Here is a 57671-nt window from a genome sequence, read left to right on the forward strand (position 1 = left end):
AGCATTCGATGTACGTAAAGCCCGGCGAAACGACGCTGGCGCAGGCGTAAAGCGACGATTCACGCCGACCCACGGTGTTCCCCTCTCCCCGCATGGGGAGAGGGCAGGGTGAGGGGTGGTTTGGCAAGGCACCACGCATCGAGAGACTCCCGCCCTCTCCCCCGGCCCCTCTCCCGCGAGCGGGAGAGGGGAGGAAGAAGCGCGCCTCAAGCCGCCCGCTGCGCCGTCTCCGGATGCCGGAACTGCTCCAGCAGTTTCGCCCAGCGCCCGCGCACCGCCTTCAGGTTGTTCTCCTTCACGTGGCCGAAGCCGCGGATATCGTCGGGCAGGTTGGCCAGCGCCACCGCGGTCTCGTGGTTGGCGGCATTGAGGCCCGCCACCAGCTCATCCAGCAAGGCGCGGTACTCGCCGATCAGCGCGCGCTCGGTGCGGCGCTCTTCGGTCTTGCCGAAGATGTCGAACATGCCGCCGCGCAGTCCCTTCAGCTTGGCCAGCACGCGAAACAGCTTCATCGTCGACGGGCCGAACCTGCGCTTGACCAGGTGGCCCTTGTCATCGCGCTTTGACGTCATCGGCGGTGCCAGCCAGAAGTTGAGCTGGTAGTCCTTGCCCGGCTCGCCTTCGAACTGCGCGCGCAGCTTGTCGAGGAAGACAGGATCGGTGTAGAGCCGCGCCACTTCGTACTCGTCCTTGTATGCCATCAGCTTGGCCAGGTTGCGCGCCGCCGCCTCGGTCAGCGGCAGGGCCTTGCCGGTGCCGGGCAGCGCGCTCTCGGCCGCGCGCACGCGTTCGATCGCTTCGCGGTAGGTACGCGCGTAGGCGGCATCCTGGTAAGCCGTCAGGTGTTCCATGCGCCGGGCGATCAGCTTCTCCAGCATCGCGCCGCTGGAAGCCGGCATCCTGACCACTTCCGCGCCTTCCGCAGTGCTCTTCAGCTTGCCGGTCAGCGACAGCACGTGCTCCGGGTCATGCGCCATATGGCGGCCCCAGTCGAACGCGGCCTTGTTCTTGTCGACGGCCACGCCGTTCAGTTCGATGGCGCGCTCCAGCGCCTGCAGCGTCAGCGGGATCCAGCCCTTCTGCCAGGCGTAGCCCAGCACCAGCGGGTTGGTGTAGATGGCATCGCCCAGCAGCGCCACCGCCAGGCCGCTGGCATTGATGAAATCGCACTTGTCGCCGACCACGTTGCGCACGTCCTGCTCGGCCGACAGGCCCGGGAACTGCCACTTCGGGTTCTTGATGAAGTCCGCGGTCGGGGTTTGCGCGGTGTTGACCACGGCGCGGGTGCGGCCGGCCTGGGTCTTGGACAGGACTTCGTCGGTGGCCGACACGATGGCATCGCAGCCGATCACCAGGTCGGCCTCGCCCATGGCAATGCGGGTGGCATGCAGGTCGTCGGGACGCGCGGCCAGCTGCACGTGCGACAGCACCGCGCCGCCTTTCTGCGCCAGGCCGGCCATGTCGAGCACGGTGACGCCCTTGTTTTCCAGGTGCGCGGCCATGCCGAGCAGCCCGCCGATGGTCACCACGCCGGTGCCGCCGACGCCGGTGACGAGGATGCCGTAGGCGCGGCGGATCGCCGGCAGTTGCGGCTCAGGCAGCGGCGGCAGGCTGTCCATCGACACGCCATGCTGCTCGGGCTTGCGCACCTGCGCGCCCTCGGCCGTGACAAAGCTGGGGCAGAAGCCGTTCAGGCACGAGAAATCCTTGTTGCACGAGGACTGGTTGATCTGCCGCTTGGTGCCGAGCTCCGTCTCCAGCGGTTCCACCGACAGGCAGTTGGACTTGACCGAGCAGTCGCCGCAGCCCTCGCACACCGCATCATTGATAAAGGCGCGGCGCGGCGGGTCTTCCATGGTGCCGCGCTTGCGGCGGCGGCGTTTCTCGGTGGCGCAGGTCTGGTCGTAGATCAGGATGGTGCAGCCCGGCACCTCGCGCAGCTCGCGCTGCACGCGGTCGAGCTGGTCGCGGTGATGGATGTCGATGCCCTGGGGCAGCTTGACGGCTGCGTTGTACTTCTCGGGCTGGTCGCTGACGATGACGATCTGCTTCGCGCCTTCGCTGTGCACCTGCCAGGCGATGTCCCGCACCGACAGCTGGCCGTCCACCGGCTGGCCGCCGGTCATCGCCACGGCGTCGTTGTACAGGATCTTGTAGGTGATGTTGACCCCCGCGGCGATCGACGCGCGGATCGCCAGCAGCCCCGAGTGGAAGTAGGTGCCGTCGCCGAGGTTGGCGAACACATGCTTGTCGCCGGCAAACGGTGCCTGGCCGATCCATGCCACGCCTTCGCCGCCCATCTGGCTGAAGGTGCTGGTGCTGCGGTCCATCCACACCGTCATGTAGTGGCAGCCGATGCCGGCCAGCGCGCGCGAGCCCTCGGGCACGTTGGTCGAGGTATTGTGCGGGCAGCCCGAGCAGAACCACGGCTTGCGCTCTGCCTTCTGCTGTCCGACCACGCGCGGCGTGGCCAGCGCCTTTTCCTTGGCCTCGATGATGGCCAGGCGCGCGGTGATGCGCGCACGCACGTCAACCGGCAGGTCGAACTTGTCCAGACGCGTGGCGATGGCCTTGGCGATGATCGCCGGCGACAGCTCATAGTGCGCCGGCAGCAGCCAGTGGCCCTGCGGGATCGACCATTCGCCGCCGGCGTTGTCCTTCTCGTCGAACTTGCCGTAGACCTTGGGACGGACATCGTCGCGCCAGTTGTACAGCTCTTCCTTGAGCGCGTACTCCATGATCTGGCGCTTCTCCTCGACCACCAGGATTTCCTGCAGCCCTTCGGCAAAGGCGCGCGCGCCGTGCGCTTCGAGCGGCCACACGCAGCCCACCTTGTACAGCCGGATGCCGATCTGCGCGCAGGTGGCATCGTCCAGGCCCAGGTCGGCCAGCGCCTGGCGGGTGTCGAGGTAGGCCTTGCCGCCGGTCATGATGCCGAAGCGCGCATGCGGCGAGTCGATCTCGATGCGGTCCAGCTTGTTGGCACGCGCATAGGCCAGGCCGGCGTACCACTTGTAGTCGAGCAGCCGCGCTTCCTGCTCCAGCGGCGGGTCGGGCCAGCGGATATTCAGGCCGCCCGGCGGCATGATGAAGTCGCCCGGCAGCGCGATCTGCACGCGCTGCGGGTCCAGCTCGACCGAGGCCGACGATTCCACCACGTCGGTCACGCACTTCATCGCCACCCATAGCCCCGAGTAGCGGCTCATGGCCCAGCCGTGCAGGCCGTAGTCCAGGTACTCCTGCACATTGGACGGATACAGCACCGGCAGGCCGCAGGCCTTGAAGATGTGCTCCGACTGGTGCGCCAGCGTCGACGACTTGGCCGAGTGGTCGTCGCCGGCCAGCACCAGCACGCCGCCGTGCTTCGACGATCCGGCGGAGTTGGCGTGCTTGAACACGTCGCCGGTGCGGTCCACGCCCGGCCCCTTGCCGTACCACATGCCGAAGACCCCGTCGAACTTCGCATCGGGGTACATGTTGACCTGCTGCGAGCCCCACACCGAAGTCGCGGCGAGGTCTTCGTTCAGGCCCGCCTGGAACACGATATTGTGCGCGGCCAGGTGCTTCTTGGCCTTCCACAGCGACTGGTCCAGCGCGCCCAGCGGCGAGCCGCGGTAGCCGGAGATAAAGCCGGCGGTATTGAGCCCGGCGGCGTGGTCGCGCTCCTGCTGCAGCATCGGCAGGCGCACCAGCGCCTGCGTGCCGCTGATATAGATGCGGCCGCGTTCGAGCGTGTATTTGTCTTCGAGGGAAACGTTGGCGAGCGCCTGGCGGATGGCGTCGCTGACCGGAGAGGTCAGGGGGGCATTCATGCGTGCTCCTCTATGGGCGTGCGGTCGGGATCACCGACATCTACAGTTGTGGGCAACCGCCTGGTCGCCTCTTGTGAAGGCTCAGGACGGCTGTGTCTCTGCGCGGCATGGTAGCACCGCCACAAAATCGACGGTACCTTGCAATGCAGCACAAAGCATGCCGGTTATGCCCCTGATTTCCCGTATCGGCAGGCCTTGGCGTGTACACTGCGTTGCATCGAGAGCGCCCGTGCCGACGCCGGGCCGTCTCGCATGCGTCATATCTGCGTTGCCGTCCTGGTGCAACCCGATTTCTTGACCGCCCGCGCCGATGCGCGGCTTGCCAGCCAAAACCCGAACATGACCATTTCCCCTCGCCAGGGCACCGCAACCCTGGCCGTGCTGATCGACGCCGACAACGCGGCGCCCGCCATCGTCGAAGGCCTGCTGGCCGAGGTCGCCAAGTACGGCGTGGCCGCCGTCAAGCGCATCTACGGCGACTGGACCCGGCCCAACCTGGCCGGCTGGAAGGAACGCCTGCTGTCGCACTCGATCCAGCCGATCCAGCAGTTCCGCTACACCGTGGGCAAGAACGCGACCGACAGCGCCATGATCATCGACGCCATGGACCTGCTCTACACCGGGCGCTTCGATGGCTTCTGCATCGTCTCCAGCGACAGCGACTTCACCCGGCTGGCCTCGCGCATCCGCGAGCAAGGCCTGACGGTGTACGGCTTTGGCGAGCGCAAGACGCCCAAGCCGTTCGTCACCGCCTGCGACAAGTTCATCTATTCCGACGTGCTGCGCGCCGAGGTCGACACCGACGGCGCCGACGGCACCGACGGCGCCGCCGCGCCCACGCGCAAGCGCAGCACCGGCGAGCTGCGCCAGGACTCGCGCCTGGTGCGACTGCTGCAGAACGCCGCGCAGGCCGTGTCCGACGAAGACGGCTGGCTGACGCTGGGCAGCATGGGCAACCACATCGCCAAGCAGGCGCCGGAATTCGACTCGCGCAACTACGGCTACGGCAAGCTGTCCGAGCTGGTCGTGGCGACCGGGCTGTTCGAGGTCGAGACCCGCAACGGCGGCAACAACAAGACCATCTGGGTGCGGCTGAAGAAGCGCGCCAAGGGCGGCGAGCCGCAGCAGCGCGCGCCGCAGCCGCCGGCCCAGCATGCCGAGCCGGCGCGGCGCCAGCACGCGCCCGCGGAAGCAGTGGAGCCGGCCCGCGGGGCGGAGCCGCTGCCCACGCCGGAGACCGTTGCCCCGGAACCCGAGGCGCCGGCGCCAGCCGAGCCGTCCTTTGTCGCGGCCGATGCGGTGCAGGCCGAGCCCGAGCCCGAGCCGCGATCGGAGCCGCAACCGGTGCCGCCGCTGGAAGCCGCGCCCCAGCCCGACCCGGAGCCGCAGGCAGGCAACCGCACCGGCGCGCGCAAGCGCGCGGCGCGCCGGCCGGAGGTGACGCTGAGCGAGACGCCGTGGCCGATCGACCAGTCGGTGTTCGCGGCGCCGGGGACTACGGTGTTGACGGCGACGGTGGAGGCAGAACCGCAACCGGCCGCTGCTCAAGCCGAAACGGCACCGGCACCGGCACCGGCGCGCAAGACGCGCAAGCGGCCTGGAAAGAAGGCCGAACCGGCCGCTGAGTAACGCACCGCGCGGGTTTGCTCCCCTCTCCCGCGCGCGGGAGAGGGGCAGGGGGTGAGGGCAGGCGTGTGGCAAGCACGATGCGCCAGGACTTCGTGGAAGCTCCGGCCCTCTCCCCCAACCCCTCTCCCACTTCGCGGAAGAGGGGAGCCCTCATCAGGGGCGTCAGGCAATGCAAGCGTTGTCGGTATGCCGGCGCCAGCGCCGCTACCGCACCAGCTGATTGATCTCGATAATCGGCATCAGCACCGCCAGCACGATTAGCAGCACCACCACGCCCATGGTCAGGATCAGCAGCGGTTCCAGCAAACTGGTCAGGAACAGCGTGCGGCGTTCCAGTTCCTGCGCTTCGCCCTGCGCGGCGCGCTCCAGCATGATCGGCAGGTTGCCGGTGGCTTCGCCCGAGCGGATCAGGTGCACCAGCACCGGCGGAAACTGGTTCTGCGCCGCCAGCGCGCGCGCCAATGAGGCGCCTTCGCGCACGCGGGTGTTGGCGTCCTCCACGTTGGCGCGCAGCGCCTCGTTGGTCAGGGTTTCGCCGGCGGCCTGCAGGCTGCGCAGGATCGGCACGCCCGCGGACACCAGGATCGCCAGCGTGCCGGCGAAGCGCGCGGTGTTGTAGCCGCGCACCAGCTTGCCCAGCAGCGGCGCGGTCAGCAGCCAGCGGTGCCATTCCAGCCGCACCGCGGGCTGGCGCAGCAGCCGGCGGATGCTGAACGCGGCCACCGCGATCACCGCCAGCGCGGCCCACCACCAGTTGCGAACGAAATCCGACAGCCACAGCATGACGATGGTCAGCGTGGGCAGCTTCTGCTTGGTGTTGGCGAACACGCTCACCACCTGCGGCACCACGTACGACAGCAGGAAGATCACGATCGCGAACGCCACCACCGTGACGATGGCCGGATAGGTGAAGGCCAGCCGGATCTTGGAGGTCAGCGTGTTGCGCGATTCGATATAGCCGGCCAGCCGCTCCAGCACCACGCCGAGGTGGCCGGAGTGCTCGCCGGCCGAAACCAGCGCGCGGTAGATGTCCGGAAAATCGCGCGGATGCTGCGCCAGCGCGACCGACAGCGCGCTGCCGCCCATCACCTCGGCGCGGATGCCGGCCAGCAGTTCATGCACATAGGGCCGCTCGGCCTGGTCGGCGAGCGCGCCCAGCGCCTCGTCCAGCGGCAGGCCGGCGACGATCAGGCTGGCCAGCTGGCGCGTGAACAGCGCCTGCTCCTGCGTCGACAGTTTGCGCGCGAACAGCTGGCTGCCGCCGCGCGGCGCCAGGCCGGCGCCGGCCAGCGCATCGACGGTCAGCGGCGTCAGCCCGCGCGCGCGCAACTGGGTGCGCGCCTGGCGCGCGCTGTCGGCCTCGATCACGCCGCGGTCGGTCTTGCCGGCGGCGTCGGCGGCTTCATAGCGGAAAGCTGGCATGCGGGCGGCTCCGCGTCAGTCGCGCGTGACGCGCAGCACTTCCTCGAGCGAGGTCGCGCCGCTGTCGATCCAGCGCTGCGCGTCGCCGCGCATGGTATGCATGCCGTGCGCCAGCGCCACCTGCTTGATCTCCGATTCGGGCGCCTGGCGGTGGATCATGGTGCGGATTTCATCGTCCACCGTCAGCAGCTCATAGACCCCCATGCGGCCCTGGTAGCCAGACTGGCCGCACTTGTCGCAGCCGACCGGATGCCAGACCGTCTGCAGCGGCTTGCCCTGCGCCTGCAGCACCTCGGCCTCGGCGGGCGTGACCTCGATCACTTCCTCGCGCTTGCAGTGCGGGCACAGGCGGCGTACCAGCCGCTGCGCCAGCACCCCCAGCAGCGACGACGACAGCAGGAACGGCTCGATGCCCATGTCGACCAGCCGCGTCACCGCCGAGGCCGAGTCGTTGGTGTGCAGCGTGGCCAGCACCAGGTGGCCGGTCAGCGACGCCTGCACCGCGATCTGCGCGGTTTCCAGGTCGCGGATCTCGCCGATCATGACCACGTCCGGGTCCTGGCGCAGGATCGCGCGCAGGGCCTTGCCGAAGGTCATGTCGATGCGCGGGTTGACCTGGGTCTGGCCGATGCCGTCGAGGTCGTACTCGACCGGGTCTTCCACCGTCATGATGTTGGTGGTGCGCGCATCCAGCCGCGACAGCGCGGCATACAGCGTGGTGGTCTTGCCCGAGCCGGTGGGGCCGGTCACCAGCACGATGCCGTGCGGCTGGCGGATCAGGTGGTCGAAGCCGCGCAGCGTGTCGGGCGCCATGCCCAGCTTGGCCAGGTCGAGCCGGCCGGCTTCCTTGTCGAGCAGGCGCAGCACCGCGCGCTCGCCGTGGCCGGTGGGCAGCGTCGACACCCGCACGTCGACCGGCCGCCCGCCCACGCGCAGCGTGATGCGGCCGTCCTGCGGCAGCCGTTTCTCGGCAATGTCGAGCTGCGCCATGATCTTGATGCGCGAGATCAGCGCGCCGTGCAGCGCCTTCTTGGGCCGCACCACGTCGCGCAGCGTGCCGTCGACGCGGAAGCGCACCACCGACGACGATTCGAACGGCTCGATATGGATATCCGAGGCGCCCTCGCGCGCGGCCTGCGTCAGCAGCGCGTTGATCATGCGGATGATCGGCGCATCGTCTTCGGATTCCAGCAGGTCTTCCACCGCGGGAATGTCCTGCATCAGGCGCGACAGGTCGACCTCGCCCTCGACCTCGCCCACCACCTGCGCGGCGCTGCCGTCCTGGCGGTTATAGGCGTCGGACATGGCATGCTCCAGCGCCTCGGGTTCCAGCACGCGCAGGCGCAGCGCGCCGTGCACGCGCGCCACTTCGGCCAGCGCCGTGGGCGAGGTGGCGCGGCTGACCCACACCTCGAGCCCGTCGGGACGCTGGTGCGCGATCAGCAGCGGCGCCTCGCGCGCGAAGCCGTAGGAAACCAGCCGCGCCGCCATCGGCGAGGGTGGCTCGAGTTCGGCCGGCGGGTTGATGCCGGCGCTGCCGGGGGTGGCGGGGGTGCCGGTGGAAAGAGCGGTCTGGACTTCGCTGGCCATGACGGGCCTCAGTACGGGAGTGCGGCTTCGCCGCGCTGGTTGAGCGGCTGCGGGGCGCCCGCCGGCGCTTGCGGCGCGGGTTGGGGCACGGGTTGCGGGACCGGTTCGGGCAGCGGTTGCGCGACCGCCTGCTGCGGCTGTGGCTGACCCGGCACGCCGGGCTGCGGCGCGCTCTGCGGCAGCGTCTGCGGCAAGGGCAGCGGCCCGGGCACGGCGCCGTTGTTGCGCGGGTTGACGAACGGCGTGGTCGGCGCGTCGGCCGGCGGCAGCATCGGCGTGTTGGTGTCCCGCACCATGATGTTAGGCGATACGAAGCCCTGCTGCTGCGCGCGCATATAGTCGTAGCGGTCCGCGGTCAGGCGGTCGGTGGCGCCGGCCGTGCGCATCACATAGGGCCGCAGGAACACCAGCAGGTTGGTCTTGGTGCGGTTCTTGTTCTCGTAGCGGAACAGGCCGCCGATCAGCGGGATGTCGCCCAGCAGCGGCACCTTCTGCACGCCGTCGCCATACGTGTCCTCGATCAGGCCGCCCAGCACGATGATCTGGCCGTCGTCGACCAGCACGTTGGTCTCGATCGAGCGCACGTTGGTGGTCGGGCCCTGGATCAGGTTGGCGGTGGCCTGCACCACGTTCGACGATTCCTGGAAGATCTGCAGCTTCACCAGCCCGCCGTCGGTGATCTGCGGCTTGACCCGCAGCGTGATGCCGACGTCCTTGCGGTCGAACGTCTGGAACGGCGTGACCGAGGCCGCGCCGCCGGTCTGGGCGTAGGAGCCGGTGGTGATCGGGATGTTCTGGCCGATCAGGATCTTGGCTTCCTCGTTCTCCAGCGTGATCAGGTTCGGCGTGGACAGCAGGTTGACGCTGCCGTTGGTGCCCAGCGCGCGCAGCAGCGCACCCAGCCCCATGGCGCGGTTGACGATGCCCAGGTTGAGGCCGCCGATGTCCTGCACCAGTCCCTGCGCCGCGGCGATGCCGGCGGTGCGGTTGCTGTCGGCGAGCGCCCCGGCCAGGGTCAGGTTCAGGATGTTCTGTCCGCCGGTGCCGAAGTTGGTGCCGGCAAAGACATTGTTGTTGCCGCCGGGCGAACTGATCAGGCCCTGCCACTGGATCCCCAGCTCGCTGGCCTGGGTCGCGGTCACCTCGACGATCATCGATTCGATGTAGACCTGCGCGCGGCGCGCGTCGAGGTCGTCGATCACGCCGCGCAGGTTGCGGTAGACCGGTTCGCTGGCGGTGATGATGAGCGAGTTGGTCGATGGGTCCGCCTGGATGATGCCGCCGGTGGTCGGCTGGGTATTGGTGCCGAACGAGGCGGCGAAGGCTGAGCTGCCCGAGGCGCCGGTGCCGCCCGCGGTGCCGGTGCCGCTGCGCATGCCGGTCTGGGTCGTGGTGGCGCCGCCGGTGAACTGGCCGCCGGTCGGCGTCGAGACATTGGTCATGCCCGCCGCGCCGCCGATGCCGCCAGGCTGAGCGCCGGGCTGGGTCGAGGTGGCGAAGCTGCTGTCGGCGGCGACGATGGCGCGCAGCGTGGCCGCCAGCTTGACCGCATCGGCGTTCTTCAGCGGCACCACCCAGATGTTGCCGGGGCGTGCGTAGGGCTGGTCGAGCTTCTGGATCAGCTGGCGCGCCTGCTGCAGGCGCGCGCGGCTGGTGGCGCGGATCATCAGCGAATTGCTGCGCGGCTCGGCCACCACCGAGGTGCGCAGGCTGGCATCGACGGCCGCGGCGCCGCCGCCGCCGGTCGCCCCCCCGGCGGCGGGATCGAGCAGCCGCTGCAGCACCGCCGCGGTATCGCTCGCCAGCGCGTGCTTGAGCGGCACCAGTTCGACCTCGCCCGAGGCCGGCGCATCGACCGCGGCGATGATGCGGGCGATGCGGCGCAGGTTGTCGGCGTAGTCGGTGATGACCAGCGTGTTATTGGCCGGATAGGCGGTGATGGTGTTGTTGGGCGCGATCATCGGCCGCAGCACCGGCACCAGGTTGTTGGCCGACTCGTAGTTCAGCCGGAACACCTGGGTCACTACCTGGTCGCCGCGGCTGGGGCTGCCGCCGATCACGGTGGGCGAGCCCTGCAGCTTGGCATCGGCCTCGGGCACGACCTTGGTGAAGCCGTTGCTCTCGACCATGGCATAGCCCTGCATGCGCAGCACCGAGCCCAGCGTCTGCAGCGCCTGCGCGCGCGAGACCGGCTGCTCGGTGACGAGGTTGACGGTGCCCTTCACGCGCGGGTCGATGACGAAGTTCTTGCCGGTGGCCTGGCCGACCGCCTTGATCACGGAGTCGAGGTCGGCGTTGACGAAGTTCAGCACCACCTGGTCGCGGTTGGCGGGCGTGACGTCGGGCGGTGCCGGCGGCGTGCCCTGGCTGCGCGCGGCCGGCGCCCCGGGCTGGGCCCACAGCGGCGCGGGGGCCAGCAAGGAGAGCCCGCAGAGCAATGCCACGGCGCGGGCGCAGGCGGTCTTGAAAACAGGTCGGTTGGCGTGGGTGGTCATAGTCATTTCCGTGGGCTGTGCGCTCTGCGTGGCATCAGAAACGCAGCCTAGTCACATTGTTGTCTCGTCGTCCCAGCAGGCTCAGCAGGCTGGTCAGCTGCGTGGCGGCCTCCGGCTCGGCATGCGCGGTGCCCTCGAAGCGCGCCTGCCGCCCGAGCGTGCCGCTACCCTCCAGGTGCAGCGGTCCATCGATGGTGCTCAGCTGCAGCTTGCCGGCGCCTGCGCCGGTCCAGTCGATCTCGGCCCGGTAGCTGCCCAGCGGGCGCAGCCGGCTGACCGCGGCCGAGACCTGTTCGATGCGCAGCGTCATATGGCCGCTCATGCCTTTGCCGGAGAAGCTGCCCTGCAGCGTGGACCAGTCCACCCGCATCAGGCCGTCCGGGCGCAGCGTGTTGAACGGCGCGCCGACGCCCTCGAGCAGCGAAGCCGGCAGCCGCATCGCGCCCGCCTGCGCGGTCCAGCCGCCCGGCGTCGCGGTGACCGCGACCGGCGCGGCCATGGCCTCGGAGTGGGTCAGCACCAGCCGCGCGCGCCCGGTCAGCAGCGGCCAGAACGCCAGCGTCCAGTGCAGCCGGCCGGGCAGCACGGTGGCGGTCTGGCTGCCGGCGCCGGCCGACAGCGCCAGCGTGGCGCTGCCGCGCCACAGCGAGCCGCTGGCATCGGCCAGCAGCACGCGTCCCTGCGTCTGCGTGGCGACGCGCGTGGCGATCCATGCCGCCGGCAGCATCGCCACGGTGGTTACCGCGGCCGTCGCCAGGCCCAGCGCGAGCCAGCGCAGGCGCCGCGCGGCGGCCGGCTGGCGCAGCGCGCGCCGCGGCAGGCGCAGGGTTTCCAGCCGCACCATCAGCTGCGGCCACCCGGACCCTGCAGGGTCGCGGTAACGTTCACCAGCGCGGTGGCGCCGACATAGACCACGCGCGCATCGATCACCTTCATGCGCTGCTGCTGGCGCACGTCCTGCAGCCAGGTGCTGACTGCCCCGAACGGGACCTTGTCCAGCTGCACCTGCACGCTGTTGTCGGCGGCGGCCGCTAGCCGCGTGGCCTTCAGGCCGTACTGGCCCAGGCTTTCCTGCAGCGCCTCGGTCAGCGCATCGCCGCGCAGCGACGGCGCCGGCGTGGCCTTGAGGCCGCGGGCTTCCTGCGCCAGCGTTTCCATCTCGGCCAGGTCGGCGCGCAGCTGCGGCAGGTTGCGCGCGGCCCGCTCGCGGCCGTCGGCGGCCGGCTCCCACAGCAGCAAGTAGCCGAGCACCAGTGCCAGCACCGCGGCCCCGCCGCCCAGGATGGCCTGCTCGCGCGGGTTGCGCGCCGACCAGAAGGCGTCGAAGCGTTCCCGCCACGCCTGCGGCACCGACGGGCGCAGCCGCGCCATGCGCGTGCGCAGCGTGGCGGCGCCGCTGCGGCCGGCGGGCGCGTGGCTGCGGGTGGAGCTGCGGGCGGAGTCTTTCAATGGGTTCATGTCGGGCGTGCGCCGGTCACAGGCCGGGCTTGATGGTCCAGCGCGAGCCGGGTGTCACGGGCGTGCCCGCGCTGGTGCCGGTGCTGCCCGCGGCATTGCCGGCCTTGTCCTCTTCCATCTGCAGTCCGGCCTGGCGCGCCGCGCTGCGCAGCCCGGCGGTGTCGGTGCCGGGCTTGAGCGTCACCACCAGCATGCGGCCGCGGTACTCGAGCGCCTGCAGCGCATCGGGCGGCAGCCGGCGCGCGGCCTGGGCGAAGCGGTCGGCCAGCGGCAGGAAATCATCGGGCGTGCTGCGTCCGCTGGCGATGCGCAGCTGCTCGACCTGCCGGCGCATCTGCAGCGGGGCGTCGATCACCGTCGGCGTCTGCGGGAAGGCGCCGCGCAGCGTCTGCGCCTGCGCCGCTTCCAGCCGTTGCTGCTCGTTGCGCAGCAGCAGCCAGTGCGCGTTCATGCCGATCAGCTGGACCAGCACCAGGCCCGCCACCAGCGCCAGCGGCAGGCGCCATGCCACCAGGTTCCAGCGGTCGGCGCGGCCCTGCGCGAATTCAAATTGTGCGAGGTCGAGCCCCGGTTCGCGCAGGCATTGCTGCGCTCCGTCTATCCACAGCTGCCAGCCGGCGCGCCCGGCCTGGCGCAGGCCCGGCACCGGCGCCAGGGCCGCGGCGTCGGCATCGGCATGCCAGGCGCCCGCGGGCGCCAGCGCCTGCCATGCGGCCAGCGCGTCGTCGCCCAGCAGCAGGCCGTAGCCGGTGTAGGCACCGGTGCGCACGGTCAGCTGCCACTGGCGCGCGGTGCGGCGGGCGGTGTCCGGCAAGGCTTCGCCCAATGCCTCGCCAAGCGCACCGCCTTCGGCGAGTGCGCTGGCGGCGGCCTCGACCACCAGCGTGGCAGGCTGCACCGCAGCCGGGGCCGCCCCGGGCGGCGCCAGCGTCGGTTCGGCGCCGGCTTCCTCTTCTGCGGGCGCGGCCAGCGGCACGCACAGCTGCGCGGCCAGCACGTGGCGGCGGCGATGGCGATGCTCGGCAAAGGCATCGAGCACCGCGCGCAGCCAGGCGCGGTCCGCCACCATCAGCAGGCGCTGGCGTGGTCCGCGGCCGGTCGCGGCGCCATCGAGGGCGGGGCCGATGCCGATGTGGCACGGCTGCGCGTCGGTGGCGAGGGCGTCCTCGACCAGGTTGGGCAGCGCCTGCTTCAAACGCGCGGGCGGCAGCGGCGGCACGCTGGCGCTGGTCAGCAGGACGTCGCTGGCGGCCAGGATCAGCACCAGTCGTTCCGCCGCGGGCAGGTCGGCGATGCGGGCGTGGCCTTCTCGCAACACTTCCGGTGCGGCACGAGGCAAGCCACGCCGCTTCGGCTCGGCCACCGCCGTGCGCACCAGCGCAAAGGGCAGGGCGCCGAACTGCCACGGTTGCGGCTGGTCATGCGGCCGGTGCGGCAAGCGCACGTACAGGGTGGTGCTCAAGGTGTCCTTGCTTTGGCTTCAGTAGAACGGCTCGATAAGGCGCATGGCCCATGGGGGTGCGCCCGGGATCGCCCCGGCGCAGGAAACTTGCCGGAGTGCGGGGATGCCGGCGGGCGGCCTGGGAGGCCGATCAGCGGCGAGCGGGCTGGTGTCAGGCTCGCGCCAGCGCCGCAGCATACCTTGCCTGCGTGACAAAATCGCGTCAATACCATTCTCCCCGGTTGCTCCGGTGTGCCGTTTCCATATGTGCGCCAGGCCGCCTTGCCATGGTCAGCGGAGGTCCGGCAGCCGGTCCGCGTCCTGGATCCAGACCACGCGGGTGGTGTTGGCCGCACCGAGCGGTTCGCCGCGGTAGATCAGCGACACCTGCAGCCGGCTGGCGCGCTCGTGCCGCACCAGCCCGTAGACCAGGAAGTAATGCGAGCGCACGTCGAGCAGGTTGCCCAGGTTGCCGCTGCTGGCCTGAGGCGCCAGCGCGGACAACTGCGTCTGCAGGTTGCCGATATTGTTGAAGTAGGCGCGGTCGCGCTGGCGCACCAGCTCGCGCGCGCGCTCCAGCGGCAGCTTGTCGATCATGGCGGCCAGCACCTCGGCCTCGGCGGTGTTGGCATTGACCAGGGTGCGCTCGGGCAGCACGATCACGAAGGGCTCCAGCACGGCCACCATCTCGGGGGTGTAGCCGGGCAGCGCCAGCAGGCCCTGCACGCTGTCGAGCGGGCGCGGCGCCTGCTGGCCGGAACTGTCGCCGCCCTGGCCGCCGTGGCCGCCCCGGGCGGCCTGCAGCATGTGGCGCGCGGTGGTCTCGGCCAGCGCCGGGTTCAGCCCCACGGTGCGCAGCAGCCGGCCGTAGGCGGCCTGCGCCGACTGGTCGATGTTGGCGACGCGCCCGACCGGGGCGCCCTGGCCGCCGGTGGCGGACCATGTCACCAGGTTGGCGAGGTTGAAGCGCGCCTGCGCATCCAGGATGCGCCCGGACAGGAACGAGGTCTCGCCCGCCACGTCGGTGCGCAGCGACGCCCCCAGGAAATCCGACAGGCGGGTCTCGGCGATCGGTACCGCCCACGGCTCGCCCAGTTGATCGACGTTGCTGCGGCGCTGGTCGTCGCGCAGGATCAGCCGCGCCCAGTCGACCGCGGCGCGCTCGATCCAGGTAGCCTGGGCCAGCAGCCGCTGGTTCTCGATGGCGCGGATCTGCACCTGCTGGCGCCACAGCATGCCCGACACCACCACCACCGCCAGCGTCACCATCAGCAGCGCGGTGACCACGGCGGCGCCGCGTGCGCGGCGGCGCAAGGGCCGGAAGCGGAAGCGGCGGCGCGCTTGCGTCATAGCCCGGACATGCAGATCTTCTGGAACTGCCGCGGCGCGTCGCCGTCGCCCATGCGGGCGAGGATGGTCAGTTCCACCGCGCGCACCGCGGTGTTGGGCACCGCCGCGCCGACGTCCGACGCCGCCACCGCGCTGGCCGCGTTGCCGCTGAACAGCACGTTGCGGATGCGGTTGCTGTCGGCCTGCCAGCCGCCGGGTTCGACCCAGGCGCGCGCGCCCATGCCGTCGACGTTGTCCAGCACGCGCCGCACCTGCGCGTTGTTGCCGCCGCCCTGGCGCAGCGCCAGCAGCGACGACTGCAGCGCCGCGCGGTTGCTCACCGGCGGCGCGGCCACGCGCACCAGGGTGTTGCCGTCAAGCTGGTACGACAGCGCCTGCCATGCCGGCGGCTGGCCTTCGTCGCGGCGGTCGCGCACCAGCAGCACGCGGTTCTGCGCGATCTCGACGGGGCTGGCCTGCAGCAGCGTAGGGTTGGCCAGGTGTTCGCAATCGGCCTGCAGCTGGCCGTACAGCACCTTCAGCGCATCCAGTCGGGCGTCATGGTCGATCAGCCGTTCGCGGCCGCGCGTCAGGCTGTCCAGCGCGCGCCAGCCGATCACGGCCATCACCGCCAGCAGCGTGATGGCGACCAGCATCTCCAGCAGCGTGAAGCCGCCGGCGGATCGGCGCCCGCGCCGGCGCTCACAGCACGTTGCGGATTTCATTGGGAACGATGGTGACGAGCCACGCCAGGCGCACCGACTTGTCGCTGGCAGACGGATAGACCGCGATCTCGACGCGGCGGAACACCGGATTGGGCGTGGCCGACACGGATTGCTCGCAGTACAGCGGCGTGCCGCCCTGCGGGCAGGCATAGCCGCTGACGCCGGGCTCGGGCCAGGCCTTGGCCAGGCGCAGCGAGGCCAGGTGGTTCTCGGCGCTCCATTCGGCCAGCATGCGGACCTGCAGCGATGCGCTGGCATCGACCATCGAGCCCATCGCGCGCATCGCCGCGGTCAGCGCCACCGCCAGGATGGTCAGCGCCACCAGCACTTCGATCAGCGTGAAGCCGGCCGCGCGGTCGCGCCGGCGTGCGGGCAAGCGCGGCGGCGTCATGGCGTGCTGGCGAAATAACGGCCGCTGCCGTCGCCGGCCACGTCCACGCGGATATCGCCGCGCACCAGCACCAGGCGCTGCGGGGCATCGATCAGCTCGCGCCCGAAGATCAGCCGCGGCGGGCTGTTGGTGCCGGTGCTGCGGCCGCCTTCGGCGACGATGACCTGGTCCAGCGCCAGGCGCCAGGTGCCGGGCGCGAACACGTCGGTGCGCAGCGGGATCCAGCCGTTGGGGGTCGACTCGAGGAAGCGCCAGCCGCCCGCGTCGCCTTCCCAGGCGATCGGGCGCGCGCCCAGTTGCGCTTCTTCCTGCGCCAGCTCGAACAGCCGCGCGATGCGCTGGCCGTCGTCAAGCACGCGGCCGCGCTCGTTGGGCGAGGCATTGACCGCGACCAGCGAGATCACGATGCCGGCGATCACCATGACCACCAGCAGTTCGAGCAGCGTGAAGCCGGGGTGCCGCTGCCGGGGGGCGCGGCGGCGCGGCGCCGTGGTCATCAGGGAAGCGGCAAGGGCGGGCGGCAGGGGCGCTTACTCCCAGTTGCCGATATCGGCGTCGTTGGCGTTGCCGCCGGCCTGGCCGTCGGCACCGAAGCTGAACACGTCGATTTCGCCGCGCACGCCGGGGTTCAGGTACTGGTACGGATGGCCCCACGGATCCTTGGGCAGCTTTTCCAGGTAGCCGCCACCCTTCCAGTTGTTGGGCACCGGCTCGGTGGTAGGCTTGGCGACCAGTGCGCCCAGGCCCTGTTCGGTGGTGGGATAGCGGCTGTTGTCGAGGCGGTACAGCTTGAGCGCCTGCATGATCGACGAGATATCCTGGCGCGCCGCGACGATGCGGGCTTCGTCCGGACGGCTCATGATCTTGGGCACTACCAGTGCCGCCAGCACGCCTAGGATCACGATCACGACCATGATCTCGATCAGGGTAAAGCCGCGCGCGCGGCGGGCAGGACGGGCGGGACGGGCAAGCTGGGAAGTGAATCTGCGCATTGTTGGTAAGACCTCTTTGCTGGAATGGCGGGACCCGCGCCAGGGCACTGGCGGGGCCGGGTTCGCCAATCAGTATAACCGGCGCCTTATGACTCTTTTATGGGCGGCCCCCGGCGGGGCTGCGGCGAAGTCTGTTGTGAATCACAATGTCGGCCGGCGCTTTTTTGGCGACCCCGCACCGTAGCACGCCGCGGAAAAATATAACTTGCATCCAGGATGCATCTTTTTTAACATGACGCCACGATGCAACTGACCCGCTTCTCCGACTATGCGCTGCGCCTGTTGATGTACGTCGCCCGTGGCGACGGCAGCCGGCCGATCACGATCGCCGAGGTGGGCCAGCAATTCGGCATCTCGCACAACCACCTGGTCAAGGTGGCGGCGCGGCTGTCGAAGCTGGGCTGGGTCAGCGCCACGCGCGGCCGCCATGGCGGCCTGCAACTGGGCCCCGGCGCCGAAAACCTGACCATCGGCACCATCCTGCGCGAGCTCGAAGGGCACCGGCCGGTGATCGACTGCGACAACCCGCCTTGCGCGCTGAACGGCAACTGCCGCCTGAAGCGCGCGCTGGACGTGGCCGAGCAGGCCTTCTACCGCGCGCTCGACGAGGTCACGCTGGCCGATGTCACCGGCAGCCACACCGCCGAATCGATCATCCGCCTGCATCATGATTTCCTGAACCGGCGTTCGGCCTGAGCGGATGGGATCCGCACGTGGCCGGCGAATGCCGGTTTTTTGTTGTCCAAAAACATGCATTTTGTTTGCATGAATAAAACGGAGTGATACCTGATGCTGTCCGCCGCTTCCCGCCCCTATATCGATGCAAGCGTGCCCGTGCTGCGCGAGCACGGCCTGGCCATCACCACGCATTTCTACCGCGAGATGTTCGCCGACCGGCCCGAGCTGACCCAGCTGTTCAATATGGGCAACCAGGCCAACGGCAGCCAGCAGCAGTCGCTGGCGTCGGCGGTGTTCGCCTACGCCGCCAACATCGACAACGCGGCGGCACTTGGGCCGGTGGTCGAGCGCATCGTGCACAAGCACGCGGCCGTGGGCATCACGCCGGCGCACTATCCGATCGTCGGCCGGCACCTGCTCGGCGCGATCTCCGCGGTGCTGGGCGAAGCCGCCACGCCGCCGCTGCTGGCGGCCTGGGACGAAGCCTACTGGCTGCTGGCGGGCGAACTGATCGCCGCCGAGGCGCGCCTGTACCAGCGCACCGGCGTGGCCGCCGGCGAACTGATGCCGGTGCGCGTGGTGCGCCGCGAGGCGCAGGGCGGGCAGGTGGTGGCACTGACGCTGGCCGCGGCCGATGGCCAGCCGCTGCGGTCGTTCCGTCCGGGCCAGTACATCAGCGTCGAGGCGCGCCTGGATGACGGCACGCGCCAGCTGCGCCAGTACTCGCTGTCTGCCGAAGCCGGTCTGCCGACCTGGCGCATCTCGGTCAAGCGCGAGGACGGCGGCGAGGCTACGCCGGCCGGGGCGGTCTCCAACTGGCTGCACGCCAACGCCCACGAGGGCACCGGGCTCAAGGTGAGCGCCCCGTTCGGCGAGTTCACGCCGGACCTGGAAGGCCGCCGCCCGCTGGCGCTGCTGTCGGGCGGGATCGGCATCACGCCGATGCTGTCGGTGCTGCGCACGCTGGCCGCGCAAGGCTCGCAGCGGCCGGTGCTGTTCGCCCACGCCGCCCGCGACGGCCACCACCATGCCCATCGCGCCGATCTGCAATGGGCGCGCGAGCGCCTGCCGGGACTGGTCACGCACATCAGCTATGAGTTCCCCCAGGCGGGCGACGCCGCGGGCCGCGACTACGACCACGCCGGCACCATGCCGCTGGCCGAGCTGCTGCGCCAGCCCGACCTGCAACGCTTTGTCGATGGCCGCTTCTACCTGTGCGGGCCGCTCGGCTTCATGCAGGCGCAGCGTCACGCACTGCTCAGCGCGGGCGTGCCGGTGGCGCATATCGAGCGCGAAGTGTTTGGCCCCGACCTGCTGGACGACCTGCTCTAAGGGCCCCGGCCGGGGCGCCGGCAGCAACGCCGGCGCGGCAGACAGCGTCATGGGGCTCTGGTACGCTTGGCGCGTCTGCGCTCTCGCGCCATGACCCGCCGCGGCGGGTATCCAGGGTCCCGATCCATGCAATTGTCCCTCCGGCCTTCGTTCCGCTTTGATGCCTCCGCGCTGTGGCTGCCGCGCCTGGCCAGCGCGGCGCTGTTTATCGCGCTGTGCGCGCTGGTCACCTACTGGGTGCTGACGTTCAGCGCGATGCGGACCATCCCGGTGCCCAAGAGCGCGCGCGTGGCGCAGACCGAGGCGGTCGAGACCGGCGCGGTGGCGACGCTGTTCGGCGGCTCGGCCCAGGCCGGGCCGAGCAACGTGCAGCTGCTTGGCGTCGTGGCCGAGCTTGGCGGCGGCGCCAGCGCCGCGATCGTCTCCATCGATGGCGGCCCGGCCAAGGCGGTGCGCATGGGGGCCGACCTGGCGCCGCAGATCCGGCTGGTGGAAGTGCGCCAGCGCGCCGTAGTGATCGAGCGCAATGGCGTGCGCCAGGAGATCGCCTTGCCGCTGCAGGCGGGCGCCACGCGCGGCGCGCCGCGCGGTGCCAGCCCGCTGCCAACGCCGCCGGCCGGCGCGGCGGCGCCCATGGCAACGCCCATGCCGCCGCCGGCGCAGGCCGCCGGCCAGCCTGCACCGGCACAGCCGCCGCGCAGCCAGCCGCCGGGGCAACCGGTCCAGCCGCAGCCGCAAGCTCAGTCCCAGGCGCCGGCGCAGCAAGTCCAGCCTCAGCCACAACCGGTTCAGGCAACGCCGGGCCAGCCGGCGCAGCCCCAGCCTCAGCCCGTCGATCCGCGCCAGTACCAATCGGTGATGTCGCCCGAGGCGGCCGACGAGGGCCAGATGGCGCCAAAAGCGCAGCCATAGGCAGCCGGCGCATCGATTATTCGCCTTTGCTTGCCTTCCCTTACGCCGCTCACCGCTTTCTGTGAGGCGGGTAACATCGTATTAAAAGCGCCAACTTCGCTGCATCGTCTGCGTTCTAATCCGTACATGCCAACGTGATGACAAGGAGCAAGACATGCAACGCAATCACAAGCCGCAGATCCTGAAACAGTTCCTGGCCGCGTCCGCCGCCCTGCTGGTTGCCGGCGGCGCCTTTGCCCAGGCCAGCGCCCCGGCCGCGCCGGCACCGGCCGGCAAGCCGGGCATGGGCCACCACCACCGTCACCATGGTGGCGGCATGTGGATGAAGGCGATCGATACCGACGGCGACGGCGCCATCTCCAAGGCCGAGGCCGACGCGTGGTTCAACAAGCTCGACACCAACCGCGACGGCAAGATCGACAAGGCCGAGATGGATGCGCACCGCAAGGCCGCCATGGCCGAGCATCACGCGCGCATGCAGGCCGCCTTCGACGAGAAGTTCAAGGCCGCCGACAAGAACGGCGACGGCGCGCTGACCAAGGCCGAGGCCAATGCCGGGCTGCCGCGCCTGGCCAAGCGCTTCGACCAGCTCGACGCCAACCGCGACGGCAAGCTGACCCGCGATGAAATCCGCGCCGGCATGGAGAAGATGCACCGCGACCGTCCCCATCGTGGCGAGCGTGGCGACCGGGGCCCGCGCGGCCAGGCGCCCGCCAGCCAGCCGGCACCGGCCAACCCGGCGGCACCGTCCACCAGCGGCGGCTGAGCGGTCCCCGGCAGCGCCGCCTGTGCGCCACCTGAGCGCCGCTGCCAGCGAACCCACCAAGCGCGCGAGCCTGACGGCCGCGCGCTTTTTTTTGTCCGTTCAGCGGACAACGTGGATCGCTCCGGGACAGGAACGCACTGGCGCGGACGCAAACGCCCGTAGAATGCCGCTTCCCTGTTTGCCGGAACCTGCGCGCCACCTCGCCCGGTTCTCCGGTCAGCGCGCGTCCGCGACATCCGGCCGCGCCACCAGACTTGGAGTTGCCCGGCCCGACCGGCCGACGCGCGAGTGACCGATAAGGCCGCCGACCCCACAAAATCGGGCGCAGATCGGATGTAATTTCACAAAAAATTGCGTACTTGTGCACGGCTTGCTAAATTTGCGCAAAAAAATTGCCAATAAACATATTGCGGAGCAACAATATCGTGAGCAAGGTGGAGTTGGACAAGATCGACCGGAAGATCCTGGAAGTGCTGCAGACCAACGGCCGGTTGACCAACCTGGAGGTGGCCGAGCGCGTGAACCTGTCGCCCAGCCCCTGCCTGCGCCGCATCCGGCGGCTGGAAGAGATCGGCGTGATCCGGCAGTACGCGGCGCTGCTGGAGCCCAACAAGATCGGCCTCGGCCTGCTGGCCTATATCAATGTGCGGCTGGAAAAGCATGGTGGCGCGCCCAAGGGCAAGGCCCCGCTGGACCTGTTCCGCGCCTCCATCGCCGTGTGGCCGGAGGTGGCGGCCTGCCACGCCATGACCGGCGAGATGGACTTGCTGCTCAAGGTCTATGTCGAGGACATGGAGCACTTTGCGCGCTTCATGCAGGAACAGCTGCTGGCGCATCCGTCGGTGATCGACGTGCGCTCGAGCTTCGCGCTGGAAAGCATCAAGGACACCACGGCGCTGCCGGTGGGCGGCGCGGCCTGAGCGGCGCGGCCGGGGTCCGCAAAGCAAAACGGCGCATCGTTGCGATGCGCCGTTTTTGTCGATACCCTCCGGCCGGTCTGGCCCGTGGGCCCGGCCGCTCAGGCGGTATGCTTTTGCGGCACCATGGTGCGCCAGAAGCGCAGGCCGAAGCGGCGGGCGTCGCGCAGGTTGCGGCGCACCGCGTAGTCCAGGTCGGCGAGCTGCTCGTCCAGCGCCTCGCTGAGGCGGCTGGCGGTGTCCGCCGGCGGCAGTTCCAGGTAGGCATCGGCCTCGCCGTAGGCATACTGGACCTTCATGCCGGCCTTCTTGGCGATATGCATCATCGCGGCATTGCGCGACAGGCAGTGCATGTACAACGTGCGGACGTTGGTGTTGCGACCATGGATGGCGGCCCGCTCGAACAGCGCGCTGCCGATGCCGCGGCCGCGGGCGCTGCCCGACACCGACACGCCGAACTCGGCCACGCGGCCCTGGGCGTTGTCGCGCAGGTTGGCGAAATGGCCCACGCCGATCAGCTCGAGCTTGTCGTCGTAGACGCCGAACACGCTGTCATGGTCGAAGTCGATGCTGTCGACATAGGCTTCGATCACGTGGTCGCCCACCGACTGGCCGAAACGGAGCAGGCGATCTTCCTCGCCGAGGGCGAGGAAATGCTTCAGCAGGCGCGAGCGGTGGTGGGCCGACAGTTCGCGCACCAGGACGGTGGCGCGATGGGCGGCTTGGGCGGCTTCGGCTGCCTTGCGCAGATCTTCGTCGGTCAGTGCGCCGACGGCCTTGCTCAGTTCGAGCGGGTTCACGATGATTCCTTCCGGTGCTGTCAGATAAAAATAGGCACTGCGGTGGTGTTTTTCCAGGCACTTTCCCCGCATCGATGCAAGACTCGGGGAAACACCAACTTGATGCAGCGCGAAAAGTATTGTAGTGGAATTGTCAGTCTGGCGTAAGCTTCCTGCGCCGCAACAGAAGCCAAGCGGGTCATGCCGGCAAATAAAGATCAATCAAAACAACAGCTTAAAAAAATGTGATGAATTGTTGCGCGCCGTCAGGTGTGGATTTGGTGCAACGCGACAATTCCTCCCGACCTCGCCGTTTTTTCCGATTACCCAGTCAGCCCTACGTCTTTCGATGAACGAGCCCCCCATCGTTGTGATCTACGCGCACCCAATGCCCAGCCGCTCGCGCGTGAACCGGCCGCTGGCCGATGCGCTGGACGCGTTGCCGCAGGTTCAGGTACGCGACCTGTACCGCAGCTATGTCGACTATGACATCGATGTCGTGGCCGAGCAGCGGGTGCTGTCGGTCTCGGACACCATCGTGCTGCAGTTCCCGGTGCGGTGGTACAGCGTGCCGGCCATGCTCAAGCTGTGGCTGGATGAAGTGCTGGAGCCGGGCTGGGCCTATGGCCCGGGCGGCACCGCGCTGCGCGGCAAGTCGCTGCTGGCGGTGGTCAGTACCGGGGGCACGGCCGACGCGTACGGGCCGGAAGGCACGCATGGCCACCCGCTCGCAGAGTTCCTGCTGCCGCTCGAGCAGACCGCCTTGCTGTGCGGCATGACGTGGCTGCCGCCAGTGGTGCTGCACGACGCCCACAATGCCGATGCACAGGCGCTGGCCGACCACATCGCCCACGTCTGCGGGCGGCTGGGCACCCATCCGGCCCCGGCGGAGGTGCAGGCATGAACCAGCATGACTTCCTGATTGCGCTGCTGGTGTTTCTGGTCGCGGCGGTGGTGGCGGTGCCGCTGGCGCGGCGCGGCGGGCTGGGCGCGGTGCTGGGCTACCTGCTGGCCGGCGCGGCGATCGGGCCGTTCGCGCTGCGCCTGGTGACCGATGTCGAATCGATCCTGCACTTCTCCGAGTTCGGCGTGGTGCTGATGATGTTCGTGATCGGCCTGGAACTGGAGCCGCGCAAGCTGTGGGCGCTGCGGCGTAGCATCTTCGGCTACGGCGGCGCGCAGCTGGCCGCCTGCGCGCTGGTGATCGGCGGGGCCGCGGCGCTGGCGGGCGCGCCCTGGCAGGTGGCGCTGGTGGCGGGGCTGGGGCTGGCGCTGTCGTCCACCGCGATCGCGCTGGCGACGCTGACCGAGCGCAACCTGTTCGGCACGCCGGCAGGCGCCGCCAGCTTCGGCATCCTGCTGTTCCAGGACATCGCCGCGATCCCGATGATCGCGCTGCTGCCGCTGCTGGCCACCCAGGGCGCCGCAGGCGCCGGCGCCGGCGCGGCCGGCTGGCTGGCGGCGGGCAAGGCGGTGGCGGTCATCGGCGCGGTGGTGGCGGGGGGCCGCTACCTGGTACGGCCGGCGCTGCGGTTCATCGCCCGCACCGACATGCGCGAGATGTTCACCGCCTTTGCGTTGCTGCTGGTGGTCGGCATCGCGCTGATGATGGACGCGGTGGGCTTGTCGATGGCGCTGGGCACCTTCCTGGCCGGCGTGCTGCTGGCCGATTCGGAATACCGCCACGCGCTCGAGGCCGACCTGGAGCCGTTCAAGGGCCTGCTGCTGGGGCTGTTCTTCATGGCGGTCGGCATGTCGATCGACTTCGCCGTGCTGGCGCGCTCGCCGTGGCTGGTGCTGGGCCTGGTGGCCGCCTTCGTGGTGGCCAAGACCGTGGTGCTGGCGTTGCTGGCGCGGCATTTTTCGATTGCCCGTGGGCAGCGCCTGCTGTTTGCGCTGCTGATCTCGCAGGGCGGGGAATTCGCCTTCGTGGTGTTCGGCGTCGCCGGCGGCGCCGGGCTGCTGCCGCGCGAGACCGAGGCCTTGCTGGTGCTGGTGGTGGCGCTGTCGATGGTGGCCACGCCGCTGCTGCTGCTGGCCTATGACCGGCTGGTGGCGCCGCGCATCGGCGCCGGCAAGGCGCGCCCGGACGAAGTCATCACGCCACAGCACAACCCGGTGCTGATCGCCGGCTTCGGGCGCTTCGGCCAGATCATCGGGCGCCTGCTGTACACCCAGGGCGTGGGCGTGACGGTGCTGGACCACGATCCCGACCAGATCGAATTCCTGCGCCAGTACGGCTTCAAGGTGTTCTATGGCGACGCCACGCGGCTGGACCTGCTGGAAGCCGCCGGCATTGCCGACGCGCGCATCCTGGTGGTGGCCATCGACAGCATGGACGACAGCCTGGCGCTGATCGACCGGGTGCGCGAGCGCTTCCCCGATCTTCAGATCTACGCCCGTGCGCGCCATGTCTCGCATGTCTACCAGCTCAAGGACCGCGGCGTGCAGCTGTTCGAGCGCGAGATGTTCGAGGGCTCGCTGATGCTGGGCCGGCGCGTGCTGGAAGGGCTGGGCTTCGACCCGGGCGAGGCGCGCAACGTGGCGCTGCGGTTCCGGCGCCACAACATCGAGGCGATCGACCGCTTCTATCCGCACTACACCGACCAGAAGAAGCTGGTCTCGCTGGCGCGCCAGGCGCGCGACGAGCTGGAAGAGATGTTCCGCCAGGACCGCGAGCAGCGGCGCCAGCGTGAAGAGGCCGAGTGGATGTAGGCGCGGGCGCGGCGAGGCCCGGGCGGCTCAGCGCCCGGCGCCAGCGCGGCCGGGCAGGCCGCCTTCGAGCAGGTCGACCACCATCTCGGCAAAGTCGGCGTACGAGAGCCGGCCGCCCGGCTTGAGCCAGGTGAAGGTCCAGTTGATCATGCCGAAGATGGTCATGGTCAGCGCGGTCTGGTTCTCGCGCGTGACCCGCTCCGGGTAGGCGCGGCGCAGCAGGCGCGAGAACGCCGCGACCACGTCGCGCTCGCGCCCCAGGATCAGGTCGCGCTGGGTCTCGGCCAGGAACTTGACGTCGTTGATCAGGGCGATATGGCGCGTCTGCGAGGTCTCGTACTCGGCCAGGAAGGCGCGGATCAGGTTGCCGAAGGCGTCCTTGTCGGTGCGGGCGTGGCGTTCGGCGTCGGCTTCGACTTCGGTGACGAGCAGCATCAGCCGGCGCGTGTAGCGGTCCAGCAGGTCGAACAGGATCGCTTCCTTGCTCTCGTAGTAGTGGTACAGCCGCGCCTTGGAGGTGCCGCAGGCGGCGGCGAGGTCGGCCATCGAGGTGCTGGGGTAGCTGCTGTTGGCAAAGGCGGCGGCGGCCAGGTCCAGGATCTGCTCGCGCTGCGCCTCGAAATCGGGTGCCTTGGTACGGGCCATATATTCTTGTTTATTCGCCTCCGCTGCCGCCGGCATGGCGGCGCAGCTCGCAGGTATCGAGCGAGTCGGCGTTGCCGCGCAGCACCAGCTGGCCCATGGCGATCAGCTCGCGGCAGCGCCAGAACACGAACCAGTCGCTGGCCAGCAGGCCCTCGATCGCGCCCATCACGCTGCCCACCACCTGCGCCGCCGGGGTCCAGTCGGACGGGGCGCGCTCCATGATGATGTCGTCGATGCTGCGATAGGCCGCCGGCACCAGCGTGTTGCCCTTCCACAGCCGCACGTCGGCGTTTTCCTTGACGTTCTGCTGCCACTCGTAACCCAGGCGCCCCAGCCGCAGCACCGAGACCGGGGCGATGGTGGAAAAGCGCCGCGCCAGCCGCGCCGGCGAATACATGCCGATCGCCGCCAGGTTGCCCTGTGCGGGGGTTTCGAGTTCGCGCAGGTCCATCGCGACCTCGTTGATCCGCTGCGGCGCCTGGTACAGGTGGAACACCACCCGGCGCAGCATCAGCTGGTCGGCCGCGCTCTGGCCGTGCCAGATCGCCACTTCCATGTCGTCCTGCCGCAGCGCCAGCAGCTGGTCCAGCGCCTGGCGCATTTCGGCGGCGAAGTCGATGTCGGTGTGCGGGGCGACGCGCTGCCAGAAGCCCGAGCGGATCATCCCGGTGCTGTCGATGTCCGCCAGCGGACCGACGGCGAGATCGTCGCGCAGCACCACGACAGGGTCCGGCCGGGCAGCCTGGGCCAGCGCCTGGCGCAGGGTCGTGCCTGCGACATCACCGTTGACGACGTGGATATATTGCATGGCCGTGATTGTATATGGGTGGGGCGGTTCGCTGGCGCCGCCGCGGCGGCGGCGCGACAGCTGCCCGCACCGCGCGCCTGATCACCCGCCTGCAAGCATCGCGCCAGCAGGGCGCCGCCTGCCGCCATTGTAGTCACGGCCCGTGCTGGCCAATGTCGGCGATTGTCTGACGACGCACGCGACGGCGTGCCAGGATCAGCGTTCGTCGTAGCTGACCACCACCCGCGGCGTCAGCGCGCGTGCCTGGCAGGTCAGCACAAAGCCCCTGTCCATCTCCCAGGGCTCCAGCGTGTAGTTCTTTTCCATCTCCACCTTGCCCTCCAGCACCTTGGCGCGGCAGGTGCAACAGACGCCGCCCTTGCACGCGTAGGGCAGATCGAGCCCGGCCGCCAGCGCGGTGTCGAGCACGTTGGCGTCCTCCAGCGGCAGGCGCATGCTGTGCTGCTTGCCATCGAGCACCACCACCAGTTCCGCGGTGCGGGCCTGGTCCGCGTGGGCGGGATGGGCGGCGGCCGGCTTGCGCCGCGTTGGCGCCAGCGGCACGCCGAAGCGCTCGGCGTGGATCCGGTGCGGATCCAGGCCCGCATCGCGCAGCGCCGCCTCGACCTCGTCGATCATCGAGGCCGGGCCGCAGACAAAGGCCGCGTCGATATCGTCGACCGGGATCAGCGTCTGCAGGAAGGCGCTCACCCGCGCGTGGTCGAGCCGGCCGTGCAGCAGTTCCACCTCCTGCGGCTGGCGCGACAGCACGTGGTAGAGCGTGAAGCGCGCCAGGTACTGGTTCTTCAGGTCCTCCAGCGCCTCGGAAAAGATGATGCTGTCGACATTGCGGTTGCCATAGACCAGCGTGAAGCGGCTGTGCGGCTCGGCCCGCAGCGTGGTGCGGATCAGCGACAGCACCGGCGTGATGCCGCTGCCAGCGGCAAAGGCGACATAGTGGCGCGCCGCCTCGGCATCGAGCGGCACGTGGAAACGACCGTCGGGCGTCATCACGTCGATCACCTGGCCGGGGGCGATGGAATCGTGCAGATGGCTGGAAAACAGCCCGTCCTCCACCAGCTTGACCGCCACGCGCAATTCGCCGTGCGCGTCATAGTCCTGCACCGCCGAACAGATCGAGTAGGAGCGCCGCAGGTCCTTGCCGTCGACCGGCGCCCTCAGCGTCAGGAACTGGCCTTGCGTGAAGCGGTAGGCATCGCGCAGCGCGTCCGGCACCTCGAAGGCGATCGAGATGGTGTCGGCGGTCTCGGGGCGCACCTGCGCCACGCGCAGCGGGTGGAACTGTGGAGTCATGGCAGCCTGGCTCGGCCCGGGGGCTCAGTAGGGTTTGAAATAGTCGAACGGCTCGCGGCAGTCCAGGCACCGGTACAGGGCCTTGCAGGCGGTCGAGGCAAAGCGCGAGATCTCTTGCGTATGCACGCTGCCGCAGCGCGGGCAGGCCACCGCATCGGGTGTGCCGGCGCGCGCGGCGCGCGGCACGAAGCGCAGCGGCTGCGCTGCGGCCGGTGTGCCGCACTGTCCCGGCGGCGCGATGCCGAACGCGCGCAGGCGCTCGCGCGCGGCCGGGGTGATCCAGTCCGTGGTCCAGGCCGGCGCCAGCACGGTGCGGATGCGCCACGGTCCCAGCGCGGCGCGGTCCAGCGCGTGGCCGATGTCCTCACCGATCTGCGACATCGCCGGGCAGCCGGAATAGGTGGGTGTGATGACGATCTCCAGCACGCCGTCCGGCGCCGCTACCACCTCGCGCAGGATGCCCAGCTCGCGGATCGACACCACCGGGATCTCCGGGTCCGGCACCGCCTCGAGCGCCGCCCACGCGCGCGCGACGCGCGCACCGGTGGCGCCTGCGTCGTTCACGTTGTGGGAGGGGAGGGGGATGACGTTCATGTGGATCAACCCTTTGCACTGAAGCGTGCGCTCACCATTGCGCGCCCGGATGGGCCCGCGCCAGCCCCTGCATCTCGCCCAGCAGGTAGCTCATGTGTTCCGAATGGACGCCGTGCTTGCCGGCCGAGACAAAGCCCGTGGCCGGCGGCAAAGTCAGCGTGGCCGCCTGCAGGGTCTCCGCGACGGTGGCGTCCCAGGCCGCGCGCAGGGTGGCGGTGACCACGCCGATGCCCTGCGCGGCGGCTTCGCTTTCAACCGCGTCTTCGGCAAAGCACTCGTTCATATACGGCAGCAGGTGTTCGAGCGCGCGCTGCATGCGGGCGTGCGAGGCCTCGGTGCCGTCGCCCAGCCGCACCATCCAGCCGGCCGCGTGGTGCAGGTGATAGCGCGCCTCCTTGAGCGCCTTGGCGGCGATCGCGGCCAGCTGCTCGTCCCGGCTGGCCTGCAAGGCTTGCCAGAGTTCGACCATCAGCGCGCTGTACAGGAAGTTGCGCGCGATGGTGACGGCGTAGTCGCGCTCGGCCGCGGCGTTGCCAGCAAGCGGACCGCGGTGCGGCAGCTCCAGCAGCGTCCAGTTGCGGAACTCGCGCTCGGCGCGCCAGTAGGCGTAGTCATCCTCATGGCGCGGCAGGCCGGTCAGCTCGCCCTCCAGTTCGCCGGCACGGCCGTACAGCAGCCGCGCCTGGCCGATCAGATCGAGGCTGATATTGGCCAACGCGATGTCTTCTTCCAGCACCGGCCCATGGCCACACCATTCGGCGTTGCGCTGGCCGAGGATCAGGGCGTTGTCGGCCAGGCGCAGCACGTAGCGCAGCGCGGCGGTGCGTGCCGGCGGCAGGTGGTCGAGCGAAGCAGGCACGGCAGGCTGTGGGGACGCGGTCATCGTGCGGGGCCTTACATGTGGTTGACTTCGTCGGGCAGCTGGTAGAACGTCGGGTGCCGGTAGATCTTGTCGGCCATCGGATCGAACAGCTCCGGCTTTTCCTCCGGCACGCTGGCGGTGATGGCCGCGGACGGCACCACCCAGATCGATACACCTTCCTGGCGCCGCGTATAGACGTCGCGCGCCATGTGCAGCGCCTGCTGGGCGTCGGCCGCGTGCAGGCTGCCGCAATGCTTGTGTTCCAGGCCTTGCTTGCTGCGCACGAACACTTCCCACAGCGGCCATTCCTTGCGTTGCATCGTGCTCTCCTCGGCGATGTCGGTGATCAGGCGGCAGCGCGTCCGGCGGCGGATTCGCGTTCGGCCAGCTTGGCGGCGTGGGCCAGCGCGGCCTCGCGCACCCAGGCGCCGTCCTCGTGCGCCTTCACGCGGGTGGCCAGGCGCTCCTTGTTGCACGGTCCGTCGCCGTTGATGACACGCCAGAATTCATCCCAGTCGAGCGGGCTGTAGTCGTAGTGGCCGCGCTCGGCATTCCATTGCAGGCCGGGGTCGGGCAGGGTCACGCCAAGCACGCGCGCCTGTTCGACCGTGGCATCGACAAACTTCTGGCGCAGGTCGTCGTTGGAGATGCGCTTGATGCCCCAGGCCATGGTCTGGGCGCTGTTGGTCGAGGCCGCATCGGGCGGGCCGAACATCATCAGCACCGGGAACCACCAGCGGTTGACTGCGTCCTGCACCATCTCGCGCTGGGCGTCGGTGCCGCGCATCATGGCCAGCAGTGCATCGAAGCCCTGGCGCTGGTGGAACGATTCTTCCTTGCAGATGCGGATCATGGCGCGCGCATACGGTCCGTATGAGCAGCGGCACAACGGGATCTGGTTCATGATCGCGGCGCCGTCGACCAGCCAGCCGATTACCCCGACGTCGGCCCAGGTCAGCGTCGGGTAATTGAAGATCGATGAATACTTGGCCTTGCCGCTGTGCAGCGCATCGATCATGTCGTCACGCGACGCGTCCAGGGTCTCGGCCGCGGAATACAGGTAGAGGCCGTGACCGCCTTCATCCTGCACCTTGGCCAGCAGGATGGCCTTGCGCTTGAGCGACGGCGCCCGGCTGATCCAGTTGCCCTCAGGCAGCATGCCGACGATTTCGGAGTGTGCGTGTTGCGAGATCTGGCGCACCAGGGTCTTGCGGTAGGCCTGCGGCATCCAGTCCTGCGGCTCGATCTTGCCGTCGGCGGCCATGCACGCATCGAATGCCGCCTGGCGGGCGGCTTGATCGGGGCGCGCGCTGGCTTGCGCTGCATCGGCGTGCTGGCCGGGCAGGTCAAGACTCTGCGTATACATAGCGTCTCCTCTGGCGGGGCGCCGCGCCAATTCGGTCCGGCACGGCTGGACCTATTATATATAAACCGACCGGTCGGTCAATTTAATTGGTGCGCCGCGTTTGCGCCGGCGCAGGACGCCAGTTTCGCCGGATGTGTACTATCCAAGACAGGTGGCACTACGCCGCATTCCTTTTCCATCGACGGAGGTACGCTCATGACTCGCGCGGCATACAGCAAGATCGTGGTGGCGGTGGACGGCAGCAGCACGTCCGATCTGGCGGTTGATGAAGCCATTCGCGTCGCGTCCCCCGGCGGGGCCACCGTGCTGGCGCTCTATGTCGTCGACACGGGCACGCCAATATTCGACGCCGGCTACTACGACCCAAGCCAGTTGCAAAAGGCCTTTGAGGAAAGCGGCAAGCGGGCCCTGCAAGGCGCGGCGCAGCGCCTGGCCGGGGCCGGCGTCGCGCATGAAACCAGTCTGGTCACCGCAGCTGCGGTGCCTGGCGATATCGGTGCTTCCATCAATGAGGCTGCGCGCCAATGGGGCGCAGATCTGCTGGTGATCGGCACGCATGGCCGGCGCGGCGTGCGCCGGCTGGTGCTGGGCAGCGTGGCCGAGGCGGTGATCCGCCAGTCGACCGTACCGGTGCTGCTGGTGCGCGGCGAAGCCAAAGCCGATTGAAACGCCCTGGCGGCCAGGGCCGCGCGGCGATGCCGATGTTCAGCCGGCGAAGCGGAAATGGCCGCTGCGCAGCACGATTTCACGCGCCTCGGTCAGCTCGAACAGGCTTTCGGCCAGCCGCTCGATGCGCTGACGATTATTGGTGAAGGCCGCTACCAGGTCTTCTTCGCGCGGCGAGCGCGCGCCGAAATGGGCTTCGAGTGCCTCGGCGGTGACGGAATACAAAGTGGGACTGCCGTTGACCGTCGCGGGGCAGGACAGCGTCAGGCTGGCTGCACAGTAGGTGGGGAGGCTGCGAGGGAACGTGATGTCTGGCATGGCGTGCCTCGTGCTGGCGGCGGACGGTATCCAATCAATATAGGCCAAGGGTGCGTTCCGTAAAGTCCCGCCCGCGGGTGGTGAGTCGGGGCGATGTCTCACTCGCCGGCAGTACTCTGCCGGTTCCCACGCCGTCGCTCCGAGGTGGGGCCTGTTGCGTTGCGGAAAACGTATCGGCACAAAGCGTATCGCCCCTGGCGGCAAGCGACCGAATGCAGGCGAAAAAAAACCCACGCAGGTTATGCGTGGGTTGGAATCCACCGAGGTGGTGGAGGAGACAGACTTCACTATACATGCTTTGTTGCGACGCACCAAGTCCAATGTGTCAATGTACGACGATGCGCACAATGTCGTTGTGCTGGCGCAACAAATTCAGGGCGTTACGCGGTTATCGGAACAGGTATGCGGCGCCCACCGCACAAACAATTCCGGCAGCGTCTGCCACCAACGCGCAACCCAGCGCATGGCGCGTATTCCGCACATTGATGCTGCCGAAATAAACCGCCAGAACATAGAAGGTAGTTTCGGTCGACCCCTGGATAATCGCCGCCAGGCGCCCCTGGAATGAATCGACGCCGTAGGTCGTCATCACGTCGACCATCAGCCCGCGCGCTCCGGCGCCGGACAGGATCTTCATCAGTCCGACCGGCAGCGCCGGGACAAAGTCGGTGTTGACGCCCAGCATCGCGAACCCCTGCATGAGCCAGGCCATCAGCACGTCCATGCATCCGGCGGCGCGGAACAGGCCAATCGCGACCAGGATCGCAACCAGATAGGGAATGATCTGCACGGCTACGCCGAAGCCTTCCTTGGCGCCGTCGATAAACGCCTCGTACACGTTGACCCGGCGCAGCGCACCGCAGATCAGGAAGAGGGTGATCAAGGACAGGATGAAGCCGGCACCAGCCAGCGCCGTCACAGTGCCGACCTGCTCGGGCGGTGCATGCTGCAACCAGGCGAACATTGCCCCAAGCAGCGCGATCACAATGCCGAATGTCGCCAGAACCGCGGGCCGCAGCAAGTTGATCCGCTGGACCCACGCCACCGCCAGCAGCCCGGCCAGGCAGGCGCCGCCGGTGGCCAGCAGCGTCGGCAAGAAGATGTCAGCGGCGTTGAAGCCGACCAGCCCCTGCTTGACCGCGATGGCCTGGCGGATGGCGATGACCGAAGTCGGGATCAGCGTCAGCCCGGCAGAGTTCAGCACAATGAACATGATCTGCGCGTCGGTGGCGACGTCCGGGCGCCGGTTCAGCGTCTGCAGCTCGCGCATGGCGTTCAGGCCCAGCGGCGTGGCGGCGTTGTCGAGCCCGAGCAGGTTGGCCGATACGTTCATCATCATGGCGCCCTGTGCCGGATGGCCCTGGGGCACGCCGGGAAAGAAGTGCCGCAGCAGCGGGTTCACCAGCCGGGCGAAGGCATCGACAACGCCGGCGCGCTCGCCGATGCGCATGATGCCCAGCCACAGGCTCATTACCCCCGCCAGTCCGAGCGCGATCTCGAAGGCGGTGCGGGCGCTGTCGAACAGGCTGCCCAGCATCGCCGGGAAGACCGCGAGGTCGCCCTGCGCCACGCGGACGCAGGCGGCGGAGAAGGAAATCAGGAAGAAGCCGAGCCAGACTACGTTCAGCGCCATCGGAAAAAGGGAAGCGGGAAAACGGGAGAACAAAGCCGGGCAGATCCCGGCACGCCGCGCAACTCAGTCGATCACGGCGCCGCGTTCGGCGAGCAGTTCGCGCAAGACGGAGCGGTGGCAACGCGCTTCGTCTTCGCAATAGCAGCCCACTGAGAAATTGGTCTGGTGCGACAGCGCCGCCAAGAGATCTAGCGTGCGGCTGGCGTCCGGCTCGGCCATTTCCTTGCGGAAACGCCGCACGAAAGCCCGCCACTCTTTATCGTCGGTCGCATGGAGTGCCTGCGCGACCAGCTCTGGGGATGGCGAAAGCGCCGGGTACCAGACATCGTAGTAATCGCGGCTCGCAAACTCCGATTTGGGCACGCCCCGCGGCGGTCGGCGCACGGTACCGACCCGCAGGCCCTCGTCGGCCGCACGCGGTGTACCCAGTCTTACGATTCTGATGGTCATGAGGATCCGGATTTGGGTCTGGCCGCCATGCTAGGCCGCGGCGGCGGTGAGCCTGGTGCGCTTCAGCCCAGATCATGAATCATGGGGCTGCGGCTGACAAATTGGTGCTCCTTCGGCAGGGACTTTCCAGTGTCATCGAATTATTTCGCGGAACCGCTTGCCAACCCCGCCGCGCTCGCTTACTATTCGCCCCCTCGCAACACGACGCGGCGCTGCAAGGCAGGCGCAGCAACGGTTGCGGGGTTGGCCGGGAGGCTGGCGCGGCAAGGTTTGCAGCGCCGGCGGGAGCAAAAAAGATTGCTGCGAACGGTTGACGAAACGAAGAAAGCTCTGCATAATCTCGTTTCTCTGCTGCAGACAACGCAGCGCGCTGAACGGCAAAGCCGGGTGGCGAAGTTCTTTAACAAACAAACAACCGATAAGTGTGGGCGCTGGGTAGCGGACGCCACTGTCTACGGACAGTGATGCTTCAAGTTATACAGTGCTCGCACAGCAAAACGTGACTGGATCTTCGGATCTGGTCAGTCAGTTTTCTGAGAGTGAGCGACCGCTCGAAAGAGCGAGCCCTTCGGGGCACACAGAGATTGAACTGAAGAGTTTGATCCTGGCTCAGATTGAACGCTGGCGGCATGCCTTACACATGCAAGTCGAACGGCAGCGCGGGCTTCGGCCTGGCGGCGAGTGGCGAACGGGTGAGTAATACATCGGAACGTGCCCTGTCGTGGGGGATAACTAGTCGAAAGATTAGCTAATACCGCATACGACCCGAGGGTGAAAGCGGGGGACCGCAAGGCCTCGCGCGATAGGAGCGGCCGATGTCTGATTAGCTAGTTGGTGGGGTAAAGGCCTACCAAGGCGACGATCAGTAGCTGGTCTGAGAGGACGATCAGCCACACTGGGACTGAGACACGGCCCAGACTCCTACGGGAGGCAGCAGTGGGGAATTTTGGACAATGGGGGCAACCCTGATCCAGCAATGCCGCGTGTGTGAAGAAGGCCTTCGGGTTGTAAAGCACTTTTGTCCGGAAAGAAATGGCCTGGGTTAATACCCCGGGTCGATGACGGTACCGGAAGAATAAGCACCGGCTAACTACGTGCCAGCAGCCGCGGTAATACGTAGGGTGCGAGCGTTAATCGGAATTACTGGGCGTAAAGCGTGCGCAGGCGGTTTGATAAGACAGGCGTGAAATCCCCGAGCTCAACTTGGGAATGGCGCTTGTGACTGTCAGGCTAGAGTATGTCAGAGGGGGGTAGAATTCCACGTGTAGCAGTGAAATGCGTAGAGATGTGGAGGAATACCGATGGCGAAGGCAGCCCCCTGGGACGTGACTGACGCTCATGCACGAAAGCGTGGGGAGCAAACAGGATTAGATACCCTGGTAGTCCACGCCCTAAACGATGTCAACTAGTTGTTGGGGATTCATTTCTTCAGTAACGTAGCTAACGCGTGAAGTTGACCGCCTGGGGAGTACGGTCGCAAGATTAAAACTCAAAGGAATTGACGGGGACCCGCACAAGCGGTGGATGATGTGGATTAATTCGATGCAACGCGAAAAACCTTACCTACCCTTGACATGCCACTAACGAAGCAGAGATGCATTAGGTGCCCGAAAGGGAAAGTGGACACAGGTGCTGCATGGCTGTCGTCAGCTCGTGTCGTGAGATGTTGGGTTAAGTCCCGCAACGAGCGCAACCCTTGTCTCTAGTTGCTACGCAAGAGCACTCTAGAGAGACTGCCGGTGACAAACCGGAGGAAGGTGGGGATGACGTCAAGTCCTCATGGCCCTTATGGGTAGGGCTTCACACGTCATACAATGGTGCGTACAGAGGGTTGCCAACCCGCGAGGGGGAGCTAATCCCAGAAAACGCATCGTAGTCCGGATCGTAGTCTGCAACTCGACTACGTGAAGCTGGAATCGCTAGTAATCGCGGATCAGCATGCCGCGGTGAATACGTTCCCGGGTCTTGTACACACCGCCCGTCACACCATGGGAGTGGGTTTTGCCAGAAGTAGTTAGCCTAACCGCAAGGAGGGCGATTACCACGGCAGGGTTCATGACTGGGGTGAAGTCGTAACAAGGTAGCCGTATCGGAAGGTGCGGCTGGATCACCTCCTTTCCAGAGGCTTGTGTCTCAAGCCTAGCGTTCACACTTATCGGTTTGTTTGCTGTTACAGCCAAGGGTCTGTAGCTCAGGTGGTTAGAGCACCGTCTTGATAAGGCGGGGGTCGTAGGTTCAAGTCCTACCAGACCCACCAAGTTATCCGAGGGGGATTAGCTCAGCTGGGAGAGCACCTGCTTTGCAAGCAGGGGGTCGTCGGTTCGATCCCGTCATCCTCCACCATCACCTGGTACCTTGGATTGGTTGTCAAAGGAAAGCGCTTGCTGAGTGCTTTCCTTTGGCATTGCCAAGCGATCTAACGATCGGCTGTTCTTTAACAATATGGGATGTAGTAAAGGTGTCGCGGTGCTTTGATGAGAAGCACAGTTGTATAACGCGATACCGGGTTGTGATTGTATCAACCAAATGTATTTTAAAGTGATCGAAAGATGACTTGGAATACGGCACAAATGCGAGAACTCAACCTGTAGTGAGGGTGTCCTTGAGACACACTTGTTATAGGGTCAAGCGAACAAGTGCATGTGGTGGATGCCTTGGCGATCACAGGCGATGAAGGACGCGGTAGCCTGCGAAAAGCTTCGGGGAGCTGGCAAACGAGCTTTGATCCGGAGATGTCCGAATGGGGAAACCCGGCCCGTATGGGTCATCCCTTGCTGAATACATAGGCAAGGGAAGCGAACGCGGCGAACTGAAACATCTAAGTAGCTGCAGGAACAGAAATCAACCGAGATTCCCAAAGTAGTGGCGAACGAAATGGGAAGAGCCTTGCACTCTTTAGCAGGACTGTTAGCAAAACGGGATGGAAAGCCCGGCCATAGCAGGTGATAGCCCTGTATGCGAAAACAGACTTGTGGAACTAGGTGTGCGACAAGTAGGGCGGGACACGTGAAATCCTGTCTGAAGATGGGGGGACCATCCTCCAAGGCTAAATACTCGTGATCGACCGATAGTGAACCAGTACCGTGAGGGAAAGGCGAAAAGAACCCCGGGAGGGGAGTGAAATAGATCCTGAAACCGCATGCATACAAACAGTCGGAGCCCTTTCGGGGGTGACGGCGTACCTTTTGTATAATGGGTCAGCGACTTACATTCAGTGGCAAGCTTAACCGATTAGGGAAGGCGTAGCGAAAGCGAGTCCGAACAGGGCGTTGAGTCGCTGGGTGTAGACCCGAAACCAGATGATCTATCCATGGCCAGGTTGAAGGTGCGGTAACACGTACTGGAGGACCGAACCCACTAACGTTGAAAAGTTAGGGGATGAGCTGTGGATAGGGGTGAAAGGCTAAACAAATCTGGAAATAGCTGGTTCTCTCCGAAAACTATTTAGGTAGTGCCTCGTGTCTCACCTTCGGGGGTAGAGCACTGTCATGGTTGGGGGGTCTATTGCTGATTACCCCGCCATAGCAAACTCCGAATACCGAAGAGTGCAATCACGGGAGACAGACATCGGGTGCTAACGTCCGGTGTCAAGAGGGAAACAACCCAGACCGCCAGCTAAGGTCCCCAAGATTGGCTAAGTGGGAAACGAAGTGGGAAGGCTAAAACAGTCAGGAGGTTGGCTTAGAAGCAGCCACCCTTTAAAGAAAGCGTAATAGCTCACTGATCGAGTCGTCCTGCGCGGAAGATGTAACGGGGCTAAGCCAGTCACCGAAGCTGCGGACGCACGCAAGTGCGTGGTAGGAGAGCGTTCTGTAAGCCTGTGAAGGTGTCTTGTAAAGGATGCTGGAGGTATCAGAAGTGCGAATGCTGACATGAGTAGCGATAAAGGGGGTGAAAGGCCCCCTCGCCGTAAGCCCAAGGTTTCCTACGCAACGTTCATCGGCGTAGGGTGAGTCGGCCCCTAAGGCGAGGCAGAGATGCGTAGCTGATGGGAAGCAGGTTAATATTCCTGCACCGTCGTATGATGCGATGGGGGGACGGATCGCGGAAGGTTGTCCGGGTGTTGGAAGTCCCGGTCCCTGTAGTGGAGAAGGCGCTTAGGCAAATCCGGGCGCGTAATTCAAGGCTATGGGGCGAGCGGCCTAGTGCTGCGAAGCAATTGGAAGTGGTTCCAAGAAAAGCCTCTAAGCTTCAGTCATACGAGACCGTACCGCAAACCGACACAGGTGGGCGAGATGAGTATTCTAAGGCGCTTGAGAGAACTCGGGAGAAGGAACTCGGCAAATTGGTACCGTAACTTCGGGATAAGGTACGCCCTGGTAGCTTGACTGGCCTGCGCCAGAAGGGTGAAGGGGTTGCAATAAAATGGTGGCTGCGACTGTTTAATAAAAACACAGCACTCTGCAAACACGAAAGTGGACGTATAGGGTGTGACGCCTGCCCGGTGCCGGAAGATTAAATGATGGGGTGCAAGCTCTTGATTGAAGTCCCGGTAAACGGCGGCCGTAACTATAACGGTCCTAAGGTAGCGAAATTCCTTGTCGGGTAAGTTCCGACCTGCACGAATGGCGTAACGATGGCCACACTGTCTCCTCCCGAGACTCAGCGAAGTTGAAGTGTTTGTGATGATGCAATCTCCCCGCGGCTAGACGGAAAGACCCCATGAACCTTTACTGTAGCTTTGCATTGGACTTTGAACCGATCTGTGTAGGATAGGTGGGAGGCTTTGAAGCGTGGACGCTAGTCTACGTGGAGCCGTCCTTGAAATACCACCCTGGTTTGTTTGAGGTTCTAACCTTGGCCCGTGAATCCGGGTCGGGGACAGTGCATGGTAGGCAGTTTGACTGGGGCGGTCTCCTCCCAAAGTGTAACGGAGGAGTTCGAAGGTACGCTTGGTACGGTCGGACATCGTACCTAAAGTGCAATGGCAAAAGCGTGCTTAACTGCGAGACCGACAAGTCGAGCAGGTGCGAAAGCAGGACATAGTGATCCGGTGGTTCTGAATGGAAGGGCCATCGCTCAACGGATAAAAGGTACTCTGGGGATAACAGGCTGATACCGCCCAAGAGTTCATATCGACGGCGGTGTTTGGCACCTCGATGTCGGCTCATCTCATCCTGGGGCTGTAGCCGGTCCCAAGGGTATGGCTGTTCGCCATTTAAAGAGGTACGTGAGCTGGGTTTAAAACGTCGTGAGACAGTTTGGTCCCTATCTGCCGTGGGCGTTGGAATCTTGACGGGGGCTGCTCCTAGTACGAGAGGACCGGAGTGGACGTACCGCTGGTGTACCTGTTGTCTCGCCAGAGGCATCGCAGGGTAGCTATGTACGGAAGAGATAACCGCTGAAAGCATCTAAGCGGGAAACTCGCCTGAAGATGAGGATTCCCTGGAGGCTTGACCTCCTTGAAGGGTCGTTCGAGACCAGGACGTTGATAGGCTGGGTGTGGAAGCGCAGTAATGCGTTAAGCTAACCAGTACTAATTGCCCGTAAGGCTTGATCCTATAACCAGTGTGTTTCACCTGGTGAGCGATCGCCTTGTGCCTCGATACACACAACCAACACTACATCCCGATTCGTGACGCTGTCCCACCCGACAGCGCCACAACCCCTCATGCCTGGTGACCATAGCGAGTTGGAACCACCCCTTCCCATCCCGAACAGGTCCGTGAAACGACTCCGCGCCGATGATAGTGCGGATTACCCGTGTGAAAGTAGGTCATCGCCAGGCTCTTATCCCCAAAACCCCTCGACAGCGAACGCTGCGAGGGGTTTTGTCTTTTCTGCCACCAGTTCGCGTGTCACGGCGCAGCTCCGCCAGGCCGCGCCAGAGCCGCCAGGAGCCGTCTTGCAAAGCCCCTATAGGGTGAGAACGCAGAAATCTAAACTGCGCTTGTGGGAGCGGTCAGGCAGCGCCAGACGCCACGCCGGAACGCCCTCCCGACGCCATCGCAGCACAGCATCCGCAACGGAAAGTGCTTGACAGGAGCGGCGAGGAAGCCCATAATCGATAGTTCTCTGCGGAGAGGTGCCCGAGTGGCTAAAGGGGGCAGACTGTAAATCTGTTGGCTTACGCCTACGCTGGTTCGAATCCAGCCCTCTCCACCAGAATGCAAGACAGCAGCCGGCAACGCCGGTGAAGAAGCAGGAAAGACCCAGGCGGGTGTAGCTCAATGGTAGAGCAGAAGCCTTCCAAGCTTACGACGAGGGTTCGATTCCCTTCACCCGCTCCAGTCGCGCGGTTGCTGTCATAAAGTAGTACGTCTAGTTTCGCCCATGTGGCTCAGTGGTAGAGCACTCCCTTGGTAAGGGAGAGGTCGGCAGTTCGATCCTGCCCATGGGCACCAAATACCACGCACTGGCAATATCGCTACCGAGACAGGAGTCGCGAAATGGCAAAGGAAAAGTTCGAGCGGACCAAGCCGCACGTGAACGTTGGTACGATTGGTCACGTTGACCATGGCAAGACCACGCTGACCGCAGCGATCGCCACGGTGCTGGCAGCGAAGTTCGGTGGTGCGGCCAAGAAGTACGACGAAATCGACGCAGCGCCGGAAGAGAAGGCGCGCGGTATTACCATCAATACCGCCCACGTCGAATACGAGACGGCCAACCGCCACTACGCGCACGTTGACTGCCCGGGCCACGCCGACTACGTGAAGAACATGATCACGGGTGCCGCCCAGATGGACGGCGCGATCCTGGTGTGCTCGGCCGCCGACGGCCCGATGCCGCAGACCCGCGAGCACATCCTGCTGGCCCGTCAGGTTGGCGTGCCGTACATCATCGTGTTCCTGAACAAGTGCGACATGGTGGACGACGCCGAACTGCTCGAGCTGGTCGAGATGGAAGTGCGCGAGCTGCTGAGCAAGTACGAATTCCCCGGCGACGACACCCCGATCATCAAGGGTTCGGCCAAGCTGGCGCTGGAAGGCGACAAGGGCGACCTTGGCGAAGAAGCCATCATGCGCCTGGCCGACGCGCTGGACACCTACATCCCGACGCCGGAGCGTGCCGTTGACGGTACCTTCCTGATGCCGGTGGAAGACGTGTTCTCGATCTCGGGTCGCGGCACCGTGGTGACCGGCCGTATCGAGCGCGGCGTGATCAAGGTCGGCGAGGAAATCGAAATCGTCGGTATCAAGCCGACCGTGAAGACCACCTGCACCGGCGTGGAAATGTTCCGCAAGCTGCTGGACCAGGGCCAGGCTGGCGACAACGTCGGTCTGCTGCTGCGCGGCACCAAGCGTGAAGACGTCGAGCGCGGCCAGGTGCTGTGCAAGCCGGGTTCGATCAAGCCGCACACCCACTTCACCGGCGAGGTGTACATCCTGTCGAAGGACGAAGGCGGCCGTCACACCCCGTTCTTCAACAACTACCGCCCGCAGTTCTACTTCCGTACCACCGACGTGACCGGCTCGATCGAGCTGCCGAAGGACAAGGAAATGGTCATGCCGGGCGACAACGTGTCGATCACCGTCAAGCTGATCGCCCCGATCGCCATGGAAGAAGGCCTGCGCTTCGCCATCCGCGAAGGTGGCCGTACCGTCGGCGCCGGCGTCGTGGCAAAGATCCTCGACTAAGCTGTTCGATAGCGAATGCGGCACCAACCGGCCGCATTCGTTGCCAGAGGGGTTGGCGCAAGCGTCGACCCCGAAGTTGTTTTAGGGGTATAGCTCAACTGGCAGAGCGTCGGTCTCCAAAACCGAAGGTTGGGGGTTCGATTCCCTCTGCCCCTGCCAAATCAATCAGCCGCGTCGCGAGGAACAATCGTGACGCGGCTTAGTCTCGTTTGCGAAACATGGCCAATCCCAATGTTGAAACCGTGAACGCCAGCAGCGGCAAGTGGATGCTTGGCGTCGCGGTGCTGCTGGTGGTTGCGGGCGTCATCGGTTTCTATGCACTGGCACAGCAACCGTCTTATGTACGTGGCGCCGCACTGTTCGGTGGTATTGCACTGGGTATCGTGGTTGCGCTGGTGTCGGCACCGGGCAAGGACTTTATCGGGTTCGCCAAGGAATCGTATCGGGAAGTTCGCAAGGTCGTCTGGCCGACGCGCAAGGAAGCCGGGCAGATGACGGGACTGGTCTTTGTCTTTGTCGTCGTCATGGCCCTGTTCCTGTGGTCGGCGGACAAGCTCATCGAGTGGGTCGTGTTCTCGCTCGTGCTGGGCTGGAAATAAGAGGTAGCACATGACGGATAACGCCCAGCAGGAAACCACCGCGCAAGAATCGCCTTCGTCGAAGAAGCGCTGGTATGTGGTGCATGCCTACTCCGGCATGGAGAAGAGCGTGCAACGCGCGCTGCAGGAGCGCATCGAGCGCGCCGAGATGCAGGACAAGTTTGGCCGCATCCTGGTGCCGTCCGAGGAAGTCGTGGAAATCAAGGGCGGCCACAAGTCGGTCACCGAGCGTCGCTTCTTCCCTGGCTACGTGCTGGTGGAAATGGAAATGACCGACGAGACCTGGCACCTGGTGAAGAACACCAGCAAGGTCACCGGTTTCGTGGGCGGCGCCCGCAATCGTCCGAGCCCGATTTCGCAGCGCGAAGTCGACAAGATCATGACCCAGATGCAGGAAGGGGTCGAGAAGCCGCGTCCCAAGACGCTGTTCGAAGTGGGCGAAATGGTGCGCGTCAAGGACGGCCCGTTCACCGACTTCAACGGCAACGTGGAAGAAGTGAACTACGAGAAGTCGCGCCTGCGCGTCTCGGTCACCATCTTCGGACGTGCCACGCCGGTCGAGCTCGAGTTCGGCCAGGTCGAGAAGGTTTAAGGAATTTGCCTGTTGTCGGTCGAAAGGCAGGCAACCGGCAACGGCAGCGCCCCACGGCGTTGCCAAAGAGGAGCGTGAGGCCGTGCCACCGGTGCGGCGACAGCGCGTTACGACTCAACAGGATCGTCTTCCCCGAGTGGAGCGGTCCGGATTGGAGTAGAGATGGCCAAGAAGATCATTGGCTTTATCAAGCTGCAGATTCCGGCTGGTAAGGCAAATCCCTCCCCGCCCGTTGGTCCCGCACTGGGTCAGCGTGGTCTGAACATCATGGAGTTCTGCAAGGCGTTCAACGCCCAGACCCAGGGTATGGAACCCGGTCTGCCGGTGCCGGTGGTGATTACCGCCTTCGCCGACAAGAGCTTCACCTTCGTGATGAAGTCGCCGCCGGCGACCGTGCTGATCAAGAAGGCAGCCGGCATCACCAAGGGTTCGCCGAAGCCCCACACCGACAAGGTTGGCAAGATCACCCGTGCCCAGGCTGAAGAAATCGCCAAGGCCAAGAACGCTGACCTGACCGCCGCCGACCTGGACGCCGCCGTGCGTACCATCGCCGGTTCGGCTCGTTCGATGGGCATCACCGTGGAGGGTCTGTAAATGGCTAAGGTTTCCAAGCGCGTCGCCGCCAACAAGGCGAAGATCGAGCGTACCAAGTTCTACCCGATCGACGAGGCCCTGGGCCTGGTGAAGGGCTGCGCCTCGGCGAAGTTCGACGAGTCGATCGACGTGGCCGTGCAACTGGGCATCGACGCCAAGAAGTCGGACCAGGTGGTGCGTGGTTCGGTGGTGCTGCCCGCCGGTACCGGCAAGTCGGTGCGCGTGGCCGTGTTCGCCCAGGGCGACAAGGCCGAGGCCGCCAAGGCCGCCGGTGCCGACATCGTCGGCATGGAAGACCTGGCTGAGCAAGTCAAGGCCGGCAACCTGAACTTCGACGTCGTGATCGCTTCGCCGGACACGATGCGTATCGTCGGTACGCTGGGCCAGATCCTGGGCCCGCGCGGCCTGATGCCGAACCCGAAGGTCGGTACCGTGACCCCCGACGTGGCCCAGGCGGTGAAGAACGCCAAGGCCGGTCAGGTCCAGTTCCGTGTCGACAAGGCCGGTATCATCCACGCCACCATCGGCCGCCGTTCGTTCGAAGACGCCGCGCTGAAGAGCAACCTGTCGGCACTGCTGGACGCGCTGGTCAAGGCCAAGCCGGCCACCAGCAAGGGCGTGTACCTGCGCAAGATCGCCGTTTCGTCGACCATGGGCGTCGGCGTGCGTGTCGACCAGGCTACGCTGGCAGCCTGAGCTGACGGCAAGTTGCTGACCGGAACCCGATAACACCGGTCGGCAAGAAAGAATTGAAGATCCTGGCCCATGGCGAGGATCGTCTCCGGACCGCAAGGAAAGGAGCAAGGCTTTGGGCAGTGGTGCCCGCCTGATGCGCAAGTATCGGCAGGCACCGCTGGTTATCAAAGACCGCTGGTGTCCTTGTCCGCGGCAGTGTTGCGGAAAGGGCTTAATCGGTCGGAACGTGCGCAAAGGCTTCCAAGCCTGAGCGACGTCTTCCGGCCAGCCAGCGCAGATGGCGCACCCGAAGGGATTGAAGCAACCGGGCACTGATCCGGATGATTCGGGCCAATCGGACGCCGTTCGTTTGTGCTGACGTGAAGGCTCCGGTATTGCCGGAGACCCAGCGTCATTTTGGAGCTTAACCGTGCCACTCAATATTGAAGATAAGAAGGCCGTCGTTGCTGAGGTCTCGGCGCAAGTCGCCAAGGCCCAGACCATCGTCGTCGCCGAATATCGCGGCATTGCGGTTGGCGATCTGACCAAGCTGCGTGCTACCGCTCGCCAGCAAGGCGTGTACCTGCGCGTTCTGAAGAACACGCTGGCCCGCCGTGCCGTCGAAGGTACGCCGTTTGCAGGCCTCGCAGAGCAGATGACCGGTCCGCTGATCTACGGTATTTCCGAAGATGCAGTGGCCTCGGCCAAGGTTCTGAACGACTTCGCCAAGACCAACGACAAGCTGGTCCTGCGCGCCGGGTCGTATGACGGCAAGGTTCTCGACGCTGCCGCCGTGAAGGCGCTGGCCTCGATCCCGAGCCGCGACGAACTGATTGCTCAGCTGCTGGGCGTGATGCAGGCACCGGTGTCGGGCTTCGCCCGTCTGCTGGCTGCTCTGGCCGCCAAGAAGGCAGAAGGCGCTCCCGCGGAAGCGGAAGCTGCCGGCGCCTAAGGCAATCCAGGCCGCGCATCGCAAGATCGCATTACCGATACCGAATCAAATCTAGTAGGAGTATTTCAAATGGCAATCACCAAAGACGACATCCTGGAAGCCGTTGGCGCGATGTCCGTGATGGAACTGAACGACCTGGTCAAGGCGTTCGAAGAGAAGTTTGGCGTGTCGGCCGCTGCCATGGCCGTGGCTGCTGCTCCGGGCGCTGCCGGTGCCGCTGCTGCCGAAGAGCAGACCGAATTCAACGTGATCCTGGCCGAAGTCGGCGCCAACAAGGTCGGCGTGATTAAGGCTGTTCGCGAAATCACCGGCCTGGGCCTGAAGGAAGCCAAGGACCTGGTCGATGGCGCACCGAAGCCCGTCAAGGAAGGCGTGGACAAGGCTGCTGCTGCCGAAGCCAAGAAGAAGCTGGAAGACGCCGGCGCCAAGGTCGACGTCAAGTAATGCTGTACTCGCGTGCCCGTGCGGCACGCGAATGGGGCTGGCAAAGGGAAATTCCCGGCGCCAGCCTTTTTGCGCTTGTGCGATTGTGTTTTAGTCGCCACTCCGCACAGCGATAACGCAGTAAAAGTGATGTTTGCGATTCGCGGCGAGGATCGATTTGCCGGCGATTCAGCAGAGGCCAAACATCAGTGGCACACTAAGTGGTTGCTGCTGATGTTTGTCTTCTGAACCGACTGCAGAAGACAAGTTTGGTCGGGTGTCCCCCGGGCGAGTACAGGCGTTGCGCTGAAGCGACGACCACACCGCCCGCAGCGTGCGGACACCGTCAGCCAGAGGTTGGTAGCGGCCAACCGCCAAATCCCCTCCCAGTCGCTGAACACCTCAGGTCCGGCCAGGTCCAGCCAGCCCTGCGATGATTCGGAGATCCCATGGCGTACAGCTTCACCGAAAAGAAGCGCATTCGCAAAAGCTTTGCGAAGCGCGCGACGGTACATCAGGTTCCATTCCTGCTTGCCACCCAGATTGAATCCTACACCCAGTTCTTGCAAGCGGATACGCCGCCCGCACGTCGCAAGACCGAAGGCCTCCAGGCCGCTTTCAACGCAATTTTCCCGATCTCCTCGCATAACGGGCTCGCCCGTATGGAGTTCGTCTCGTATCACCTGTCCAACCCGCCGTTCGACGTCAAGGAATGCCAGCAGCGTGGCCTGACGTTCCATTCGGCGTTGCGCGCCAAGGTTCGCCTGATCATCAACGATCGCGAGAACCCGGGCAAGGTCAAGGAAGTGAAGGAGCAGGAAGTCTACATGGGTGAGATTCCGCTCATGACTTCCACGGGTTCGTTTGTCATCAACGGCACCGAGCGTGTCATCGTCTCGCAGCTGCACCGCTCGCCGGGCGTGTTCTTCGAGCACGACAAGGGCAAGACCCACAGCTCGGGCAAGCTGCTGTTCTCGGCACGCATCATCCCCTACCGCGGTTCGTGGCTGGACTTCGAATTCGATCCGAAGGACATCCTGTACTTCCGCGTCGACCGCCGCCGCAAGATGCCGGTGACGATCCTGCTGAAGTCGATCGGCCTGACCCCGGAACAGATCCTGGCGCACTTCTTCGTGTTCGACAACTTCACGCTGCAGTCGGAAGGCGCGCAGCTGGAGTTCGTGCCCGAGCGCCTGCGCGGTGAAGTCGCGCGCTTCGACATCGCCGACAAGAACGGCCGCGTGGTGGTCGAGAAGGACAAGCGGATCAACGCCAAGCACATCCGCGACCTGGATTCGGCCGGCACCAAGCTGATCAGCGTGCCGGAAGACTACCTGCTGGGCCGCGTGCTGGCCAAGAACATCATCGACCCGGATACCGGCGAGGTGATCGCCAACGCCAACGACGAGCTGACCGAAGCGCTGCTGGAAAACCTGCGCGAAGCCGGCGTCAAGCAGATCCAGACCCTGTACACCAACGACCTGGACCAGGGCCCGTACATGTCGCAGACCCTGCGCGTGGACGAGACCGCCGACCAGACTGCCGCGCGCATCGCGATCTACCGCATGATGCGCCCGGGCGAGCCGCCGACCGAAGAAGCGGTGGAAGCGCTGTTCCAGCGCCTGTTCTACAGCGAAGAGTCGTACGACCTGTCGCGCGTGGGCCGCATGAAGGTCAACAGCCGCCTGGGCCGCCCCAGCGGCGAAGGCGCCATGGTGCTGCAGGACGAGGACATCCTCGAGACCATCAAGATCCTGGTCAACCTGCGCAACGGCAAGGGCGAGGTCGATGACATCGACCACCTGGGCAACCGTCGCGTGCGTTGCGTCGGCGAACTGGCCGAGAACCAGTTCCGCGCCGGCCTGTCGCGCGTCGAGCGCGCCGTCAAGGAACGTCTGGGCCAAGCCGAGACCGAGAACCTGATGCCGCACGACCTGATCAACTCGAAGCCGATCTCGTCGGCGATCCGCGAGTTCTTCGGTTCGTCGCAGCTGTCGCAGTTCATGGACCAGACCAACCCGCTGTCGGAGATCACGCACAAGCGCCGTGTCTCCGCACTGGGCCCGGGCGGCCTGACGCGCGAGCGCGCCGGCTTTGAAGTGCGCGACGTGCACCCGACCCACTACGGCCGCGTGTGCCCGATCGAAACGCCGGAAGGTCCGAACATTGGTCTGATCAACTCGCTGGCACTGTATGCCCGCCTGAACGAATACGGCTTCCTGGAAACGCCGTACCGCAAGGTGGTCGACAGCAAGCTGACCGACCAGGTCGACTACTTGTCCGCGATCGAGGAAGGCAAGTATGTGGTGGCGCAGGCCAACGCGACCGTCGATGCCGACGGCAACCTGACCGACGAACTGGTGTCGGCGCGCGAAGGCTCCGAGCGTGAAACCCGTATGGTGACGCCGGACCGCGTGCAGTACATCGACGTGGCGCCGTCGCAGATCGTGTCGGCCGCTGCCTCGCTGGTGCCGTTCCTGGAACACGATGACGCGAACCGTGCACTGATGGGCGCGAACATGCAGCGCCAGGCCGTGCCTTGCCTGCGTCCGGACAAGCCGCTGGTCGGCACCGGCATCGAGCGCACGGTTGCGGTCGACTCGGGCACCGCCGTGCAGGCCATGCGTGGCGGCGTGGTCGACTACGTCGACGCGATGCGTATCGTGATCCGCGTGAACGACGACGAAGCCGTGGCCGGTGAAGTCGGCGTGGACATCTACAACCTGATCAAGTACACGCGCTCGAACCAGAACACCAACATCAACCAGCGTCCGATGGTCAAGGTGGGCGACCACGTGGCCCGCGGCGACGTCATCGCCGACGGCGCCTCGACCGACCTGGGCGAGCTGGCGCTGGGCCAGAACATGCTGGTGGCGTTCATGCCGTGGAACGGCTACAACTTCGAGGACTCGATCCTGATCTCGGAGCGTGTGGTGGCCGAAGACCGCTATACCTCGATCCACATCGAGGAACTGTCGGTCGTTGCCCGCGACACCAAGCTGGGACCTGAGGAAATCACGCGCGATATCTCGAACCTGGCCGAAGCCCAGCTGGCGCGCCTGGACGAGTCGGGCATCACCTACATCGGTGCCGAGGTCGAAGCCGGCGACGTGCTGGTGGGCAAGGTCACGCCGAAGGGCGAGACCCAGCTGACGCCGGAAGAAAAGCTGCTGCGCGCGATCTTCGGCGAGAAGGCATCGGACGTGAAGGACACCTCGCTGCGCGTGCCGTCGGGCATGAGCGGCATCGTGATCGACGTCCAGGTCTTCACCCGCGAAGGCGTGACCCGCGACAAGCGCGCCCAGTCGATCATCGACGATGAGCTGAAGCGCTACCGCCTCGACCTGAACGACCAGCTGCGTATCGTGGAAGGCGATGCCTTCCAGCGTCTGGAGCGCCTGCTGGTCGACAAGACCGTCAACGGCGGTCCGAAGAAGCTGGCCAAGGGTGCCAAGATCACCAAGGAGTACCTGGCGGACATCGACAAGTACCACTGGTTCGATATCCGTCCGGCCGACGAGGAACTGGCTGCGCAGCTGGAAGCCGTCAAGGAAGCCATCGAGCAGAAGCGCCACGAGTTCGACCTGGCCTTCGAAGAGAAGCGCAAGAAGCTGACGCAGGGCGACGAACTGCCGCCGGGCGTGATCAAGATGGTCAAGGTCTACCTGGCCGTCAAGCGCCGCCTGCAGCCTGGCGACAAGATGGCCGGCCGTCACGGCAACAAGGGTGTGGTGTCGAAGATCGTGCCGATCGAAGACATGCCGTACATGGCGGACGGTACCCCGGCCGACATCGTGCTGAACCCGCTGGGCGTGCCGTCGCGGATGAACGTGGGCCAGATCCTCGAAACCCACCTGGGCTGGGCCGCGCGCGGCCTGGGCCAGCGCATCGGCGACATGCTCAAGGCGCAAGCCAAGGCGCAGGAACTGCGCGCGCTGCTCTCGCAGATCTACAACGAGAGCGGCAAGCCGGAAGACCTGGACAGCCTGTCGGACGCCGAAGTGCTGGAACTGGCGAACAACCTGAAGAAGGGCGTGCCGTTTGCGACCCCGGTGTTCGACGGTGCCCACGAGGACGAAATCCGCCGCATGCTGGACCTGGCCTACCCGGACGACGTCGCCCGCGAAAAGGGCCTGACGGCTTCCAAGCAGCAGGTCACGCTGTTCGACGGCCGCACCGGCGAAGCGTTCGAGCGTCCGGTCACGCTGGGTGTGATGCACATGCTGAAGCTGCACCACCTGGTCGACGACAAGATGCACGCGCGTTCCACCGGCCCGTACTCGCTGGTGACGCAGCAACCGCTGGGCGGCAAGGCCCAGTTCGGTGGCCAGCGTTTCGGTGAGATGGAAGTGTGGGCACTGGAAGCCTACGGCGCGTCGTACGTGCTGCAGGAAATGCTGACGGTCAAGTCCGATGACGTGAACGGCCGTACCAAGGTGTACGAGAACATCGTCAAGGGCGAGCACTCGATCGACGCCGGCATGCCGGAATCGTTCAACGTGCTGGTGAAGGAAATCCGCTCGCTGGGTATCGACATCGACCTCGATCGCTACTGATCGAGCCGATGCGGGTGCCGGCCGCGGCCGGCACTCACCAGCGCAGGATTTCCCACAGAATGAATGCCCCTGGACCGGACAGACTCCGGCACGGGGGCGAAACAAGGAGTTGCAATGAAAGCATTGCTCGATCTCTTTAAGCAGGTACAGCAGGAAGAGCAGTTCGACGCGATCAAGATCGGCCTAGCCTCGCCCGAGAAGATCCGTTCGTGGTCGTACGGCGAAGTGAAGAAGCCGGAAACGATCAACTACCGTACGTTCAAGCCGGAACGCGACGGCCTGTTCTGCGCCAAGATCTTTGGCCCGATCAAGGACTACGAGTGCCTGTGCGGCAAGTACAAGCGCCTGAAGCACCGTGGCGTGATCTGCGAGAAGTGCGGCGTTGAAGTGACGCTGGCCAAGGTGCGCCGCGAGCGCATGGGCCATATCGAACTGGCCGCGCCGACCGCGCACATCTGGTTCCTGAAGTCGCTGCCGTCGCGCCTGGGCATGGTCCTGGACATGACGCTGCGCGACATCGAGCGCGTGCTGTACTTCGAAGCCTTCGTGGTGATTGAACCCGGCATGACCCCGCTCAAGAAGAGCCAGATCATGTCGGAAGACGACTACCTGGCGAAGTGCGACGAGTACGGCGAGGGCGAGTTCGTCGCCATGATGGGTGCCGAGGGCATCCGTGAACTGCTGCGCGGCATCGACATCGAGAAGCAGATCGAACAGATCCGCGCCGAGCTGCAGGCCACCGGTTCCGAAGCCAAGATCAAGAAGTTTGCCAAGCGCCTGAAGGTGCTCGAGGCCTTCCAGCGTTCGGGCATCAAGCCCGAGTGGATGATCCTCGAGGTGCTGCCGGTGCTGCCGCCCGAGCTGCGCCCGCTGGTGCCGCTGGATGGCGGCCGCTTCGCGACCTCGGACCTGAACGACCTGTATCGCCGCGTCATCAACCGTAACAACCGCCTGAAGCGCCTGCTGGAGCTGAAGGCCCCTGAGATCATCGTGCGCAACGAAAAGCGCATGCTGCAGGAAGCGGTTGACTCGCTGCTGGACAACGGCCGTCGCGGCAAGGCGATGACCGGCGCCAACAAGCGTCCGCTGAAGTCCCTGGCCGAAATGATCAAGGGCAAGGGCGGCCGTTTCCGTCAGAACCTGCTGGGCAAGCGCGTCGACTACTCGGGCCGTTCGGTCATCGTGGTCGGCCCGACGCTCAAGCTGCACCAGTGCGGCCTGCCCAAGCTGATGGCGCTCGAGCTGTTCAAGCCGTTCATCTTCCACAAGCTGGAAACGATGGGCATCGCCACCACCATCAAGGCGGCGAAGAAGGAAGTCGAAAGCCAGACCCCGGTGGTGTGGGACATCCTCGAAGAGGTGATCCGCGAGCACCCGGTGATGCTGAACCGCGCGCCGACGCTGCACCGCCTGGGCATCCAGGCGTTCGAGCCGGTGCTGATCGAAGGCAAGGCGATCCAGCTGCACCCGCTGGTCTGCGCGGCGTTCAACGCCGACTTCGACGGTGACCAGATGGCCGTCCACGTGCCGCTGTCGCTGGAAGCGCAGATGGAAGCCCGCACCCTGATGCTGGCCTCCAACAACGTGCTGTTCCCGGCCAACGGCGATCCGTCGATCGTGCCGTCGCAGGACGTGGTGCTGGGCCTGTACTACACCACCCGCGACAAGATCAACGGCAAGGGCGAGGGCATGACCTTCGCCGACATCAGCGAAGTGATCCGCGCCTACGAGAACAAGGAAGTCGAGCTGGCTTCGCGCGTGAACGTGCGTATCACCGAGTATGAGCTGGTCGACAAGGATGCCGAGGGCGACGCGCGTTTCGCGCCCAAGATCACGCTGCAGGCCACCACGGTCGGCCGCGCGATCCTGTCCGAGATCCTGCCGAAGGGCCTGCCGTTCTCGGTGCTGAACAAGCCCCTGAAGAAGAAGGAAATCTCGCGCCTGATCAACACGGCGTTCCGCCGCTGCGGCCTGCGCGAGACCGTGATCTTCGCCGACAAGCTGCTGCAGTCGGGCTTCCGCCTGGCCACGCGCGCCGGTATCTCGATCGCGATCGACGACATGCTGGTGCCGCCGGCCAAGGAAAAGATCATCGCCGAGGCCTCGGCCAAGGTGAAGGAATACGACAAGCAGTACATGTCGGGCCTGGTGACCGACCAGGAACGCTACAACAACGTCGTGGACATCTGGGGCGCCGCCGGCGACCAGGTGGGCAAGGCGATGATGGAGCAGCTGCAGCACGAGGACGTGGTCGACCGCGAAGGCAAGACCGTGAAGCAGGAGTCGTTCAACTCCATCTACATGATGGCCGACTCGGGCGCACGGGGTTCCGCCGCGCAGATCCGCCAGCTGGCCGGCATGCGTGGCCTGATGGCCAAGCCGGATGGCTCGATCATTGAAACGCCGATTACGGCGAACTTCCGTGAAGGCCTGAACGTTCTGCAGTACTTCATCTCGACCCACGGCGCCCGTAAGGGCCTGGCCGATACGGCACTGAAGACCGCGAACTCGGGTTACCTGACCCGTCGTCTGGTCGACGTGACGCAGGATCTGGTCGTGGTCGAAGACGATTGCGGCACCTCCAACGGCGTGGCCATGAAGGCCCTGGTCGAAGGCGGTGAAGTGATCGAAGCCCTGCGCGACCGTATCCTCGGCCGCGTCACCGTGGCCGACGTGGTCAACCCGGAAACCCAGGAAACCGCGATCGAAGCCGGCACGCTGCTGGACGAAGACCTGGTCGAGCTGATCGACAATATCGGCGTCGACGAAGTCAAGGTCCGCACCCCGCTGTCGTGCGACACGCGCTACGGCCTGTGTGCCAAGTGCTACGGCCGCGACCTGGGCCGCGGCGTGCTGGTGAACTCGGGCGAAGCGGTGGGCGTGATTGCCGCGCAGTCGATCGGTGAGCCGGGCACGCAGCTGACCATGCGTACCTTCCACATCGGTGGTGCGGCATCGCGTGCGGCAGTGGCCTCGAGCGTGGAAGCGAAGGCGACCGGTACGGTGCGCTTCACCGCGACCATGCGCTACGTGACCAACGCCAAGGGCGAACTGATCGTGATCTCGCGTTCGGGCGAGGCACTGATCACCGACGACCACGGCCGCGAGCGCGAGCGCCACAAGATCCCGTACGGCGCGACGCTGCTGGTGCAGGACGGCCAGTCGATCAAGGCCGGCACGCAACTGGCCACGTGGGACGCGCTGACGCGCCCGATCGTTTCCGAGTACTCGGGCACGATCAAGTTCGAGAACGTCGAAGAAGGCGTGACCGTCGCCAAGCAGATGGACGAGGTGACGGGCCTGTCGACCCTGGTGGTGATCGACGCCAAGCGCCGCACGGCCGCAACCAAGGGCATTCGCCCGCAGGTGAAGCTGCTCGACGCCAACGGCCAGGAAGTGAAGATCCCGGGCACGGACCACTCCGTGACCATCGGCTTCCAGGTCGGCGCGCTGATTACCGTGAAGGACGGCCAGCAGGTGCACGTGGGTGAAGTGCTCGCGCGTATCCCGACCGAATCGCAGAAGACCCGCGACATTACCGGTGGTCTGCCGCGCGTGGCCGAGCTGTTCGAAGCGCGTTCGCCGAAGGACGCCGCCGTGCTGGCGGAAGTCACCGGCACGACCTCGTTCGGCAAGGACACCAAGGGCAAGCAGCGCCTGGTCATCACCGACCTGGACGGCAATGCCCACGAGTTCCTGATCGCGAAGGAAAAGCAGGTGCTGGTGCACGACGGCCAGGTGGTGAACAAGGGCGAAATGATCGTGGAAGGTCCGGCGGATCCGCACGACATCCTGCGCCTGAAGGGCATCGAAGAGCTGGCGCACTACATCGTCGACGAAGTCCAGGACGTGTACCGTCTGCAGGGCGTGAAGATCAACGACAAGCACATCGAGGTGATCGTTCGCCAGATGCTGCGCCGTGTTCAGATCGTCGATGTGGGCGACACCAAGTTCATCCCGGGTGAACAGGTGGAGCGTTCGGAACTGCTCGACGAGAACGACCGCGTGATCGCCGAAGGCAAGCGTCCGGCGACCTACGAGAACCTGCTGCTGGGTATTACCAAGGCGTCGCTGTCGACCGACAGCTTCATCTCGGCGGCATCGTTCCAGGAAACCACGCGCGTGCTGACCGAAGCCGCGATCATGGGCAAGACCGACGACCTGCGTGGCCTGAAGGAAAACGTGATCGTCGGCCGTCTGATCCCGGCCGGTACCGGCCTGGCCTACCACCGCGCCCGCAAGGCGCGCGAGGCCTCCGAGCGCGAACGCGCCCAGGCGATCGCCGAAGAAGAGCAGTCGCTCTTCATCGAGCCGCCGGTGGTGCAGGCGACCGAGGGCGAAGGCGACAACGCCTGATCCCGTTGCAGTAATGACCGCCGCAAGGCGGAGCAAAGCCCGGCTGATCCAGCCGGGCTTTTTTTTCGTCCGCGCGCGGCGCGGCCTTTCGTGAGAAACATCGGAGAGTTTGCCGCGCAGGCGCGGCGGCAGGCCCCCTTAGTGGTAAGGTTACGGCTTTTCCGGCTCCAGCATTTCCGTTGTCCATGTCGCAAGCACTGGCGATCCTCAAGGATGTCTTCGGCTACCACGCCTTCCGCGGGCGCCAGGCCGAGATCATCGACCACGTCGCCGCGGGCGGCGATTGCCTGGTGCTGATGCCGACCGGCGGCGGCAAGTCGCTGTGCTACCAGATTCCGGCGCTGCTGCGCCAGCGCGCCGGCGATGGCGTCGGCATCGTGGTGTCGCCGCTGATCGCGCTGATGCAGGACCAGGTCGCGGCACTGACCGAGGCCGGCGTGCGCGCCGCGGTGCTGAACTCGACGCTGACCGGCGCCGAGGCCTCCGCGGTCGAGCGCGACCTGCTCGCCGGGCGCATCGAGATCCTCTACGTGGCGCCGGAACGGCTGATGACGCCGCGCTTCCTTGACCTGCTGGAGCGCACCCGCGTCGGCCTGTTCGCGATCGACGAAGCCCACTGCGTGTCGCAGTGGGGCCACGACTTCCGGCCCGAGTACATCCAGCTGTCGGTGCTGCACGAGCGCTTCCCGTACGTGCCGCGCATCGCGCTGACCGCGACCGCCGACGCGCTGACGCGCGACGAGATCGTCGAGCGGCTGGCGTTGCACGACGCGCGCATCTTCATTTCCAGTTTCGACCGGCCCAACATCCGCTACCGCATCGTCGAGAAGGACAATGCGCGCCAGCAGCTGCTGGCCTTTATCAAGGCCGAACATACCGCGGCCGATGGCAGCCACGACAGCGGCATCGTCTATTGCCTGTCGCGCAAGAAGGTCGAGGACACCGCGCAGTGGCTGAGCGGCCAGGGCATCAACGCGCTCGCCTACCATGCCGGCATGGACGCCCAGGTGCGGCAGCACCACCAGGCGCGCTTCCGCGAAGAGGAAGGGCTGGTGATGGTGGCGACGATCGCCTTCGGCATGGGCATCGACAAGCCCGACGTGCGCTTTGTCGCCCACCTGGACCTGCCCAAGAGCATGGAGGGCTATTACCAGGAAACCGGCCGCGCCGGCCGCGACGGGCTGCCTGCCAATGCCTGGATGGCCTACGGCCTGGGCGACGTGGTGCAGCAGAAGCGCATGATCGACGAATCGGAGGCGGACGAGGCCTTCAAGCGCGTGTCGTCGTCCAAGCTCGATGCGCTGCTCGGCCTGTGCGAAACCGCGGGCTGCCGGCGCGTGCGCATCCTGGCGTATTTCAACGAAGCCAGCGAACCCTGCGGCAACTGCGATACCTGCCTCGAGCCGCCCGCCACGTGGGACGGCACGCGCGAGGCGCAGATGGCGCTGTCGTGCGTCTACCGGACCGCGCAGGCCAGCCGCGTGCACTTTGGCGCCACCCACCTGATCGACGTGCTGCGCGGCAATGCCTCGGAGAAGATCCGCCAGTGGGGCCACGACCAGGTGTCGACCTTCGGCATCGGCAAGGACCGCTCGGTGCACGAGTGGCACACGGTGTTCCGCCAGCTGATCGCACAGGGCTTGCTGACCATCGACCATGGCGGCCATGGCGCGCTGCTGCTGGGCGAGGACGCCCGCGCGGTGCTCAAGGGCGAACGCCAGATCATCCTGCGCCGCCAGGCCACCCGGCCCGGCAAGTCGGGCGAGCGCGCCGCGCGCGGCACGCGCCCCGACCATACCGCCGACATGGACGCCGACACCCTGGCCAACTGGGAGGCGCTGCGGCGCTGGCGCACCGAGGCCGCGCGCGAGCATGGCGTGCCGGCCTATGTCATCTTCCACGACGCCACCCTGGCCGAGCTGGCCCGGACCGCGCCGGACTCGCTGTCCGCCATGCAGGGCATCCCCGGCATTGGCGCCTCCAAGCTGGAGCGCTACGGGCAGTCGATCCTGGCGGCGTTGCGCGCGGTCTGACCCACGCGGGGTGCCGCCCCTGTTGCAGGCAGGCAGGTGGGCAGGCGAGGTATACGGCTTGACGGTATACGATTCCGCTGCTAGGATGCCAGATTCGAGTTTTTGGCTTTGGATTTCGCTCGCCCGTCGGATAAGTGGCCTTCAGGCCGCTGCCGGCAAGCCTACCGGACTGGGTTTCCAGGGACGGGTGGCGGCAGACGCGGGATCCGGGTGCCGGCTCGCGCTCTTTGGCATGCTGTTACCGCACAGTCCCGTCTGCAGAGCGCCCGCTCACCTCTCCCGTCCAAAACCCGTAGTTGCCTCTCCCGCCTGGCGCATGCCGGCACGAGGGGCGTTTTTCGTAAAACCAAGCTGGATTGAACAATGCCAACTATCAACCAACTGGTTCGCAAGCCGCGCGTCTCGGAAGTCGTCAAGAGCAAGAGCCCGGCGCTTGAGAACTGCCCCCAGCGCCGTGGCGTGTGCACCCGTGTGTACACCACGACGCCGAAGAAGCCGAACTCGGCACTGCGTAAGGTCGCCAAGGTGCGCCTGACCAACGGTTTCGAAGTCATTTCGTACATCGGCGGTGAAGGCCACAACCTGCAGGAACACTCGGTCGTGCTGATCCGCGGCGGCCGTGTGAAGGATCTGCCGGGTGTGCGTTACCACATCGTCCGTGGTTCGCTGGACCTGCAAGGCGTGAAGGACCGCAAGCAGGCCCGTTCGAAGTACGGCGCGAAGCGTCCGAAGGCCGCCTAAGTTCCGGCAGCCTGGGCCCGCAAGGCCCGAAGCAACAGACGATAGCCTGTGGCGCGAGTCATGGTGCTGTCACCAGGCGGCGGTACAACGGAGCGCCTTTTTGGCAACCGTGCCGTCGAGTAAGTGGTCACCCGGCGAATTTGCTGTCTTTGCATGCAAGCTAGTTGGTGGCCGGAGAGCGGGAAACTCTGACCGCGCTCTCAACTGAATCTAAAGGAAAGAAGATGCCACGTCGTCGTGAAGTCCCGAAGCGGGACGTTCTGCCTGATCCGAAGTTCGGCAACGTTGAAGTTGCCAAGTTCATGAACGTGCTGATGCTGGACGGCAAGAAGTCGGTTGCCGAACGCATCGTGTACGGCGCGTTCGACCAGATCGAAAAGAAGGCAGGCAAGGCCCCCATCGAAGTGTTCTCCGTTGCCATCAACAACGTGAAGCCGGTGGTGGAAGTGAAGAGCCGTCGCGTGGGCGGCGCCAACTATCAGGTTCCGGTCGAAGTCCGTCCGTCGCGTCGTTTGGCATTGGCGATGCGCTGGCTGCGTGAGGCCGCGAAGA

46 protein-coding genes, 6 tRNA genes and 3 rRNA genes (2 of these 55 running past the window's edge) are annotated in these 57671 nt (G+C 66.0%); 31 read left to right on the plus strand and 24 right to left on the minus strand.

Annotated elements, in window-relative coordinates; all coding sequences use genetic code 11:
* On the plus strand, positions 1-50 hold the 3' end of the coding sequence (locus LIN44_RS02105; protein WP_227313350.1) for an HD domain-containing protein. The gene continues 562 nt to the left of window position 1, outside the view; only the last 50 of its 612 coding nucleotides appear in the window; the start codon falls outside the window, past its left edge; the stop codon is at positions 48-50.
* Positions 51-206: 156 nt separating this feature from the next.
* Here the strand turns inward: LIN44_RS02105 and LIN44_RS02110 are convergent, their stop codons facing one another.
* Positions 207-3812: an indolepyruvate ferredoxin oxidoreductase family protein gene (locus LIN44_RS02110; RefSeq protein ID WP_227313351.1), complete on the minus strand. Its 3606-nt coding sequence runs from the start codon at positions 3810-3812 to the stop codon at positions 207-209.
* Between the two features lie 339 nt (positions 3813-4151).
* Here LIN44_RS02110 and LIN44_RS02115 point away from each other — a divergent pair, with 339 nt between their 5' ends.
* Positions 4152-5441 (plus strand): NYN domain-containing protein, encoded by a 1290-nt coding sequence (locus LIN44_RS02115; RefSeq protein WP_227313352.1) that lies wholly within the window; start codon positions 4152-4154, stop codon positions 5439-5441.
* A gap of 204 nt (positions 5442-5645) precedes the next feature.
* Here LIN44_RS02115 and gspF read toward each other — a convergent pair whose 3' ends face one another.
* The 11 genes from gspF to gspG all read right to left on the minus strand — a co-directional run bounded on the left by gspF (position 5646) and on the right by gspG (position 17284).
* Positions 5646-6863, minus strand: a complete 1218-nt coding sequence (gene gspF, locus LIN44_RS02120) for a type II secretion system inner membrane protein GspF (RefSeq protein ID WP_227313353.1) — start codon at positions 6861-6863, stop codon at positions 5646-5648.
* Between the two features lie 15 nt (positions 6864-6878).
* Positions 6879-8354, minus strand: coding sequence for a type II secretion system ATPase GspE (gene gspE, locus LIN44_RS02125; protein ID WP_227314321.1), 1476 nt, complete (start codon positions 8352-8354; stop codon positions 6879-6881).
* A gap of 107 nt (positions 8355-8461) precedes the next feature.
* A complete protein-coding gene (gspD, locus tag LIN44_RS02130) occupies positions 8462-10948 on the minus strand; it encodes a type II secretion system secretin GspD (RefSeq protein ID WP_227313354.1) in 2487 nt (828 codons plus the stop codon).
* Between the two features lie 34 nt (positions 10949-10982).
* Positions 10983-11792 carry a type II secretion system protein N gene (locus LIN44_RS02135; RefSeq protein WP_227313355.1) on the minus strand — a complete coding sequence of 270 codons (810 nt, stop codon included), beginning with the start codon at positions 11790-11792 and terminating at the stop codon, positions 10983-10985.
* Complete coding sequence (locus tag LIN44_RS02140) at positions 11792-12406, minus strand: type II secretion system protein M (protein WP_227313356.1); 615 nt, start codon at positions 12404-12406, stop codon at positions 11792-11794. The genes LIN44_RS02135 and LIN44_RS02140 overlap by 1 nt, the downstream gene beginning before the upstream one ends.
* A gap of 16 nt (positions 12407-12422) precedes the next feature.
* On the minus strand, positions 12423-13868 hold the full coding sequence (gspL, locus tag LIN44_RS02145; RefSeq protein ID WP_227313357.1) for a type II secretion system protein GspL: 1446 nt from the start codon (positions 13866-13868) through the stop codon (positions 12423-12425).
* Positions 13869-14138: 270 nt separating this feature from the next.
* On the minus strand, positions 14139-15197 hold the full coding sequence (gene gspK, locus LIN44_RS02150) for a type II secretion system minor pseudopilin GspK (RefSeq protein ID WP_227313358.1): 1059 nt from the start codon (positions 15195-15197) through the stop codon (positions 14139-14141).
* Positions 15194-15901, minus strand: coding sequence for a type II secretion system protein J (locus tag LIN44_RS02155; RefSeq protein WP_227313359.1), 708 nt, complete (start codon positions 15899-15901; stop codon positions 15194-15196). The genes gspK and LIN44_RS02155 overlap by 4 nt, the downstream gene beginning before the upstream one ends.
* Positions 15879-16292 carry a type II secretion system minor pseudopilin GspI gene (gspI, locus tag LIN44_RS02160; RefSeq protein ID WP_227313360.1) on the minus strand — a complete coding sequence of 138 codons (414 nt, stop codon included), beginning with the start codon at positions 16290-16292 and terminating at the stop codon, positions 15879-15881. Before gspI ends, LIN44_RS02155 begins: the two co-directional genes overlap by 23 nt.
* Positions 16289-16789 carry a GspH/FimT family pseudopilin gene (locus LIN44_RS02165; protein WP_227313361.1) on the minus strand — a complete coding sequence of 167 codons (501 nt, stop codon included), beginning with the start codon at positions 16787-16789 and terminating at the stop codon, positions 16289-16291. Before LIN44_RS02165 ends, gspI begins: the two co-directional genes overlap by 4 nt.
* Before the next feature lie 33 nt (positions 16790-16822).
* Positions 16823-17284, minus strand: coding sequence for a type II secretion system major pseudopilin GspG (gspG, locus tag LIN44_RS02170; protein ID WP_012354175.1), 462 nt, complete (start codon positions 17282-17284; stop codon positions 16823-16825).
* Positions 17285-17527: 243 nt separating this feature from the next.
* Here gspG and LIN44_RS02175 point away from each other — a divergent pair, with 243 nt between their 5' ends.
* The 5 genes from LIN44_RS02175 to LIN44_RS02195 all read left to right on the plus strand — a co-directional run bounded on the left by LIN44_RS02175 (position 17528) and on the right by LIN44_RS02195 (position 21892).
* Positions 17528-17980 (plus strand): Rrf2 family transcriptional regulator, encoded by a 453-nt coding sequence (locus tag LIN44_RS02175; RefSeq protein WP_227313362.1) that lies wholly within the window; start codon positions 17528-17530, stop codon positions 17978-17980.
* A gap of 93 nt (positions 17981-18073) precedes the next feature.
* Positions 18074-19294 carry a globin domain-containing protein gene (locus tag LIN44_RS02180; protein WP_227313363.1) on the plus strand — a complete coding sequence of 407 codons (1221 nt, stop codon included), beginning with the start codon at positions 18074-18076 and terminating at the stop codon, positions 19292-19294.
* Between the two features lie 126 nt (positions 19295-19420).
* The gene (locus LIN44_RS02185) at positions 19421-20206 is read left to right on the plus strand and encodes a type II secretion system protein N (protein WP_227313364.1); all 786 of its coding nucleotides are present in this window, start codon (positions 19421-19423) and stop codon (positions 20204-20206) included.
* 154 nt (positions 20207-20360) lie between these two features.
* Positions 20361-20972, plus strand: a complete 612-nt coding sequence (locus tag LIN44_RS02190; protein ID WP_227313365.1) for an EF-hand domain-containing protein — start codon at positions 20361-20363, stop codon at positions 20970-20972.
* Between the two features lie 425 nt (positions 20973-21397).
* A complete protein-coding gene (locus LIN44_RS02195) occupies positions 21398-21892 on the plus strand; it encodes an Lrp/AsnC family transcriptional regulator (protein ID WP_010813460.1) in 495 nt (164 codons plus the stop codon).
* A 98-nt stretch (positions 21893-21990) separates the two neighbouring features.
* On the opposite strand, the gene LIN44_RS02200 is transcribed toward LIN44_RS02195, so the two are convergent.
* Positions 21991-22689, minus strand: coding sequence for a GNAT family N-acetyltransferase (locus tag LIN44_RS02200; protein WP_012354170.1), 699 nt, complete (start codon positions 22687-22689; stop codon positions 21991-21993).
* Between the two features lie 328 nt (positions 22690-23017).
* Here LIN44_RS02200 and LIN44_RS02205 point away from each other — a divergent pair, with 328 nt between their 5' ends.
* The gene (locus LIN44_RS02205) at positions 23018-23572 is read left to right on the plus strand and encodes an NAD(P)H-dependent oxidoreductase (RefSeq protein ID WP_227313366.1); all 555 of its coding nucleotides are present in this window, start codon (positions 23018-23020) and stop codon (positions 23570-23572) included.
* The gene (kefC, locus tag LIN44_RS02210; RefSeq protein ID WP_227313367.1) at positions 23569-25383 is read left to right on the plus strand and encodes a glutathione-regulated potassium-efflux system protein KefC; all 1815 of its coding nucleotides are present in this window, start codon (positions 23569-23571) and stop codon (positions 25381-25383) included. The genes LIN44_RS02205 and kefC overlap by 4 nt, the downstream gene beginning before the upstream one ends.
* A gap of 27 nt (positions 25384-25410) precedes the next feature.
* Here the strand turns inward: kefC and LIN44_RS02215 are convergent, their stop codons facing one another.
* The 7 genes from LIN44_RS02215 to paaA all read right to left on the minus strand — a co-directional run bounded on the left by LIN44_RS02215 (position 25411) and on the right by paaA (position 30951).
* Positions 25411-26028, minus strand: a complete 618-nt coding sequence (locus LIN44_RS02215) for a TetR/AcrR family transcriptional regulator (protein ID WP_227313368.1) — start codon at positions 26026-26028, stop codon at positions 25411-25413.
* A 10-nt stretch (positions 26029-26038) separates the two neighbouring features.
* Positions 26039-26836: a DUF1835 domain-containing protein gene (locus LIN44_RS02220; RefSeq protein ID WP_227313369.1), complete on the minus strand. Its 798-nt coding sequence runs from the start codon at positions 26834-26836 to the stop codon at positions 26039-26041.
* 195 nt (positions 26837-27031) lie between these two features.
* A complete protein-coding gene (gene paaE / locus LIN44_RS02225; RefSeq protein ID WP_227313370.1) occupies positions 27032-28129 on the minus strand; it encodes a 1,2-phenylacetyl-CoA epoxidase subunit PaaE in 1098 nt (365 codons plus the stop codon).
* Positions 28130-28153: 24 nt separating this feature from the next.
* Positions 28154-28723, minus strand: coding sequence for a 1,2-phenylacetyl-CoA epoxidase subunit PaaD (gene paaD / locus LIN44_RS02230; RefSeq protein WP_227313371.1), 570 nt, complete (start codon positions 28721-28723; stop codon positions 28154-28156).
* 31 nt (positions 28724-28754) lie between these two features.
* Positions 28755-29606, minus strand: coding sequence for a 1,2-phenylacetyl-CoA epoxidase subunit PaaC (gene paaC / locus LIN44_RS02235; protein ID WP_227313372.1), 852 nt, complete (start codon positions 29604-29606; stop codon positions 28755-28757).
* 11 nt (positions 29607-29617) lie between these two features.
* Positions 29618-29905 (minus strand): 1,2-phenylacetyl-CoA epoxidase subunit PaaB, encoded by a 288-nt coding sequence (gene paaB, locus LIN44_RS02240; RefSeq protein WP_012354162.1) that lies wholly within the window; start codon positions 29903-29905, stop codon positions 29618-29620.
* A 26-nt stretch (positions 29906-29931) separates the two neighbouring features.
* On the minus strand, positions 29932-30951 hold the full coding sequence (gene paaA / locus LIN44_RS02245; RefSeq protein ID WP_227313373.1) for a 1,2-phenylacetyl-CoA epoxidase subunit PaaA: 1020 nt from the start codon (positions 30949-30951) through the stop codon (positions 29932-29934).
* A 195-nt stretch (positions 30952-31146) separates the two neighbouring features.
* Between paaA and LIN44_RS02250 the strand changes: the two genes are divergently transcribed.
* Positions 31147-31617, plus strand: a complete 471-nt coding sequence (locus LIN44_RS02250; RefSeq protein WP_227313374.1) for a universal stress protein — start codon at positions 31147-31149, stop codon at positions 31615-31617.
* Positions 31618-31656: 39 nt separating this feature from the next.
* Here LIN44_RS02250 and LIN44_RS02255 read toward each other — a convergent pair whose 3' ends face one another.
* The 3 genes from LIN44_RS02255 to LIN44_RS02265 form a co-directional block, all read right to left on the minus strand.
* On the minus strand, positions 31657-31935 hold the full coding sequence (locus LIN44_RS02255; protein WP_018006086.1) for a DUF1488 domain-containing protein: 279 nt from the start codon (positions 31933-31935) through the stop codon (positions 31657-31659).
* A gap of 388 nt (positions 31936-32323) precedes the next feature.
* The gene (locus LIN44_RS02260) at positions 32324-33568 is read right to left on the minus strand and encodes a nucleoside recognition domain-containing protein (protein ID WP_227313375.1); all 1245 of its coding nucleotides are present in this window, start codon (positions 33566-33568) and stop codon (positions 32324-32326) included.
* 63 nt (positions 33569-33631) lie between these two features.
* The gene (locus tag LIN44_RS02265) at positions 33632-34018 is read right to left on the minus strand and encodes a DUF488 domain-containing protein (protein ID WP_227313376.1); all 387 of its coding nucleotides are present in this window, start codon (positions 34016-34018) and stop codon (positions 33632-33634) included.
* Positions 34019-34604: 586 nt separating this feature from the next.
* On the opposite strand from LIN44_RS02265, the gene LIN44_RS02270 reads away from it, so the two are divergent.
* The 16 genes from LIN44_RS02270 to rplL all read left to right on the plus strand — a co-directional run bounded on the left by LIN44_RS02270 (position 34605) and on the right by rplL (position 45454).
* Positions 34605-36136 (plus strand): 16S ribosomal RNA (locus LIN44_RS02270).
* Positions 36137-36198: 62 nt separating this feature from the next.
* Positions 36199-36275 (plus strand) — tRNA-Ile (locus LIN44_RS02275).
* 10 nt (positions 36276-36285) lie between these two features.
* A tRNA-Ala gene (locus LIN44_RS02280) sits at positions 36286-36361 on the plus strand.
* A 279-nt stretch (positions 36362-36640) separates the two neighbouring features.
* Positions 36641-39519, plus strand: a 23S ribosomal RNA gene (locus tag LIN44_RS02285).
* 113 nt (positions 39520-39632) lie between these two features.
* Positions 39633-39746, plus strand: a 5S ribosomal RNA gene (rrf, locus tag LIN44_RS02290).
* Together the 16S, 23S and 5S rRNA genes with 5 tRNA genes alongside form the textbook arrangement of a ribosomal RNA operon.
* A gap of 291 nt (positions 39747-40037) precedes the next feature.
* Positions 40038-40123 (plus strand) — tRNA-Tyr (locus LIN44_RS02295).
* 51 nt (positions 40124-40174) lie between these two features.
* A tRNA-Gly gene (locus tag LIN44_RS02300) sits at positions 40175-40248 on the plus strand.
* 39 nt (positions 40249-40287) lie between these two features.
* A tRNA-Thr gene (locus tag LIN44_RS02305) sits at positions 40288-40362 on the plus strand.
* 45 nt (positions 40363-40407) lie between these two features.
* On the plus strand, positions 40408-41598 hold the full coding sequence (tuf, locus tag LIN44_RS02310) for an elongation factor Tu (protein WP_018004885.1): 1191 nt from the start codon (positions 40408-40410) through the stop codon (positions 41596-41598).
* 83 nt (positions 41599-41681) lie between these two features.
* Positions 41682-41757 (plus strand) — tRNA-Trp (locus tag LIN44_RS02315).
* A gap of 59 nt (positions 41758-41816) precedes the next feature.
* On the plus strand, positions 41817-42197 hold the full coding sequence (gene secE / locus LIN44_RS02320) for a preprotein translocase subunit SecE (protein ID WP_012354155.1): 381 nt from the start codon (positions 41817-41819) through the stop codon (positions 42195-42197).
* Between the two features lie 10 nt (positions 42198-42207).
* A complete protein-coding gene (gene nusG, locus LIN44_RS02325) occupies positions 42208-42789 on the plus strand; it encodes a transcription termination/antitermination protein NusG (RefSeq protein ID WP_092317651.1) in 582 nt (193 codons plus the stop codon).
* A gap of 162 nt (positions 42790-42951) precedes the next feature.
* The gene (gene rplK, locus LIN44_RS02330) at positions 42952-43383 is read left to right on the plus strand and encodes a 50S ribosomal protein L11 (protein ID WP_010810467.1); all 432 of its coding nucleotides are present in this window, start codon (positions 42952-42954) and stop codon (positions 43381-43383) included.
* Positions 43384-44079, plus strand: coding sequence for a 50S ribosomal protein L1 (rplA, locus tag LIN44_RS02335; RefSeq protein WP_029049799.1), 696 nt, complete (start codon positions 43384-43386; stop codon positions 44077-44079).
* Positions 44080-44488: 409 nt separating this feature from the next.
* Positions 44489-45010, plus strand: coding sequence for a 50S ribosomal protein L10 (gene rplJ / locus LIN44_RS02340; RefSeq protein ID WP_062801973.1), 522 nt, complete (start codon positions 44489-44491; stop codon positions 45008-45010).
* A gap of 69 nt (positions 45011-45079) precedes the next feature.
* Positions 45080-45454 (plus strand): 50S ribosomal protein L7/L12, encoded by a 375-nt coding sequence (gene rplL, locus LIN44_RS02345; RefSeq protein ID WP_012354151.1) that lies wholly within the window; start codon positions 45080-45082, stop codon positions 45452-45454.
* 185 nt (positions 45455-45639) lie between these two features.
* Here rplL and LIN44_RS02350 read toward each other — a convergent pair whose 3' ends face one another.
* Entirely contained in the window at positions 45640-46002 is a 363-nt protein-coding gene (locus tag LIN44_RS02350; protein WP_165835220.1) for a hypothetical protein, read from the minus strand.
* Here LIN44_RS02350 and rpoB point away from each other — a divergent pair.
* From rpoB to rpsG, 5 genes are all read left to right on the plus strand, one after another.
* The gene (rpoB, locus tag LIN44_RS02355; RefSeq protein WP_227313377.1) at positions 45883-49989 is read left to right on the plus strand and encodes a DNA-directed RNA polymerase subunit beta; all 4107 of its coding nucleotides are present in this window, start codon (positions 45883-45885) and stop codon (positions 49987-49989) included. The genes LIN44_RS02350 and rpoB overlap by 120 nt on opposite strands.
* Before the next feature lie 114 nt (positions 49990-50103).
* Positions 50104-54345 carry a DNA-directed RNA polymerase subunit beta' gene (gene rpoC / locus LIN44_RS02360; protein WP_018003796.1) on the plus strand — a complete coding sequence of 1414 codons (4242 nt, stop codon included), beginning with the start codon at positions 50104-50106 and terminating at the stop codon, positions 54343-54345.
* Between the two features lie 185 nt (positions 54346-54530).
* On the plus strand, positions 54531-56378 hold the full coding sequence (gene recQ / locus LIN44_RS02365; protein ID WP_227313378.1) for a DNA helicase RecQ: 1848 nt from the start codon (positions 54531-54533) through the stop codon (positions 56376-56378).
* Between the two features lie 363 nt (positions 56379-56741).
* Positions 56742-57119: a 30S ribosomal protein S12 gene (gene rpsL, locus LIN44_RS02370; protein ID WP_010810460.1), complete on the plus strand. Its 378-nt coding sequence runs from the start codon at positions 56742-56744 to the stop codon at positions 57117-57119.
* A gap of 224 nt (positions 57120-57343) precedes the next feature.
* On the plus strand, positions 57344-57671 hold the 5' portion of the coding sequence (gene rpsG / locus LIN44_RS02375) for a 30S ribosomal protein S7 (RefSeq protein ID WP_012354147.1). The gene runs 143 nt beyond the window's last position; 328 of the gene's 471 nt are visible here — the first part of the coding sequence; the start codon lies at positions 57344-57346; the stop codon falls past the right edge of the window.

Source organism: Cupriavidus sp. MP-37 (assembly GCF_020618415.1).
Taxonomy (GTDB): domain Bacteria; phylum Pseudomonadota; class Gammaproteobacteria; order Burkholderiales; family Burkholderiaceae; genus Cupriavidus.

Excerpts from the sequence above, each read along its gene's own strand:
- LIN44_RS02110 (WP_227313351.1), bottom strand. The coding sequence starts at position 3,812 with ATGAATGCCCCCCTGACCTCTCCGGTCAGCGACGCCATCCGCCAGGCG.
- LIN44_RS02115 (WP_227313352.1), top strand. The coding sequence starts at position 4,152 with ATGACCATTTCCCCTCGCCAGGGCACCGCAACCCTGGCCGTGCTGATC.
- gspF (WP_227313353.1), bottom strand. The coding sequence starts at position 6,863 with ATGCCAGCTTTCCGCTATGAAGCCGCCGACGCCGCCGGCAAGACCGAC.
- gspE (WP_227314321.1), bottom strand. The coding sequence starts at position 8,354 with ATGGCGGCGCGGCTGGTTTCCTACGGCTTCGCGCGCGAGGCGCCGCTG.
- gspD (WP_227313354.1), bottom strand. The coding sequence starts at position 10,948 with ATGACCACCCACGCCAACCGACCTGTTTTCAAGACCGCCTGCGCCCGC.
- LIN44_RS02135 (WP_227313355.1), bottom strand. The coding sequence starts at position 11,792 with ATGGTGCGGCTGGAAACCCTGCGCCTGCCGCGGCGCGCGCTGCGCCAG.
- LIN44_RS02140 (WP_227313356.1), bottom strand. The coding sequence starts at position 12,406 with ATGAACCCATTGAAAGACTCCGCCCGCAGCTCCACCCGCAGCCACGCG.
- gspK (WP_227313358.1), bottom strand. The coding sequence starts at position 15,197 with ATGACGCAAGCGCGCCGCCGCTTCCGCTTCCGGCCCTTGCGCCGCCGC.
- LIN44_RS02155 (WP_227313359.1), bottom strand. The coding sequence starts at position 15,901 with ATGAAATCCGCAACGTGCTGTGAGCGCCGGCGCGGGCGCCGATCCGCC.
- gspI (WP_227313360.1), bottom strand. The coding sequence starts at position 16,292 with ATGACGCCGCCGCGCTTGCCCGCACGCCGGCGCGACCGCGCGGCCGGC.
- LIN44_RS02165 (WP_227313361.1), bottom strand. The coding sequence starts at position 16,789 with ATGACCACGGCGCCGCGCCGCCGCGCCCCCCGGCAGCGGCACCCCGGC.
- gspG (WP_012354175.1), bottom strand. The coding sequence starts at position 17,284 with ATGCGCAGATTCACTTCCCAGCTTGCCCGTCCCGCCCGTCCTGCCCGC.
- LIN44_RS02175 (WP_227313362.1), top strand. The coding sequence starts at position 17,528 with ATGCAACTGACCCGCTTCTCCGACTATGCGCTGCGCCTGTTGATGTAC.
- LIN44_RS02180 (WP_227313363.1), top strand. The coding sequence starts at position 18,074 with ATGCTGTCCGCCGCTTCCCGCCCCTATATCGATGCAAGCGTGCCCGTG.
- LIN44_RS02185 (WP_227313364.1), top strand. The coding sequence starts at position 19,421 with ATGCAATTGTCCCTCCGGCCTTCGTTCCGCTTTGATGCCTCCGCGCTG.
- LIN44_RS02190 (WP_227313365.1), top strand. The coding sequence starts at position 20,361 with ATGCAACGCAATCACAAGCCGCAGATCCTGAAACAGTTCCTGGCCGCG.
- LIN44_RS02205 (WP_227313366.1), top strand. The coding sequence starts at position 23,018 with ATGAACGAGCCCCCCATCGTTGTGATCTACGCGCACCCAATGCCCAGC.
- kefC (WP_227313367.1), top strand. The coding sequence starts at position 23,569 with ATGAACCAGCATGACTTCCTGATTGCGCTGCTGGTGTTTCTGGTCGCG.
- LIN44_RS02215 (WP_227313368.1), bottom strand. The coding sequence starts at position 26,028 with ATGGCCCGTACCAAGGCACCCGATTTCGAGGCGCAGCGCGAGCAGATC.
- LIN44_RS02220 (WP_227313369.1), bottom strand. The coding sequence starts at position 26,836 with ATGCAATATATCCACGTCGTCAACGGTGATGTCGCAGGCACGACCCTG.
- paaE (WP_227313370.1), bottom strand. The coding sequence starts at position 28,129 with ATGACTCCACAGTTCCACCCGCTGCGCGTGGCGCAGGTGCGCCCCGAG.
- paaD (WP_227313371.1), bottom strand. The coding sequence starts at position 28,723 with ATGAACGTCATCCCCCTCCCCTCCCACAACGTGAACGACGCAGGCGCC.
- paaC (WP_227313372.1), bottom strand. The coding sequence starts at position 29,606 with ATGACCGCGTCCCCACAGCCTGCCGTGCCTGCTTCGCTCGACCACCTG.
- paaB (WP_012354162.1), bottom strand. The coding sequence starts at position 29,905 with ATGCAACGCAAGGAATGGCCGCTGTGGGAAGTGTTCGTGCGCAGCAAG.
- paaA (WP_227313373.1), bottom strand. The coding sequence starts at position 30,951 with ATGTATACGCAGAGTCTTGACCTGCCCGGCCAGCACGCCGATGCAGCG.
- LIN44_RS02250 (WP_227313374.1), top strand. The coding sequence starts at position 31,147 with ATGACTCGCGCGGCATACAGCAAGATCGTGGTGGCGGTGGACGGCAGC.
- LIN44_RS02255 (WP_018006086.1), bottom strand. The coding sequence starts at position 31,935 with ATGCCAGACATCACGTTCCCTCGCAGCCTCCCCACCTACTGTGCAGCC.
- LIN44_RS02260 (WP_227313375.1), bottom strand. The coding sequence starts at position 33,568 with ATGGCGCTGAACGTAGTCTGGCTCGGCTTCTTCCTGATTTCCTTCTCC.
- LIN44_RS02265 (WP_227313376.1), bottom strand. The coding sequence starts at position 34,018 with ATGACCATCAGAATCGTAAGACTGGGTACACCGCGTGCGGCCGACGAG.
- tuf (WP_018004885.1), top strand. The coding sequence starts at position 40,408 with ATGGCAAAGGAAAAGTTCGAGCGGACCAAGCCGCACGTGAACGTTGGT.
- secE (WP_012354155.1), top strand. The coding sequence starts at position 41,817 with ATGGCCAATCCCAATGTTGAAACCGTGAACGCCAGCAGCGGCAAGTGG.
- nusG (WP_092317651.1), top strand. The coding sequence starts at position 42,208 with ATGACGGATAACGCCCAGCAGGAAACCACCGCGCAAGAATCGCCTTCG.
- rplK (WP_010810467.1), top strand. The coding sequence starts at position 42,952 with ATGGCCAAGAAGATCATTGGCTTTATCAAGCTGCAGATTCCGGCTGGT.
- rplA (WP_029049799.1), top strand. The coding sequence starts at position 43,384 with ATGGCTAAGGTTTCCAAGCGCGTCGCCGCCAACAAGGCGAAGATCGAG.
- rplL (WP_012354151.1), top strand. The coding sequence starts at position 45,080 with ATGGCAATCACCAAAGACGACATCCTGGAAGCCGTTGGCGCGATGTCC.
- rpoB (WP_227313377.1), top strand. The coding sequence starts at position 45,883 with ATGGCGTACAGCTTCACCGAAAAGAAGCGCATTCGCAAAAGCTTTGCG.
- rpoC (WP_018003796.1), top strand. The coding sequence starts at position 50,104 with ATGAAAGCATTGCTCGATCTCTTTAAGCAGGTACAGCAGGAAGAGCAG.
- recQ (WP_227313378.1), top strand. The coding sequence starts at position 54,531 with ATGTCGCAAGCACTGGCGATCCTCAAGGATGTCTTCGGCTACCACGCC.
- rpsL (WP_010810460.1), top strand. The coding sequence starts at position 56,742 with ATGCCAACTATCAACCAACTGGTTCGCAAGCCGCGCGTCTCGGAAGTC.